The organism is Streptomyces monomycini, assembly GCF_022271435.1.
GTDB lineage: Bacteria > Actinomycetota > Actinomycetes > Streptomycetales > Streptomycetaceae > Streptomyces > Streptomyces monomycini.
On the sequence record NZ_JAFIQY010000005.1, the window covers coordinates 285,965 to 341,096 of the forward strand.

General features: G+C 73.5%; 52 protein-coding genes and 1 pseudogene (2 of these 53 cut by a window edge). 25 read left to right on the top strand and 28 right to left on the bottom strand.

Going from position 1 to position 55,132, the window contains the following annotated elements; translation table 11 throughout:
- The 5 genes from JXZ78_RS09145 to JXZ78_RS09170 form a co-directional block, all read left to right on the top strand.
- Positions 1-912, top strand: the 3' portion of a protein-coding gene (locus tag JXZ78_RS09145) for a BCCT family transporter (RefSeq protein WP_030020412.1). It extends 810 nt beyond the left edge of the window; only the last 912 of its 1,722 coding nucleotides appear in the window; the start codon falls outside the window, past its left edge; its stop codon occupies positions 910-912.
- 246 nt (positions 913-1,158) lie between these two features.
- Positions 1,159-2,433 carry a tyrosinase family oxidase copper chaperone gene (locus JXZ78_RS09155; protein WP_372498406.1) on the top strand — a complete coding sequence of 425 codons (1,275 nt, stop codon included), beginning with the start codon at positions 1,159-1,161 and terminating at the stop codon, positions 2,431-2,433.
- A gap of 64 nt (positions 2,434-2,497) precedes the next feature.
- A complete protein-coding gene (locus tag JXZ78_RS09160) occupies positions 2,498-2,992 on the top strand; it encodes an NUDIX domain-containing protein (RefSeq protein ID WP_030020410.1) in 495 nt (164 codons plus the stop codon).
- A 33-nt stretch (positions 2,993-3,025) separates the two neighbouring features.
- Positions 3,026-3,961 carry an LLM class flavin-dependent oxidoreductase gene (locus tag JXZ78_RS09165; RefSeq protein WP_050502515.1) on the top strand — a complete coding sequence of 312 codons (936 nt, stop codon included), beginning with the start codon at positions 3,026-3,028 and terminating at the stop codon, positions 3,959-3,961.
- A 47-nt stretch (positions 3,962-4,008) separates the two neighbouring features.
- Positions 4,009-4,875 carry a nucleotidyltransferase domain-containing protein gene (locus tag JXZ78_RS09170; protein ID WP_078624288.1) on the top strand — a complete coding sequence of 289 codons (867 nt, stop codon included), beginning with the start codon at positions 4,009-4,011 and terminating at the stop codon, positions 4,873-4,875.
- Positions 4,876-4,959: 84 nt separating this feature from the next.
- On the opposite strand, the gene JXZ78_RS09175 is transcribed toward JXZ78_RS09170, so the two are convergent.
- Both JXZ78_RS09175 and JXZ78_RS09180 read right to left on the bottom strand, forming a co-directional pair.
- Positions 4,960-5,532, bottom strand: a complete 573-nt coding sequence (locus JXZ78_RS09175) for a methylated-DNA--[protein]-cysteine S-methyltransferase (RefSeq protein ID WP_033037932.1) — start codon at positions 5,530-5,532, stop codon at positions 4,960-4,962.
- Between the two features lie 7 nt (positions 5,533-5,539).
- Positions 5,540-7,012: a DNA-3-methyladenine glycosylase 2 gene (locus tag JXZ78_RS09180; protein ID WP_030020406.1), complete on the bottom strand. Its 1,473-nt coding sequence runs from the start codon at positions 7,010-7,012 to the stop codon at positions 5,540-5,542.
- Between the two features lie 278 nt (positions 7,013-7,290).
- Between JXZ78_RS09180 and JXZ78_RS09185 the strand changes: the two genes are divergently transcribed.
- Positions 7,291-8,052, top strand: a complete 762-nt coding sequence (locus tag JXZ78_RS09185) for a GNAT family N-acetyltransferase (RefSeq protein ID WP_030020405.1) — start codon at positions 7,291-7,293, stop codon at positions 8,050-8,052.
- 64 nt (positions 8,053-8,116) lie between these two features.
- Here JXZ78_RS09185 and JXZ78_RS09190 read toward each other — a convergent pair whose 3' ends face one another.
- The 3 genes and pseudogenes from JXZ78_RS09190 to JXZ78_RS09200 form a co-directional block, all read right to left on the bottom strand.
- Positions 8,117-8,647: an O-acetyl-ADP-ribose deacetylase gene (locus tag JXZ78_RS09190; protein WP_030020404.1), complete on the bottom strand. Its 531-nt coding sequence runs from the start codon at positions 8,645-8,647 to the stop codon at positions 8,117-8,119.
- Positions 8,648-8,791: 144 nt separating this feature from the next.
- Positions 8,792-9,220 (bottom strand): annotated as a pseudogene (locus tag JXZ78_RS09195) (GNAT family N-acetyltransferase); the annotation flags it as partial.
- A 90-nt stretch (positions 9,221-9,310) separates the two neighbouring features.
- The gene (locus JXZ78_RS09200; protein WP_030020403.1) at positions 9,311-9,934 is read right to left on the bottom strand and encodes a TetR/AcrR family transcriptional regulator; all 624 of its coding nucleotides are present in this window, start codon (positions 9,932-9,934) and stop codon (positions 9,311-9,313) included.
- A 179-nt stretch (positions 9,935-10,113) separates the two neighbouring features.
- Here JXZ78_RS09200 and JXZ78_RS09205 point away from each other — a divergent pair, with 179 nt between their 5' ends.
- On the top strand, positions 10,114-10,746 hold the full coding sequence (locus JXZ78_RS09205; protein WP_030020402.1) for an MSMEG_1061 family FMN-dependent PPOX-type flavoprotein: 633 nt from the start codon (positions 10,114-10,116) through the stop codon (positions 10,744-10,746).
- A 23-nt stretch (positions 10,747-10,769) separates the two neighbouring features.
- Positions 10,770-11,678: a PDR/VanB family oxidoreductase gene (locus JXZ78_RS09210; RefSeq protein WP_030020401.1), complete on the top strand. Its 909-nt coding sequence runs from the start codon at positions 10,770-10,772 to the stop codon at positions 11,676-11,678.
- Between the two features lie 123 nt (positions 11,679-11,801).
- Here the strand turns inward: JXZ78_RS09210 and JXZ78_RS09215 are convergent, their stop codons facing one another.
- The 3 genes from JXZ78_RS09215 to JXZ78_RS09225 all read right to left on the bottom strand — a co-directional run bounded on the left by JXZ78_RS09215 (position 11,802) and on the right by JXZ78_RS09225 (position 16,249).
- The gene (locus JXZ78_RS09215; protein ID WP_030020400.1) at positions 11,802-13,220 is read right to left on the bottom strand and encodes a phytoene desaturase family protein; all 1,419 of its coding nucleotides are present in this window, start codon (positions 13,218-13,220) and stop codon (positions 11,802-11,804) included.
- A 40-nt stretch (positions 13,221-13,260) separates the two neighbouring features.
- Positions 13,261-14,208, bottom strand: coding sequence for an inositol monophosphatase family protein (locus tag JXZ78_RS09220; protein WP_030020399.1), 948 nt, complete (start codon positions 14,206-14,208; stop codon positions 13,261-13,263).
- A gap of 190 nt (positions 14,209-14,398) precedes the next feature.
- Positions 14,399-16,249, bottom strand: a complete 1,851-nt coding sequence (locus JXZ78_RS09225; protein WP_030020398.1) for a gamma-glutamyltransferase family protein — start codon at positions 16,247-16,249, stop codon at positions 14,399-14,401.
- A gap of 173 nt (positions 16,250-16,422) precedes the next feature.
- On the opposite strand from JXZ78_RS09225, the gene JXZ78_RS09230 reads away from it, so the two are divergent.
- Together JXZ78_RS09230 and lplAB are read left to right on the top strand one after the other, a co-directional pair.
- A complete protein-coding gene (locus JXZ78_RS09230) occupies positions 16,423-17,208 on the top strand; it encodes an SIR2 family NAD-dependent protein deacylase (protein ID WP_078624287.1) in 786 nt (261 codons plus the stop codon).
- 169 nt (positions 17,209-17,377) lie between these two features.
- Positions 17,378-18,445 carry a lipoate-protein ligase LplAB gene (gene lplAB, locus JXZ78_RS09235; RefSeq protein ID WP_030020396.1) on the top strand — a complete coding sequence of 356 codons (1,068 nt, stop codon included), beginning with the start codon at positions 17,378-17,380 and terminating at the stop codon, positions 18,443-18,445.
- 59 nt (positions 18,446-18,504) lie between these two features.
- Here lplAB and JXZ78_RS09240 read toward each other — a convergent pair whose 3' ends face one another.
- Both JXZ78_RS09240 and JXZ78_RS09245 read right to left on the bottom strand, forming a co-directional pair.
- A complete protein-coding gene (locus tag JXZ78_RS09240) occupies positions 18,505-19,206 on the bottom strand; it encodes a DEAD/DEAH box helicase family protein (RefSeq protein ID WP_157851600.1) in 702 nt (233 codons plus the stop codon).
- A 156-nt stretch (positions 19,207-19,362) separates the two neighbouring features.
- Positions 19,363-20,469: an NAD(P)/FAD-dependent oxidoreductase gene (locus JXZ78_RS09245; RefSeq protein ID WP_030020394.1), complete on the bottom strand. Its 1,107-nt coding sequence runs from the start codon at positions 20,467-20,469 to the stop codon at positions 19,363-19,365.
- Between the two features lie 38 nt (positions 20,470-20,507).
- Here JXZ78_RS09245 and JXZ78_RS09250 point away from each other — a divergent pair, with 38 nt between their 5' ends.
- Both JXZ78_RS09250 and JXZ78_RS09255 read left to right on the top strand, forming a co-directional pair.
- Positions 20,508-20,810 (top strand): ribonuclease domain-containing protein, encoded by a 303-nt coding sequence (locus tag JXZ78_RS09250; protein ID WP_078624286.1) that lies wholly within the window; start codon positions 20,508-20,510, stop codon positions 20,808-20,810.
- A gap of 5 nt (positions 20,811-20,815) precedes the next feature.
- Positions 20,816-21,106, top strand: a complete 291-nt coding sequence (locus JXZ78_RS09255) for a barstar family protein (protein ID WP_033037945.1) — start codon at positions 20,816-20,818, stop codon at positions 21,104-21,106.
- A gap of 101 nt (positions 21,107-21,207) precedes the next feature.
- On the opposite strand, the gene JXZ78_RS09260 is transcribed toward JXZ78_RS09255, so the two are convergent.
- Positions 21,208-22,230, bottom strand: coding sequence for a TIGR03842 family LLM class F420-dependent oxidoreductase (locus JXZ78_RS09260; protein ID WP_030020391.1), 1,023 nt, complete (start codon positions 22,228-22,230; stop codon positions 21,208-21,210).
- Positions 22,231-22,251: 21 nt separating this feature from the next.
- Positions 22,252-23,643, bottom strand: coding sequence for a dihydropyrimidinase (gene hydA / locus JXZ78_RS09265; RefSeq protein WP_030020390.1), 1,392 nt, complete (start codon positions 23,641-23,643; stop codon positions 22,252-22,254).
- A gap of 328 nt (positions 23,644-23,971) precedes the next feature.
- Here hydA and JXZ78_RS09270 point away from each other — a divergent pair, with 328 nt between their 5' ends.
- Positions 23,972-24,550 (top strand): TerD family protein, encoded by a 579-nt coding sequence (locus tag JXZ78_RS09270; protein WP_030020389.1) that lies wholly within the window; start codon positions 23,972-23,974, stop codon positions 24,548-24,550.
- A 66-nt stretch (positions 24,551-24,616) separates the two neighbouring features.
- On the opposite strand, the gene JXZ78_RS09275 is transcribed toward JXZ78_RS09270, so the two are convergent.
- On the bottom strand, positions 24,617-25,198 hold the full coding sequence (locus JXZ78_RS09275; RefSeq protein ID WP_030020388.1) for a TerD family protein: 582 nt from the start codon (positions 25,196-25,198) through the stop codon (positions 24,617-24,619).
- Between the two features lie 268 nt (positions 25,199-25,466).
- The gene (locus tag JXZ78_RS09280) at positions 25,467-26,384 is read right to left on the bottom strand and encodes a helix-turn-helix domain-containing protein (protein WP_033037929.1); all 918 of its coding nucleotides are present in this window, start codon (positions 26,382-26,384) and stop codon (positions 25,467-25,469) included.
- 228 nt (positions 26,385-26,612) lie between these two features.
- Between JXZ78_RS09280 and JXZ78_RS09285 the strand changes: the two genes are divergently transcribed.
- Positions 26,613-27,668, top strand: coding sequence for an NAD(P)-dependent alcohol dehydrogenase (locus JXZ78_RS09285; protein WP_030020386.1), 1,056 nt, complete (start codon positions 26,613-26,615; stop codon positions 27,666-27,668).
- A 320-nt stretch (positions 27,669-27,988) separates the two neighbouring features.
- Complete coding sequence (locus JXZ78_RS09290) at positions 27,989-28,192, top strand: cold-shock protein (protein WP_030020385.1); 204 nt, start codon at positions 27,989-27,991, stop codon at positions 28,190-28,192.
- 177 nt (positions 28,193-28,369) lie between these two features.
- Here JXZ78_RS09290 and JXZ78_RS09295 read toward each other — a convergent pair whose 3' ends face one another.
- The 3 genes from JXZ78_RS09295 to JXZ78_RS09305 all read right to left on the bottom strand — a co-directional run bounded on the left by JXZ78_RS09295 (position 28,370) and on the right by JXZ78_RS09305 (position 31,916).
- Positions 28,370-29,716, bottom strand: a complete 1,347-nt coding sequence (locus JXZ78_RS09295) for an aspartate aminotransferase family protein (protein WP_030020384.1) — start codon at positions 29,714-29,716, stop codon at positions 28,370-28,372.
- Complete coding sequence (locus JXZ78_RS09300) at positions 29,713-30,567, bottom strand: nitrilase-related carbon-nitrogen hydrolase (protein ID WP_030020383.1); 855 nt, start codon at positions 30,565-30,567, stop codon at positions 29,713-29,715. Before JXZ78_RS09300 ends, JXZ78_RS09295 begins: the two co-directional genes overlap by 4 nt.
- 269 nt (positions 30,568-30,836) lie before the next feature.
- The gene (locus tag JXZ78_RS09305; protein ID WP_238782774.1) at positions 30,837-31,916 is read right to left on the bottom strand and encodes a hypothetical protein; all 1,080 of its coding nucleotides are present in this window, start codon (positions 31,914-31,916) and stop codon (positions 30,837-30,839) included.
- A gap of 288 nt (positions 31,917-32,204) precedes the next feature.
- On the opposite strand from JXZ78_RS09305, the gene JXZ78_RS09310 reads away from it, so the two are divergent.
- From JXZ78_RS09310 to JXZ78_RS09325, 4 genes are all read left to right on the top strand, one after another.
- Positions 32,205-33,761, top strand: a complete 1,557-nt coding sequence (locus JXZ78_RS09310) for an FAD-dependent oxidoreductase (RefSeq protein WP_050502193.1) — start codon at positions 32,205-32,207, stop codon at positions 33,759-33,761.
- Positions 33,762-33,997: 236 nt separating this feature from the next.
- Positions 33,998-35,197 carry an AAA family ATPase gene (locus JXZ78_RS09315; protein ID WP_030018762.1) on the top strand — a complete coding sequence of 400 codons (1,200 nt, stop codon included), beginning with the start codon at positions 33,998-34,000 and terminating at the stop codon, positions 35,195-35,197.
- 13 nt (positions 35,198-35,210) lie between these two features.
- On the top strand, positions 35,211-36,830 hold the full coding sequence (locus JXZ78_RS09320; protein WP_030018761.1) for a VWA domain-containing protein: 1,620 nt from the start codon (positions 35,211-35,213) through the stop codon (positions 36,828-36,830).
- Positions 36,831-37,077: 247 nt separating this feature from the next.
- Complete coding sequence (locus tag JXZ78_RS09325; RefSeq protein ID WP_050502192.1) at positions 37,078-38,010, top strand: MBL fold metallo-hydrolase; 933 nt, start codon at positions 37,078-37,080, stop codon at positions 38,008-38,010.
- On the opposite strand, the gene JXZ78_RS09330 is transcribed toward JXZ78_RS09325, so the two are convergent.
- The gene (locus JXZ78_RS09330; RefSeq protein WP_050502191.1) at positions 37,992-38,792 is read right to left on the bottom strand and encodes an MmyB family transcriptional regulator; all 801 of its coding nucleotides are present in this window, start codon (positions 38,790-38,792) and stop codon (positions 37,992-37,994) included. The two genes, JXZ78_RS09325 and JXZ78_RS09330, sit on opposite strands and share 19 nt — an antisense overlap.
- Before the next feature lie 346 nt (positions 38,793-39,138).
- On the opposite strand from JXZ78_RS09330, the gene JXZ78_RS09335 reads away from it, so the two are divergent.
- Positions 39,139-39,843, top strand: coding sequence for a beta-ketoacyl-ACP reductase (locus JXZ78_RS09335; RefSeq protein WP_030018758.1), 705 nt, complete (start codon positions 39,139-39,141; stop codon positions 39,841-39,843).
- 210 nt (positions 39,844-40,053) lie between these two features.
- On the opposite strand, the gene JXZ78_RS09340 is transcribed toward JXZ78_RS09335, so the two are convergent.
- From JXZ78_RS09340 to ggt, 5 genes are all read right to left on the bottom strand, one after another.
- A complete protein-coding gene (locus JXZ78_RS09340) occupies positions 40,054-40,647 on the bottom strand; it encodes a hypothetical protein (RefSeq protein WP_157851497.1) in 594 nt (197 codons plus the stop codon).
- Positions 40,648-40,728: 81 nt separating this feature from the next.
- Positions 40,729-41,304, bottom strand: coding sequence for a TetR/AcrR family transcriptional regulator (locus JXZ78_RS09345; RefSeq protein ID WP_050502214.1), 576 nt, complete (start codon positions 41,302-41,304; stop codon positions 40,729-40,731).
- A 161-nt stretch (positions 41,305-41,465) separates the two neighbouring features.
- Positions 41,466-43,067 carry an amidase gene (locus JXZ78_RS09350; protein ID WP_238782775.1) on the bottom strand — a complete coding sequence of 534 codons (1,602 nt, stop codon included), beginning with the start codon at positions 43,065-43,067 and terminating at the stop codon, positions 41,466-41,468.
- Between the two features lie 122 nt (positions 43,068-43,189).
- A complete protein-coding gene (locus JXZ78_RS09355) occupies positions 43,190-43,663 on the bottom strand; it encodes a MarR family winged helix-turn-helix transcriptional regulator (RefSeq protein WP_030018753.1) in 474 nt (157 codons plus the stop codon).
- Positions 43,664-43,830: 167 nt separating this feature from the next.
- The gene (gene ggt / locus JXZ78_RS09360) at positions 43,831-45,660 is read right to left on the bottom strand and encodes a gamma-glutamyltransferase (RefSeq protein WP_030018752.1); all 1,830 of its coding nucleotides are present in this window, start codon (positions 45,658-45,660) and stop codon (positions 43,831-43,833) included.
- A gap of 250 nt (positions 45,661-45,910) precedes the next feature.
- On the opposite strand from ggt, the gene JXZ78_RS09365 reads away from it, so the two are divergent.
- On the top strand, positions 45,911-46,654 hold the full coding sequence (locus JXZ78_RS09365) for a hypothetical protein (RefSeq protein WP_030018751.1): 744 nt from the start codon (positions 45,911-45,913) through the stop codon (positions 46,652-46,654).
- Between the two features lie 32 nt (positions 46,655-46,686).
- On the opposite strand, the gene JXZ78_RS09370 is transcribed toward JXZ78_RS09365, so the two are convergent.
- Complete coding sequence (locus JXZ78_RS09370) at positions 46,687-48,255, bottom strand: carboxylesterase/lipase family protein (protein WP_030018750.1); 1,569 nt, start codon at positions 48,253-48,255, stop codon at positions 46,687-46,689.
- 218 nt (positions 48,256-48,473) lie between these two features.
- On the opposite strand from JXZ78_RS09370, the gene JXZ78_RS09375 reads away from it, so the two are divergent.
- Positions 48,474-48,875, top strand: a complete 402-nt coding sequence (locus JXZ78_RS09375) for a DnaJ family domain-containing protein (protein ID WP_030018749.1) — start codon at positions 48,474-48,476, stop codon at positions 48,873-48,875.
- Between the two features lie 41 nt (positions 48,876-48,916).
- Here the strand turns inward: JXZ78_RS09375 and JXZ78_RS09380 are convergent, their stop codons facing one another.
- The gene (locus tag JXZ78_RS09380) at positions 48,917-49,324 is read right to left on the bottom strand and encodes a four-helix bundle copper-binding protein (protein ID WP_030018748.1); all 408 of its coding nucleotides are present in this window, start codon (positions 49,322-49,324) and stop codon (positions 48,917-48,919) included.
- 310 nt (positions 49,325-49,634) lie between these two features.
- Here JXZ78_RS09380 and JXZ78_RS09385 point away from each other — a divergent pair, with 310 nt between their 5' ends.
- From JXZ78_RS09385 to JXZ78_RS09395, 3 genes are all read left to right on the top strand, one after another.
- Positions 49,635-50,081, top strand: a complete 447-nt coding sequence (locus tag JXZ78_RS09385; RefSeq protein WP_030018747.1) for an RrF2 family transcriptional regulator — start codon at positions 49,635-49,637, stop codon at positions 50,079-50,081.
- A 136-nt stretch (positions 50,082-50,217) separates the two neighbouring features.
- Positions 50,218-51,432, top strand: a complete 1,215-nt coding sequence (locus tag JXZ78_RS09390) for a globin domain-containing protein (RefSeq protein WP_030018746.1) — start codon at positions 50,218-50,220, stop codon at positions 51,430-51,432.
- Between the two features lie 154 nt (positions 51,433-51,586).
- A complete protein-coding gene (locus tag JXZ78_RS09395) occupies positions 51,587-53,200 on the top strand; it encodes an alpha/beta fold hydrolase (RefSeq protein ID WP_030018745.1) in 1,614 nt (537 codons plus the stop codon).
- A 58-nt stretch (positions 53,201-53,258) separates the two neighbouring features.
- On the opposite strand, the gene JXZ78_RS09400 is transcribed toward JXZ78_RS09395, so the two are convergent.
- The 3 genes in view from JXZ78_RS09400 to JXZ78_RS09410 are tightly spaced (at most 15 nt apart) and all read right to left on the bottom strand, a layout consistent with a single transcriptional unit that may run on beyond the window.
- Positions 53,259-54,125, bottom strand: coding sequence for an amino acid ABC transporter permease (locus JXZ78_RS09400; protein ID WP_030018744.1), 867 nt, complete (start codon positions 54,123-54,125; stop codon positions 53,259-53,261).
- Positions 54,122-54,766 (bottom strand): amino acid ABC transporter permease, encoded by a 645-nt coding sequence (locus JXZ78_RS09405; protein ID WP_030018743.1) that lies wholly within the window; start codon positions 54,764-54,766, stop codon positions 54,122-54,124. Before JXZ78_RS09405 ends, JXZ78_RS09400 begins: the two co-directional genes overlap by 4 nt.
- Before the next feature lie 15 nt (positions 54,767-54,781).
- Positions 54,782-55,132 carry the 3' end of a glutamate ABC transporter substrate-binding protein gene (locus JXZ78_RS09410; protein WP_030018742.1) on the bottom strand. 564 nt of this gene lie beyond the right edge of the window, so only the last 351 of its 915 coding nucleotides appear in the window; its start codon lies beyond the right edge, outside the window; it ends in the stop codon at positions 54,782-54,784.

Below are 55,132 nucleotides of genomic sequence, written 5' to 3' on the forward strand. Positions count from 1 at the left end.
GGCGTCAAGTGGCTGTCCACCCTGAACATCGTGCTGGCCGCGCTGCTGATGCTGTTCGTCTTCGTGCTCGGCCCGACGGTGTACGTGCTGGACAGCATCCCGGCGAGCGTCGGCGGCTACCTCAACGACCTGCTGCCGATGGCCTCGCGCACCGGCGCGTTCACCGACGCGAGCTGGCTCGGCACCTGGACGATCTTCTACTGGGCGTGGTGGCTGTCCTGGGCCCCGTTCGTGGGCACGTTCATCGCCCGTATCTCGCACGGGCGCACCGTACGGGAGTTCCTGATCGGCGTCCTGCTGGTGCCCAGCGGCGCGACGATGATCTGGTTCTGCGTGCTGGGCGGCAGCGCGATCCGGCTGGACGCCAGCGGCCTGGCCGACCTCGCGGGCAACGCGAAGGACGCGGAGGCGTCGCTGTTCGGCATGCTGGACGCGCTGCCGGCCGGGACCGTCACCTCCTGGGTGGCGATGATCCTGGTCATGACGTACTTCATCACCAGCGCCGACTCCGCGTCCCTGGTGATGGGCTCGCTCACCAGCCGGGGCGCGCTGCATCCGCGGACGTGGCTGGTGGTCACCTGGGGCATCCTGATGGCCGCGGTCGCCGCGGTGCTGCTGGTGGCCGGCGGGCTCGGCGCGCTCCAGACGGCGACGATCCTGGTCGCGCTGCCCTTCGTGTTCGTGATGCTGGCGCTGTGCTGGGCGCTGCTGAAGGAGCTGCGCGAGGACCCGGGCGCCGGTCCGGCGCGGCACCAGGCGATGCACGGGCTGCGCCACGCGGTCCGCACCATCGTCGGCGAGACGATCACCGAGCAGGGGTCGACCCGGCACCCACGGCTGCGGCGGGCGGCGGACGCCAAGCGGACGGGGGACGATGCCGGCCCGTCCGGGCAGGGACCGACGGGGACGTAGGAACGGGAGCCGGGAAGCGCCGGGGGACGGGCCGGGGTGGATCACCCGTTCGGGTGCATTCGGCCGGGGAAGGCGTCCGGACCCCGAGCCTGGGGATGCTCCGGACAAGGGTGAGGCGGGCTGGGCGGGGGCCGGATGAGGCGGGCCGGGTGAGGTGGACCGGGTGAGGTGGACCGGATGAGGGGACCGGATGAGGCGCAGGCGGGTGAGGGGGGCTGGATGAGGCGTGGCGGATGAGGGGGCCTGATGCGACGGCGCGACGTGTTCGTGGCCGCGACGGCGGCCGGTGCCGCGGCGCTGCTGCCCGCGGCCGCCGACGCGCGCGGCCCGCGACCGTACACCGAGCGCTACCGCGGCCGGACGATCCGCGTCGAGGCCCCGCAGGGCCGCACCCGGGTGACGATCGACGGCCGTGAGCTGCGACTGACGCGGATGGGCGAGGACGCCTACCTGTCCCCGCTGTGCCATTACGGGTTCGACCGGACCCCGCTCGACGCCGCGCGCCGCGCCGTACGGCGGCTGCGCGGCGCCCGGCTGCTGCCGTCCCCGCCGCCGCGGTCATGGCCGGAGCCCGTCGTGCCGGCCGGTCCCGCCACCCCGAGCCGCCCGCACGTCCGTAAGAACCACCTGGCCCTGACCGCGCGGGAGCGACACCGCTTCGTGCGGGCCGTCCTGGAGGCCAAGCGCAGCGGCGTGTACGACGCGCTGGTCGCCGTCCACATCCGGGCGAACTCCCACGACTACATCCACCGCGACCACGGGTACCGCACCGCGCACCTGACCCCTTCACTGCTCCCCTGGCACCGGCAGTTCCTGCTGTACTTCGAGCAGGCGCTGCGCGCGATCGACCCCGGCGTCTCCCTGCCGTACTGGGACTGGACGAGCGACCGCGGCCGGGACTCGGCGCTGTGGGCCGACGACTTCATGGGCGGTGACGGGCGGCCCGGCGACCGGCAGGTGATCTCGGGCCCCTTCGCCCGGCGCAACGGCTGGCGACTGCGGGTCAACGCCCGGCCCACCGGCGACGACGTGGCGTGGGCCAACGGCTACTACACCCAGGACGACCGGGACTTCCTCACCCGCGCGCTGCGCCCGCCCGGCGTCCTGTCCACGGCCCGCCAGTTGGAGGCGGCCCTCGCGCTGCCCGTCTACGACTGCCCTCCGTGGAACCACCTGAGCGGCGAGAAGCCGCCGTACCCCAGCTTCCGCAACCACCTGGAGGGCTACGCGAAGTTCCCGTGGGAGCGGGACTGGGGCAAGCTGCACGGTTCCGCGCATGTCTTCGTCGGCGGCCACATGGACTTCGTCGCCTCGCCCAACGACCCGGTGTTCTTCCTCCACCACTGCTTCGTCGACAAGATCTGGGCCGACTGGCAGCGCCGGCATCCCGGCGTACCGCACTACCTCCCGCTGGAGCCCGCCCGGGACGTCCCCGGCCTGCACACCCCGCTGCCCCCCTGGCACACGATGACGCCCGCCGACCTCCTCGACCACACCCCGTACTACCGCTACGACGCCTGAGGCGCCGCGGCGGCCCGGTGAAACGCTCCGCGGGGCCGCCGTCCGGCCCGGCTACGCTCACCGCATGACCACGGACTACGCCACCTATATCGCCGGTCTTCCGCGTGTGCTCGCGGGGGCCGGTGTCATCTTCCGCGACGCCGACGGCCGGGTGCTGTACGTCGAGCCGAACTACCGCGACACCTGGAACCTGCCCGGCGGCACCGTCGAGTCGGACGCGGGCGAGTCACCCCGCCAGGCCGCGCGGCGGGAGACCGCCGAGGAGATCGGCCTGGACATCGAGCCGGGCCCGCTGCTGGCCGTCGACTGGGTGCGTGGCACCGGCCGGCCGCCGCTCGTGTCGTATCTCTACGACGGCGGAGTGCTGGACGCGGACCAGTTGGCGGCCGTCCGTCTCCAGGAGTCGGAGCTGCTGTCCTGGTCCCTGCTGGCCTGGGAGGAGGCCGAACCGCGGCTGTCGCCGTCGATGGCGCTGCGGATACGGGCCGCGCTGGACGCGCTGGCGCGGGGCCGCGGGCCGGTGGAGCTGGAGGACGGGGTGGCGCCCGCCGCCCCTTGACCTCAAGTCCGCTTGAAGTTGCATCGTCGCCGTATGACGTTTCTCCCGGATTCCGCGGTCCGGCCCGGCCGCCTGGCGGTGGGCGTGCTGCTGCCGTCGCCCGCCGTGCGGCGGGAGCAGAAGCTTCCGCTCACCGAGGCGGCCCGGCACGCGGAACTGGCCGGGCTCGACCTCGTCGCGTACGGGGACCGGCCCGCGGCCGGCGCGGCGGCCCTGGACACCGCGGTGGTGCTGGCGGCGGTGGCCGCGGCGACCGAGCGGATCACCGTCGTCGGCACCGGGTACGCGCCGGGGCTCCGGCCGCCGTCCCAGGCCGCCGAGCAGATAGCGGGCCTCCAGCACGTCGCGGACGGGCGGCTGGTTCTGGGGGTGGGGACGGACGGCGGCCGGGAGCGGTGGACGGCCGCGGGCGTTCCGTACGAGGAGCGGGAGCGCCGGACCGACGCGGCGCTGCGGCTGCTGCCCCGCCTGCTCGCGGGCGAGCGGGTGCCGCTGCCGTACGGGCCGGGGTACCCGGTGGTGGAGCCGGAGTTCGCCGTGCGGATGCCGCCGGTCTGGATCGCGGGCACCTCGCGCACCGCGGTGCGGCGGGCCGCGCACCTGGGTGACGGCTGGTTCCCTTCCCTGACGTCGGCCGCCCAAGTGGCCGAGGGCTCCGTACAGTTGGCCGAACTCGCCGCCGCACTCGGCCGCCCGGCCCCGGCCGTCACCGTCGGGACGACCGGCGTGCTCGGTGCGGAACCGGGTCTGCCCACCGCCGCGGACCTCGCCGCGGACCTCGCCTCGGCCCACGGCTCCCCGCCCGGGCGTTTCGCGGATGTCCCCGTGACGGGCGGCCCCCGGGAGGCGGCGGAGCGCCTGCACCGTTACTGCGGGGCCGGAGTCACCCGCGTCCTGATGGACATCGCGGGCGGCGACTGGCGCCATCAGGTGGAGCTACTGGCAGACGTACGGGCCCTGTTGCGCTGAGGGACCCGGCTGCCGCTGTCGGAGGCGGGGCGCTCTACGCTGCCCGCATGGAGAACACAGCGGCCACCCGGGCGGACGGGACGCAGGAGAACTACTGGACGAGGAGCGGCGCGGCCGCCCTGGCCGAGGTGCCCGGGGTCGTCGGCGTGACGCTCGGCGGCAGCCGGGCCCGGGGTACGCACCGGCCGGACTCCGACTGGGACCTGGGGGTCTACTACCGGGGCGAGCTGGGCCTCGCGGGCCTGGCGGACCTGGCCGCCCAGATCACCGGAGCGCCGGTGGAGATCCACCCGCCGGGCGCGTGGGGTGCGTGGGTCAACGGCGGCGCGTGGCTGGTGATGCCGGACGGCACCCCCGTGGACTGGCTCCTTCGGGATGCCGACCGGGTGGAACGGGTGTGGCGGGAGTGTCAGGCGGGCCGGTACGAGATCGGTGCCCAGGTCGGGCACCCACTGGGCTTCTGGTCCCCCGCGTACGCGGGCGAACTGGCCCTGTCGCGGGTACTGGCCGACCCCACCGGCGAGCTGGGCCGCCTCAAGGAGGAGATGCGGGTGTACCCGGAGCCGCTGCGCGCCGCGCTGACCGGGACGGCGGTATGGGACGCCGGATTCTCCGTGACCGTCGCGGGCAAGTCCCGGACGTCCGCGGACCCGCTGTACGTGGCCCTCTGCCTGTCACGGGCAGTGGGCGACCTGACCCAGGCGCTGCACGCCCACCACCGGACCTGGTGCATCAACGAGAAGGGCGCGCTCGCCGCCGCCGCGGCGATGCCCGGCACACCGCCCGGGTTCGCGGAGCGGGCGAGCGCCCTGCTGGGCGAACTGGGCCGTACGGAGGCGGAGCTGGCGCGGTCGCTGGAAGCGGCGGAGCTGCTGGTCGCGGACGTCCGTGCCGTGGTCGAGGGCGGCGTCTGAAAGCCTGGCCGCCGGAACACCCGCACACCCGCGCACCCGCACACCCGACGCCGGTACAGGCTGCGCCGCTCGTTCCCCGGGGCTTCAGCCGAACAAAGCCTGCTGCCCGCCCGGCTCCGCCGCCCCCGGCCCTCCCCCGGCCCCGCCCCGCTCGAAGTCCAGCAGGCGGCGCTTGCGGTCGAGTCCGCCGCCGTATCCCGTGAGGCTGCCGCTCGCCCCGATCACGCGGTGGCAGGGGATGACGATGCCGATCGGGTTCTTCCCGTTGGCGAGGCCCACAGCACGGGCGGCGGAGGGCTGACCGAGGCGCGCGGCGAGCTGCCCGTACGAGAGCGTCCCGCCGTACGGGATGTCGCACAGGGCGGCCCAGACGCGGCGCTGGAAGGGCGTCCCCCGGGGTGCCAGGGGCAGGTCGAAGGCGGTGAGCGCGCCGTCGAAGTAGGCGCGCAACTGCCGCACGGCCGCCGCGAACGGCGCGGCCTCCAGGTCCTCCGGCGGTCCGAAGGACTCCTGCGGCGGGCGGTGGCGCTGGTCGGTCATGTAGAGGCCGGCGAGGGCTTCGCCCTCGGCCACCAGGGTCAGCGGGCCGTACGGGGTGTCGGTCAGGACGGCGTGGCAGCGCTCGCCGCCGGTACGGGTGGGCACGGGATCGGACATGGTGGCCTCAGTCGGTGGGGAGGTGGTTGATGGGGTGGTCGTCGGTGGCCCACAGGTACTGGACGGCGTACGCGCGCCAGGGCCGCCAGCGCGCCGAGTGCCGTATGAGCGCGGCAGGGGTGGCCGGCAGTCCGAGGCCGGCCGCGGCGCGGCGCAGGCCCAGGTCGGTGGGGGTGAAGGCGTCGGGGTCGCCGAGGGCGCGCATGGCGACGCACTCGACGGTCCAGGGGCCCACGCCGGGCAGCGCCGCGAGCTGGGCGCGGGCCCGCTCCCGGTCGCTGCCGACGCCGAGCTGTACAGCGCCGTCGGCGAGGGCCGCGATCATGCCGGTGAGGGTGGCGCGCCGGGTGCGCGGCATGGCGAGTGTTTCCGGGTCCAGTCCGGCCAGCTCGGCGGCGGAGGGGAACAGGTGGGTCAGGCCGCCCGCCGGGTCGTCGACCGCGCGGCCGTGCGCGGTGACCAGTCGGCCCGCGTGCGTACGGGCCGCGGCGGTGGACACCTGCTGGCCCAGTACGGCCCGTACCGCGAACTCGTCCGCGTCCGCGGTGCGCGGCACCCGACGCCCCGGCGCCTTGCGGACGAGCGGCGCCAGGACGGGGTCCTCGGCCAGCAGCCCGTCGACCGCCTCCGGGTCGGCGTCCAGGTCGAGCATCCGGCGGCAGCGGGCGATGGCCCCGGCGAGGTCGCGCAGGTCGGTGAGGGACAGCCGGCAGTCGATGTGGCCGGGGCGCGGGGACAGGGCGACGATGCCGTGCCCGTACGGGAGGGCCAGCGTGCGCCGGTACGCGCCGTCCCGCCACTCCTCGACGCCGGGTACGGCGGTCGCGGCCAGGTGGCCGAAGAGGTTGTCGGGGCAGAGCGGCTGCCGGAAGGGCAGCCGCAGGGCGAGCGCGCCGGGCAGGGCCGAGGCGGCTCCGGGCCGGGCGCGCCGCCGCAGCTCGGTGGGGGCGAGCGCGAACACCTCCCGTACGGTGTCGTTGAAGGTCCGGATACTGGCGAACCCGGCGGCGAACGCCACGTCGGCCATGGGCAGTTCGGTGGTCTCGACGAGCAGCCGCGCGGTCTGGGCGCGCTGCGCGCGGGCCAGCGCGAGCGGCCCGGCACCCAACTCGGCGAGCAGCTGCCGTTCGACCTGGCGGGTGCTGTAGCCGAGCCGGGCGGCCAGGCCGGGTACGCCTTCCCGGTCGACGACGCCGTCGGCGATCAGCCGCATGGCGCGCGCCACGAGGTCGGCGCGCTCGTCCCACTGCGGCGAGCCGGGGCTGGCGTCCGGGCGGCACCGCTTGCAGGCGCGGTACCCGGCCTGCTGAGCGGCGGCGGCACTCGGGTAGAAAGTCATGTTCTCGGGCTTGGGCGGCACCACCGGGCAGCTGGGACGGCAGTAGATACGGGTGGTGCGCACCGCCGTGTAGAACCACCCGTCGAACCTGGCGTCCTTGGACCGCACGGCGCGCAGACAGCGCTCGAAGTCGGTGTGCATGCCTCCAGGATCCGGCAGCCACCAGGGTTGGGCTGGCGGTTTTCCGACATCAGCGTCCGCTGACCAGTCCGGCCGCCGGCGACCTGCCGGGTGGCATACGGCACGCGCCGACGATTTGCGCCGGGCCGGGGGCGGTGTGCGAGAGTTGACCACCCGGTCGGCCGGGCGCGCACGGGTGCGCAGCCGCTGCCGGGACCCCCTCCTTCAGACGAACGGTTCCGGCCGCGCCTCCAGCGTGTCCGGGGTCGTTCCCATCCCTACGTCCTTCTCAGAGAGTGATGCAGGCAACGACTCTTCTCCCCCGGACCGAGGACCTGTTCACCCAGGGCCTGGAGCTCCAGGAGGGCGCCGCCCTCCTGCGTTTCGGCGCCGCCCGGCAGCGGCCCGCCGACCGGAGCAGTTGGTGCAACAGCGGTGCTGCCGCCTGGCTCGACGCCCCTCGCGGGCATGTGTGGAGCGTCGGCGAGGCGGATGCCGCCGCCGGTCTCGTGCTGCGTGCCGCGCAGGGTTTTCCCGACCAGGTACGGGAGTTCACCGGGCCGCGTGGCACCGAGACGCTGGTCGGCCGTCATCTGGCGGTGACCGACGTGGTCGAGTGGATCTTCCGCTGGACGCTGGCGGAACCGGCCGTCCACCCTGCGGAGGACCGGGTGGTCACGCTCGACGAGAGCCACCACGACGAACTGCTCGCCTTCCTCAACGAGCACAGTCCGGCCCACTCCACCGGCCCCGGCTCCGCCGACGTCAGCCTCTGGGCGGGCATCCGCGGCGCGGACGGGCGGCTGGTGGCGTGCGGCGCGATGAGCAGCCTGCGGGACAGCGGCGCGCCGCTGATGGCGTCCGTCGCGACCGACGCCGCCCAGCGCGGCCAGGGTCTCGGCGCCGCGCTGACCTCGTGGCTGACCCGGCACACCGTACGGCGGCACGGGTTCTGCACGCTGTGGCAGCTGGCCGAGAACACGCCCGCCGAACGGCTCTACGACCGCCTGGGCTACCGCAACGAAGACCCCTGCGTGTCCGCGCGGATCGTCTCGGCCTGAGCGGCGGAAGGCAGGACACCTCCCGGCGGGACCGCCCCGAGCGGTTCCCGGCCGGTGCCCGGGTTCAGCCCACCCGCGCGGCGAACGCCGCGTACGCCCGCTCGTCGAAGAGCACGAAGCGCACCTCCTCGACGGCCGTCTCCGTGGCCCGCACCGTCTCGACGGCGATGCGGGCCGCGTCGTCCAGGGGCCAGCGGTAGATCCCGGCGGAGATCGCGGGGAAGGCGACGGTACGGGCACCCAGCTCGTCGGCGACCCGCAGCGATTCGCGGTAGCAGGAGGCGAGCAGGTCCGAGCGGTCCTCGGACTTCGCCCAGACGGGGCCGACGGTGTGGATCACCCAGTGGGCCGGCAGCCGGCCCGCCGAGGTCGCCACGGCCTGCCCGGTGGGCAGGCCCTTGCCGTAGCGCGAGGCGCGCAGCGCGCGGCACTCGGCCAGGATCTCGGGACCGCCGCGCCGGTGGATCGCGCCGTCCACTCCCCCGCCGCCCAGCAGCGAGGAGTTGGCGGCGTTCACGACGGCGTCGACCCGCTGCTCGGTGATGTCGCCCGCGACGAGCGTGAGGGCGGGCGGGTGAGGTGAGGGTGCGGTCATACGGCCATCATGGCCCGGCGTGCGGCCCGCCGTACGGACGTCACGGCCCGCTGTCGCGTCGGCGGACGCGCCCGCCGTCCCACCGGGCCAGGTGATCTCGAAGTACTTCACCCGCTCGTCCTCCCCCACCGGCCGCATCCCGGCGGCGGCCATGACGTGCTGGGACGCGGTGTTGCCGAGGTCGGCGTCACCCTTGACCCGGGTGAGGCCGCGTTCCCTGGCTAGGCACAGCAGCCCGCGCAGCGCCTCGGCCGCGTACCCCTCGCCGCGCGCCGCGGGGACCAGCCCGTAGCCGATCGTCACCGTGCCGTCCGCGTCGGGCGGCCGGTGGAAGCCGAGGCTGCCGATGGCCAGCCCGTCCGCCCGGCGGCGTATCTCGTAGTCCCCGAACGGCTGCGGGTCGCCGGTGGCCGCGCAGTGGCCCAGGAAGTCGGTGGCGGACTCCACGTCCCCGTCCGTCGGATAGCCGGGCGCCCACCGCTCCCCGTCCGCCGGGGCACGCGCCACCAGCCGCTCCGCCTCGGCGGCGGTCAACGGGTGGAGCACCAGCCGCGCTGTCTGCAGATCGCTCATGGCAGGGGGATTACCACGCGCGACGAGCGGAGCGCACGGGAGTTTCCGGCTCGGCCGCCCCCGCCGCCCGGGCCGCGGGCGCCCGTACCGTCAGCGGGCCGCCGTGAGGTAGCCGGTGAGCATGGTGACGAGTTCGTCCTCCAGCCGGGCGGAGTCGACCGGGTCCGGCGCGGCGAGGAGCTGGTGGACGACGAGCTCGATGGTGCTGACCACGAGCCGGGTGGCGGTACGGGTGTCCGCGACCCGGACCTCCGGGTGCCGGGCGAACAGCTCGTGGGCGTAGGCGATCCGCTCCCGCCCGTGCCGGGAGATCTTGTCGAGCAGTTCCGGGGACCGGGGCCCCTGCTCGGCCATGACGCGCAGCAGCTGCGGGTCGTCGAGGTGGTTGTCGATCGAGGTGCGCACGAAGAGGCGGATGGTCTCTTCGAGGGATTCGGGCGCCTCGCCGTCCTGGTGGCGGCCGGCGGCGGCTATCCCGGCGTCGAGGTGCCGGGTCACCAGCTCCACCAGGATCGCATCCTTGTTCGGGTAGTACTGGTACAGCGAGCCGATCGAGACCCGCGCCCGTTCGGCGATGCGGTTGGTGGTCCCCGCGGCGTAACCGTACTCGGCGAAAACGTGAGCAGCGGCGGTGAGGATGCGCTGCCTGGTGGCTTCGGCGCGGGCCTGACGTGGCTGTTTACGTGGCTGGAGGCCGCGGCGGTCCGTGGTCATGGCACTCCTCCCCGGAGACCAGCGAATGCGAGTAGCAAAGACCTGAGCAATTGCTCACAATGGTGCCATGAGCTGCGGCGGAGCGGTTGCCGCCGCGGCCGTCGCGGAGCGCGAGGGGGTCGGGAGCGCCGGTGCCGCCCGCGCCCGTCCGCCGTGCCGCCCTCCCGGAAGGAGTCTTCATGACGACGCACGTCCGCACCCGCCCACGGCGGCTGTCCCTGGACGAGGTCCGCGCCAAGATCGGTGAACCCGAACCGATGCTGGAGAACAAGAAGATCGACCACATCGACCGGTTCGCCCGCATGTTCATCGCGCACTCCCCCTTCATGTCGCTGGCCACCGCCGACGCGGCCGGACGGGCCGACTGCTCGCCGCGCGGTGACTACCCCGGGTTCGTGAAGGTCCTCGACGAGAACCTGCTCGCGATACCCGACCGGCCGGGCAACCGGATCGCCGACTCGCTGTGCAACATCGTGGAGAACCCGGAGATCGGGATGCTCTTCCTGGTCCCCGGGATGCGGGAGTCGCTGCGGGTCAACGGCCGGGCCTACCCCACGGACGAGCCCGACGTGCTGGCCCGGATGCGTACCGAGGCCAAGGCGCCGGCCCTGGCGATCGCCGTCGAGGTGACCGAGGCCTACTTCCACTGCGGCCGCGCGCTCCTGCGGTCCCGGCTGTGGGACCCGGCGAGCCAGGCCCTCGCCGACGAGCTGCCGTCGGCCGGGGAGGTCGCCGCCGCGCAGTTCGGGGTCGACATCGCCCCGGAACAGTTCGAAGCCGCCCTCGAAGCGTCCTACCGCAAGCTCTTCTGAGCGTGCCGGAAAGGGAATCATCCATGCAGCGGACTCTTCTCGACCGTATCGACCCGGTCGCCGAGGACGTCGTCTCCCTCGTCCTGCGCGGTGCCGACGGCCCCCTGGCGCCCTGGGAGCCGGGCGCCCATGTCGACGTGGCCCTGCCGAACTGGCTCACCCGGCAGTACTCCCTGTGCGGCGACCCCACGGACCGCGAGACCTATCGCGTAGCCGTGCGGTACGACCCGCTCAGCCGCGGCGGCTCCGAGTACATCCACCGCTTCCTGCGCCCGGGCCGTGCGCTCGACGTGTCGCTGCCGCGCAACAACTTCCCCCTCGACCCCGCGCCGGGCTACCTCTTCCTCGCCGGCGGGATCGGCATCACCCCGGTCCTGCCGATGCTGCGGGCGGCGGTGGCGGCCGGACTGCCCGCTTCCCTCGTGTACGCGGGCCGGGCGGCCGCCACCATGCCCTTCGCCGGGGAACTGCGCTCGGCCTACGGGGACGCCGTACGCATCGTCACCACCCAGGAGCACGGCAGGCCGGACTTCGCCGCACTGGCGGCGGAGCTGGCACCCGGCACCCTGGTCTACTGCTGCGGGCCGGCCTCCATGCTCACGGCCGTGGAGGCCGCCTTCCCCCCCGGGCAGCTGCGCACGGAGCGGTTCCAGCCGGCGCCCAAGGTCTTCGCCCCCGATCAGGCGTTCGAGGTCGCGTGCGCCCGGTCGGGGCGGACGGTGCAGGTGGACGCCGACGATTCGCTGCTGAACGCCTTGCAGCACGCCGGGGTCCCGGTGTCGTCGGGGTGCCGCGAAGGCGTCTGCGGGAGTTGCGAGATCACCGTCCTGGAGGGGGAGGTCGAGCACCGGGACGACGTCGGCGCCGATGAGGGCCGGATGTTTGCCTGTGTCTCCCGTGCGCTGGGCCCGCGGCTGGTGCTGGACCTCTGAGAGCGTGTGTCATCACCCCGGCCGGGGTGATGACACAGGCTCCGAGCCGTACGGAGCATGCGGTGCGTGCCGCGCACGGGCCCGTCGGCCGGACCGCGACACGTCCGGCCGGCGGGCTCCGGGTCAGCGGGTGGGCCGCAGCCGCGACCAGACCGCCCGGGCGGCGTGGTGGCCGGACATCCCGTGGACGCCGGGCCCCGGCGGGGCGGACTGGGAGCACAGGAAGACCGCCGGATGGGCGGTGGTGTACGGGACGCGCGCCAGCTTGGGCCGGATCACCAGGCCCAGGCCCGCCGCGGAGCCCGAGCAGATGTCCCCGCCGACGTAGTTCGCGTTGCGGGCCGCCAGTTGGGGCGGCCCGGCGACGGCGCGGGCCAGGACCAGGTCGCGGAACCCGGGCGCGAAGCGCTCCAGTTGGCGTTCGACCGCGTCGGTGGCGTTGCCCTCCCAGCCGTGCGGGACGTGCCCGTACACCCAGAAGGTGTGCTTGCCCTCGGGCGCCCGGGTGGGGTCGGTCAGGGTGGGCTGCGAGGTGATCAGGAACGGTACGGACGGGGCGCGGCCGTCGGCGGCGGCCCGCAGCGCGGTGCCGATCTCGCCGCTGGTGGGGCCGAGGTGCACGGTGCCCGCCCGGCGGGCCGCGGCGGAGGTCCACGGCACCGGGCCGGACAGCGCGTAGTCGATCTTGAAGACGCCGGGCCCGTACCGCACGCCGCGGTAGGCGTTGCCGAGCCCGGCGATCCGGGCCAGGGCGGTCGGCGAGGTGTCGAAGACGTACGCGCGGGCCGGGGGCAGGTCGTCCAGCCGCTTGACCTCGTACCCCGTGTGCACCTCGCCGCCGTACAGGCGCAGCAGCGCGGCCAGCGCGTCGGGGATGGCCTGGGAGCCGCCGCGCGGGATCGGCCAGCCGCCCGCGTGCGCGGCCAGCGCGAACATGATCGCGGCGCCGCCGGTGCCCGGGCTGCTGAGCGGCGCGATGACGTGCGCGGCGAGGCCGGCGAACAGGCCGCGCGCCTTCTGGTCCCGGAAGCGCCGGTTGAGCAGCGCGGCCGGCTGGGCCGCGGCCAGGCCGAACCGGGCGTACGTCACCGGGTCGCGCGGCAGGCCGAGCCACTGGGTGCGCAGGAAGTCCGCGGCGAGGGTGTCCCACTTGCCGAGGAAGGGCGTGAGCAGGCGGCGGTACGCCCCGGCGTCGTGCACGCCGAGGGACATCGCCGTCTCGCCGACGGAGCGGGCCAGCACCGCGGCCGTACCGTCGGGGAAGGGGTGCGCCAGCGGGAGGTCGGGGTGCAGCCACTGGAGGCCGTGCCGCTCCAGGTCCATGGCGGCGAAGGCGGGCGAGCCCGCGGCGAGCGGGTGCACCGCCGAGCAGGGGTCGTGCCGGAAGCCGGGGAGGGTCAGCTCCTCCGTGCGGGCGCCGCCGCCGATGGTGTCGTGGGCCTCGAAGACCTCCACGGACATGCCGCGGCGGGCCAGTTCGACGGCAGCGGTCAGCCCGTTGGGGCCTGCCCCGATCACCACGGCATCGAGCATCGTCGGCACCTGCGCCACTCCCCTCGTCAGCGACCCTCGCCGTCGAGGATCAGTTGGCGGCCGCCAGCAGTCCGAGGATACGCCGGGCGGTCTCCGCGTCCCGTGCCGCGGTGAACGGCAGCGCGTTGCCCCCCGCTATGCGGAACGGCTCGCCGGCGACCGTGCCGCTCGCCCCGCCCGTCTCGTGGACCAGCAGCAGCCCCGCCGCATGATCCCAGGCGTTCTCCCAGCTGAAGGCCACGGCGTCCAGCTCGCCGGTGGCGATGTGCAGATACTCCAGGCCCGCCGAGCCGCAGGGGCGCGGGGCGACGCCGTCGGTCTCCAGGACGGCCAGCACCCGCTTCTGCTCGTCGGTGGTGAAGTCGTAGTGCGATATCGCCACGTCCAGGACCGCACCGGCGGCCGGGGCGCTCCGGCGCAGCGGCTCCCCGTTCAGCTCGGCGCCGGCGCCGCGGCGGGCGGTGGCCATCAGGTCCAGGGCCGGGGCGTACGTCCAGGAGGCGAGCAGTTCGCCGCGCAGCGCAAGGGTGACGAGGGTGGCGAAGCCGGGGTCGCCGTGCACGAACTGGCGGGTGCCGTCGACCGGGTCGACGATCCACACCGGCGCGTCGCCGTCCAGCGCCTCCAGCACGGCCGGATCGGCGTGCACCGCCTCCTCGCCGACCACCAGCGAGCCGGGCAGCAGGCTCGTCAGGGCGGCGGTCAGGTGCTCCTCGGCCAGCCGGTCGGCGACCGTGACGAGGTCGTGCGGGCCGTTCTTCTCCAGCACCTCGTGGGCGGCGAGCTGCCGGAACCGCGGCATGATCTCGGCCGCCGCGGCCTTGCGAACGGCGTCCTCGACGGCGGCCGGGTCCAGCGCGCGCAGCACCTCGTCCGCCGTGTGCGCCGCGGCACCGGCCGCCGCGCCCTGCTCTTCGGCCGTGTGCGCCGCGGCGCCGCCCACCGCGCCCGTCTCGTCCGTCGTGTCTCCCGTATCCGTACGAATCGCTTCGATCATGACTCCATCGAACCACGCCCCACTGACACGGGAGCTGGACAGGAGGTGAACTCCGGATGCCGGGGGCCGGGCCCGGCGGGGTGCCGGCCGCGCTCCGTACGGGTGCCCGCCCCGGCCCGGCCCGCCCGCGGCCGGTGTCGGCCCGCCCGGCTCACCGGCCCCGGTCCCGGCTCGCCCGCCCCGCTCCCGGCTACCGCCCCACCGCGTACCCCTGCATCCCCCGCGGGTTCGCCGCCGCCGACAGCACCCCGCTCTCCGGGTCCCGCGCCACCGCGGACAGCCGCCCCTCCGACCACGCGTCGCCGACGGTCACCGCGTGCCCGCGCCGCCGCAGCTCCCCGATGACGTCCGCACCGATGCGGGACTCGACGGTGACGCTGCCCGGCCGCATGGCGCGCGGGAAGAAGGACCCCGGGAAGGAGTCGTTGTGCCAGTTGGGGGCGTCGATGGCGCCCTGGAGGTCGAGACCGCCGCGTACGGGGGCGCGCAGGGCGGCGGCGAGGAGGAAGTGCAGCTGCCACTGGTCCTGCTGGTCGCCGCCGGGGGTGCCGAAGGCCATCACGGGCACGCCGTCGCGCAGCGCCAGGGACGGGGTGAGGGTGGTGCGCGGCCGGCGGCCGGGCGTCAGCGAGTTCGGCAGTCCCTCCTCCAGCCAGGCCATCTGGAGGCGCGTACCGAGCGGGAAGCCGAGTGCGGGGACCACCGGGCTGGACTGGAGCCAGCCGCCGGAGGGCGTCGCGGAGACCATGTTGCCCCAGCGGTCCACGATGTCGATGTGGCAGGTGTCGCCGCGTGTGGCGCCGCTCCGGTCGACCTCGGGGGCGATGACGGGGGCGGCCCCGGGGGTGCCGGGGGTCGCCACCGTGGGCTCGCCCGCCCCGGCACCGGCGGCGCCCGGCGCGCCGGCGGCGTCCTCCCCGGCCGCGACGGCCAAGGCGTGCTTGCTCAGCCGGGGCGTACGGCCGTCCGGGCTGCCGGGACGCAGCTCGTACGAGGCCTGCTCCCCGATCAGCGCCCGCCGCGCCGCGTTGTAGTCCTCGCTCAGCAGTGTGCCGAGCGGCACCTCGGCGGCGTCGCCGTACCAGGCCTCGCGGTCGGCCATGGCCAGCTTGCAGCCCTCGATCAGCAGGTGCACGTACTCGGGACTGCCGTAGGCGGGCAGTTCCGGCGGCAGCAGGGCGAGTTGCTGGAGCAGGACCGGGCCCTGCGACCAGCCGCCCGGCTTCGCCACGGTCCAGCCGTTCCAGTCGTACGTGACCGGGTCCTCGTACGTCGCGGAGAAGGCCGCCAGATCGTCACCGGAGAGGGTGCCGGCGTGCCGCTCGCCGGAGGTGTCCATGGCGGGGCGGGCCGCGAAGCCGGCCAGCGCCTCGCCGATGAAGCCCTCGCGCCAGATCCGCCGGGCCGCGTCGATCTGCGCCTCCCGGCCGGGTCCGGCGGCCTCCGCCTCGGCGATCAGACGGCGCCAAGTGGCGGCCAGCGGCCGGTTCCTGAGCAGTCCGCCGGGCGCGACCGGCCGCCCCTCCGGCAGGTAGATCTCGGCGGACGATATCCACTCGGTCTCGAACAGCTCCCGGACCGTCGCCACCGTCTCGCCGACCCGCTCGACGGCCGGGTGCCCGTGTTCCGCGTACCCGACGGCGTACCTGAGCACCTCGCCGAGGGACTTGGTGCCGTGGTCCCGGAGCAGCAGCATCCACGCGTCGAACGCACCCGGTACGGCGGCGGCGAGCGGTCCGGTGCCGGGCACCAGCCCGAGCCCGAGCGAGGTGTAGTGCGCCACGCTCGCCCCGGCGGGCGCCGGGCCCTGGCCGCACAGCACCCGCACCGGCCCGCCGGCGGGCACCAGGACGACCGGCACTTCGCCCGCCGGGCCGTTCAGGTGCGGCTCGACGACATGCAGCACGAACCCGGCGGCCACCGCCGCGTCGAAGGCGTTGCCGCCGTCCTCCAGCACGGCCATCGCGGACTGGGAGGCCAGCCAGTGCGTGGTCGCGGCCATGCCGAAGGTTCCCTGGAGGGTCGGGCGGGTGGTGAACACGGTTCTCGGTTCTCCTCGCGTCGTACGGACGGACGGGCGGTCTCTTCCCGCCCCTTCCCCCGCGCCGCCCCCGGAAATGCCCCGTCCGCTCCCCTTCCTGATCACATTCACCGGTCGGCGGGCGTCGCCTGATGCGCTCGCCACCGCCCGCCGCCGCTCCGTAGGCTCTCGGTATGACCGGTACCGAACCCACCAGCCCTGCCAGCCCTACCAGCCCCGCGGCCCCGGACAGCGCCCGGCGCCCCTTGGTTGCCATCCTCAGCGGAGCCGGTATCTCCACCGACTCCGGCATCCCGGACTACCGCGGGCCCCAGGGGGTGTGGCGGCAGGACCCCGAGGCGGAGAAGCTCGTCACGTACGAGTACTACATGAACGACCCGGAGATACGGCGCCGCGCCTGGCTGGTGCGACGGGACAGCCCGGCACTGCACGCCGAGCCCAACGCCGCCCACGAGGCGATCGCCCGGCTGGAGCGGTCCGGGGTACCGGTCCGTGTCATCACCCAGAACGTCGACGGCCTGCACCAGCTCGCCGGCGTCCCCGACCGCAAGGTCCTGGAACTGCACGGCACGGGCCGCTTCGTCGTCTGCACCCGCTGCCACGCCCGCTCGCCGATGTCCGAAGCCATCGCCCGGGTGAATGCGGGCGACCCGGACCCGGCGTGCGCGGAGTGCGGCGGCATCCTGAAGTCGGCGACGGTGATGTTCGGCGAGCGGCTCGACCCGCAGGTGCTCGGTACGGCGATGAGCGTGGCCAAGGCGGCCGACGTGTTCATCGCGGTCGGCACGAGCCTCCAGGTCCAGCCCGCCGCCTCGCTCGCCGGAGTGGCCGCCGAGCACGGAGCGCGGCTGATCATCATGAACGCGGATCCCACCCCGTACGACGGCCTGGCCGCCGAAACGATCCGCACCCCGATCGGCACCGCCCTCCCGGCCCTCCTCGCCACGCTCGTGCCCTAGCCATGTTCGTGCCCTGAGCCACCCACACGCCCTGCGCGGCCCTCGTGTCCTGCGCGGCCCGGCTCCGGAACCGCCCCCTTTGCCGGGAATGCCGCCGGCAGCGCTACGGTGGTCCCGGCTGCCGGCCGCCCGGGCCGTGCGCCGCGACAGAACAGCGGGAGGATGCGCCGTGCAGGGCAAGCACCACGGTGAGTACAAGGTGCCGGGCGGCAAGCTCGTGGTCGTCGATCTCGACGTGACGGGCGGAAAGCTGCGCGACGTCCGGGTCGCGGGAGACTTCTTCCTGGAGCCGGACGAGGCGCTCGGCGCCATCAACGCGGCGCTGGAGGGCGCGCCCGCCGACACCGACGCGCGCGGGCTGGCGGCCCGGATCGAGGCGGCGCTGCCGCCCGGCGCGGTGCTGTTCGGGTTCACGGCGGAGGCGGTGGGCATCGCCGTACGCCGCGCCGTCGCGCAGGCCACCGACTGGACGGACTTCGACTGGCAGATCATCCACGAGGCGCCGCAGCCGCCCGCGCTGCACATGGCCCTGGACGAGGTGCTGACCGCCGAGGTGGCCGCCGGCCGACGCCCGCCGACCCTGCGGGTGTGGGAGTGGGACCGTCCCGCCGTCATCATCGGCAGCTTCCAGTCGCTGGCCAACGAGGTGGACCCGCAGGGCGCCGCACGGCACGGCGTGACGGTCGTCCGGCGCATCAGCGGCGGCGGCGCGATGTTCGTGGAGCCGGGCAACACCATCACGTACTCGCTGTGCGTACCGGCCTCGCTCGTGCAGGGGCTGACCTTCGCCGAGAGCTACGCCTACCTGGACGACTGGGTGCTGACCGCCCTCGGCGACATGGGCATCAACGCCTGGTACAAGCCGCTCAACGACATCGCCACCGACGCCGGGAAGATCGCCGGCGCCGCGCAGAAACGCATGGTGGCGGGCGACGGGGCGGTGCTGCACCACGTGACCATGTCCTACGACATCGACGCGGACAAGATGGTCGAGGTGCTGCGGATCGGCAAGGAGAAGCTGTCGGACAAGGGCACCCGCAGCGCGAAGAAGCGGGTGGACCCGCTGCGCCGCCAGACCGGACTGCCGCGGGCGGAGGTCATCGAGCGGATGATCGGCTCGTTCCGCGCACGGTACGGGGGCAGCGACGGCACGGTCTCCCCGGAGGAGATGACGCGGGCCCAGGAGCTGGCGGGCGGGAAGTTCAGCTCGCCGGAGTGGACGGCGCGGGTTCCGTAGGGGCGGCCGCCGTCTCCTGCGCTTCCGTCTCATACGCCCCGTCTCGTACGCCCCGACTGCTACGCCGCCGTGCCCAGCCGGAAGCGTGCCGCCACCTCGTCCGCGAGGTCGCCGGCCGGGCGGTCGCCGTCCATGGTGATCACCGTGTTTCCGTGGGCGGCGGCCTGGCGGCGTACCTCGGCGTCCCACAGTTCGTCCCGGGCCAGCCGTTTGGCCAGGGTGGACTCCGGGGCCCGGCTGCCCCAGCTGACCAGGGACCGGACCGGGACGTTGCGCCGGGCGCGCAGCGCCGCCATCCGGAACTCGGGGGTGGGCAGCAGGAAGACCGCCTGGTCGGGGCGGGTGAGCAGGGGCGCGAGCTGGCTCGGCAGGTTGCCGAACCAGTCCACCAGGACGGGCCGGTCGGCGGGCATCGCCAGGAGGTCCTCGACCTCGAAGGCGAAGGTCTCGGCGACCACGCGCTGCGCGAAGCCGCACGCCTCGTCGGGGCTGCGGCTGTCCCACAGGGAGCCGGGCGGCTCGTCGCGGGCCGCGTGGAAGTGCGGGTGCTGCCGTGGGGTGCAACGCGGCAGCCAGGTGTGCTGGGCCAGGTCACCGCGGTAGATCACGGCGCCGTGGCGCCGGGCCAGGATTATCGCCAGCGTGCTCTTGCCCGCTCCGGTGCCGCCGGCGATCCACCGCACGTGGGAGAGCCGGCCGGCCGCGGCGGTCGTCGTCCGGACAGCAGGACCGAAGGGTGTTCCCGATGGAGGGCGCCTCATACGGTCCATGGTCCCCGCATCGGCCGTGCGGCTCCAAGGCCGCCCCGTATGGGGAGCATCAGGAGTGGGCAAAGAGTTGGCAGGGACGGTTGAGTCGGTGCGCGCCCCCGCGCGCCTCCGCACGTCCTGTGCGCCCCCGCCGAGGCCGTGCGCCGGTCAGCGCACCGGGTCGTAGGGGCTCAGGTCCAGCCCCGGGTCCCCGCCCGTCGCGAGCAGCGCGGCGACCCGTCCCGCCCAGGGGCCGACCGTCAGCCCGGTCGGCCCGAGGCCGTCGGCGACGACCAGGCCCGCCAACTGCGGGACCCGGCCGAGCAGCGGACGGATGTCCGGTCCTACGGGGCGGAAGCCGACCCGGGTCTCCAGGTGGGTGGCGCCCGCCAGTCCGGGCGCGACGGCCAGGGCCTCGGTCAGTACCTCGGCCAGTCCGGCGGCCGTCACCCGGTGGTCGAAGCCGGTACCGGTCTCCCGGGTGGCGCCCGCCACGATCCGTGAGCCGTCGAACGGGACGAGGTAGTGCCCGGTGGCGCGGGGCAGGACGACGGGCCAGTTCCCGGTGTCCGCGCCGGGCAGGGACAGGTGGACGATCTGGCCGCGCTGCGGTGCGACCCGTACGGTGACGCCCGCCGGCGCCAGCAGTTCCGGCGCCCAGGCCCCGGCCGCGACGACGACCGCGTCCGCGGCGACGCGCTCGCCGTCCACCTCGATGCCGGTGACGCGGTCCGCCGTACGCAGCAGCGCCGCGCGGCCGGGACGCACATCGACGCCCCGGTGCCGCGCCTGGCGCAGCAGCGCGTCCCGCAGCCGCCCGCCGTCGACCCGCGCACCGGCGGCGATGTGTACGGCCCGGGAGCCGGGCGCGAGGGGCGGAAACAGCGCGCGCACCTCGGACTCGCCGAGGAGGTCCACCTCGCCGGTGTCCGCGGTGTCGCGCCGCCGTTCGAGCACCCGCCGGTGGATACGGCGCAGGTCCGCGTCGTCGGCGGCCAGAACGAGCGCGCCGACGGCCCGGTGCCCGAGGCCGCGCTCGCCCGCCTCGGCGAGTCCGCCGATCAGCTCCGGGTAGTACCGGGCCCCTTCCGCGGCGACCCGGAACCAGTCCGGGTCGTCGTGCTCGGAGGCCCAGGGACAGACGATGCCCGCGCCGGCCGCGGTCGCCTCGCCGGGGGCCACACGCCCGGCGAGCACCACGTCCGCGCCCAGCCCGGCCGCATGCCAGGCGGCACTCGCGCCGACGATGCCCGAACCGACCACGGCGACGCGCATCTGCCTCTCCTCCCGGCCGACGTCGTCCCTCATCTTCGGTGATCACGTCACCCGGCGGAAGAGGCATACGCCGGGCCGGGGGCGCCGCGGGCACCTCCGAGGGCAAGGCGCTGGGCAACAAGGTTCCGGGCGGACAGCTCGGTGGGGACGTGTTCGAGAACAGCGACAACTTGCTCCCCTCCGCTCCGGGGCGGGTGTGGCACGAAGCCGACGTCGGCCTGGACAACATGATCACCCGGCCGAAGCAGCCGGGAACCCGACTGCTCTACTCGAGCGACGGGCTCGCGTTCGTGACCAGCGACCACTACAAGACTTTCTACCCGCTGCCCAAATGGAAGTGATGCACATGCGAGCTGAGATCGACGGCGCGACGATCCGCACCACGGCCGATCTGCATTCCGCCTTGTCCCGGGCCCTGGATTTTGGCCCTTACTACGGCGGGAATCTCGCTGCCCTCTGGGACCGGCTCACGACCGATGTCGAGCGTCCGGTCGAGCTGGTCTGGTCGGACTCGGAGCTCAGCAGAGCCGCCATGGGTGAGACGGAGTTCGCGAAGGTCCGGGATCTGCTGCTCCGCGTCCAGGAACAGGATCTCGCCGACGGGGGGACGGAACGTTTCTCGGTGACGTTCGCGTAGTGAGCCGCTGCTCGCGCTGATCCGCTCGCAGGACAAGGGCCCGGGACACACCCGCCGGTGTGTCCCGGGCCCTTCGCCGCACCGGCGCGCCGACGCTCCGTTCAGGCGTTGACCTTCGGGATGACGTCCCTGGCGTACGCGTCGATCACCTTCTCCTTCGCGTCGTGCATCGCGTACAGCGCGAACTGATCGACGCCCAGTTCCCGCAGCCTGCGCAACTTCTCGACCTGCGCGTCCGCCGTGCCGATGAGGCAGAAGCGGTCGACGATCTCGTCGGGGACGAAGGCGGTGTCCGGGTTGCCCGAACGGCCGTGGTGGGCGTAGTCGTAGCCTTCGCGGGACTTGATGTAGTCGGTCAGTTCCTGCGGCACCGCGCCCGAGTCCGTGCCGTACTTGGACACCAGGTCGGCCACGTGGTTGCCGACCATGCCGCCGAACCACCGGCACTGTTCCCTGGCGTGGGCGAGCGCCTCGGGCGAGTCGTCCTCCGTGACGTAGGCGGGGGCCGCGACGCAGATCTTGACGTCGGACGGGTCACGGCCTGCCGCCGAGGCGGCCGCGCGTACCGCCTTCACCATCCACTCCGTGAGGTACGGGTCGGCGAGCTGGAGGATGAAACCGTCGGCCTCCTCGCCGGTCATCTTGAGCGCCTTGGGGCCGTACGCGGCCATCCAGACAGGAAGCCGCGCCCCTTCGCGCACCCAGGGGAACTTCACGACCATGCCGCCGCCGAGGTCGGCTTCGTCGCCGCGTCCGAGAGCGCGGACGATCTTCATCGTCTCGCTGATGCGCGCCAGCGTGTTGGGGGCGCGGCCGGCCACCCGCATCGCCGAGTCGCCGCGTCCGATGCCGCAGACGGTGCGGTTGCCGTACATGTCGTTGAGGGTGGCGAAGGTGGAGGCGGTGACCTCCGGGGTGCGGGTCGAAGGGTTGGTGACCATCGGGCCGACGGTCAGGCGTTCGGTGTGTTCCAGAATGCGGCTGTAGATGACGAACGGCTCCTGCCACAGCACACACGAGTCGAAGGTCCAGCCGTGGGTGAAGCCCGCTGCCTCCGCGCGCCGCATGAGGCTGACGACCTGGGAGGCCGGCGGATCGGTTTGCAGAACGAGTCCGAAGTCCATGGTGATAACCCCTTCCGCTGTTCAGTTCAGGTACTGGCAGGTGCCGCGCGGGGTGTAGGCGCCGTGCCCGTCCCGGCCGGTGAACTCGCGCGCGGTGATGACGGGTTCGCCGCGCGACAGGACCGTCTCGACCCGCCCGGTCAGGCGCCTGCCCTCGTAGGCCGAGTAGTCGACGTTCATGTGGTGGGTGGCCGCCGAGACGGTCTGCTCGGCGTGCGGGTCGTAAATGACGAGGTCGGCGTCGCTGCCCGGCGCGATGGTGCCCTTCTTCGGGTAGAGGCCGAACATCCTGGCCGGGGTCGCGCAGGCGATCTCGATCCAGCGCCGCCGGGTGAGGTGCCCGTCGACGACGGCCTGGTGCAGCAGGTCCATCCGGTTCTCGACGCCCGGCATCCCGTTCGGGATCTTGGAGAAGTCCCCGCGGCCCAGCTCCTTCTGTCCGGTGAAGCAGAACGGGCAGTGGTCCGTGGACACCACCTGGAGGTCGTTCGCGCGCAGGCCGTGCCAGAGTGCCGCCTGGTGCTCCTTCGGCCTCAGCGGGGTGCTGCACACGTACTTCGCGCCTTCGAAGCCGGGTTCGGCGAGGTTGTCCGTCGACAGGAACAGGTACTGCGGACACGTCTCGCCGAAGACCGGCAGGCCCTCGGACCGCGCACGCGTCAGTTCGGCGACCGCTTCCCGCGCCGACACGTGGACGACGTACAGCGGCGCTCCGGCGACCTGGGCCAGCTTGATCGCGCGATGGGTCGCCTCCGCTTCCAGGAGCGCCTTTCTGACCTCGCCGTGGTATCGCGGGTCGGCCTGGCCGCGCTCCAGCGCCTGCTGCACGAGCACGTCGATCGCGATGCCGTTCTCGGCGTGCATCATGATCAGGCCGCCGTTGTCACCGGCCCGCTGCATGGCGCGCAGGATCTGTCCGTCGTCGGAGTAGAAGACGCCCGGATACGCCATGAACAGTTTGAACGAGGTCACGCCTTCGCCCACGAGCCCGTCCATCTCCTTGAGCGTGGACTCGTTCACATCCGACACGATCATGTGGAAGGCGTAGTCGATCGCGCATCTTCCGTCGGCCTTCGCGTGCCAGGCGTCCAGCCCCTCCCGCAGCGCGGCGCCCTTCGACTGCACCGCGAAATCGATGATCGTGGTGGTGCCGCCCCACGCCGCCGCCTTCGTGCCGGTCTCGAAGGTGTCGGAGGAAGCCGTTCCGCCGAACGGGAATTCCATGTGGGTGTGGGCATCGACGCCGCCGGGGACGACGTACTTCCCGGTGGCGTCGATGACGCGGTCGGCTGTCCACTGCTGACTGTCCGGTGTGGCCAGTGCTTCGACGCGGCCGTTCTCGACCAGCACATCGGCGTGCACTTCTTCGGCGGCGGTGACGACCAGGCCGCCGCGGACGACTGTACGGGTCATGCTTCCGGTTCTCCCTTCCACACACCAGTGGTGCTCGGCGGCGCCGGAAGGGAGACGGCCCGGGTTGCCGTCCGGGCGGCCCGCCCCAGGTGACGCCGCGTCATGACCGGTCTACACCCGTAGAGCGCGGCCGTGCAGCCGACCGTAGAAGCATGTCACCCACCGTGGCAACACCATGACCGCAGTTCAGGGGAGCCGGCCGGCGAACGGGCCGGGTTACTTCACTGATTGCGCAACTCGGGAACCTTGCCCTCGGCCGCCGCGTTGCCCGATGGGGGACAGCACGACACACCGGACCGTACGCACACGCAACAGGAGACACAGCACCATGGGCGTCAGCCTCAGCAAGGGCCAGAACGTCGTCCTCAACCAGGACGGCACTCCCCTCGCGGACGTCACCGTCGGCCTGGGCTGGGACGCCCGGCCCACCGCCGGCGCCGACTTCGACCTCGACGCCTCGGCGGTCGTCTGCGGCACCGACCAACGCGTCCTGTCCGACGCGCACTTCGTCTTCTACAACAACCTGACCAGTCCGGACGGCGCGGTCCGGCACACCGGCGACAACCTCACCGGCGCGGGCGACGGCGACGACGAGCAGATCCTCATCGACCTGGACCGGCTCGGCGAGGAGACCGGACAGGTCGTCTTCACCGTCTCCATCCACGACGCCGAGCGGCGCGGCCAGAGCTTCGGCCAGGTCGAGGACGCGTACATCCGCGTCGTGGACAACCTGACGGGCCGCGAGATGTGCCGCTACGAGCTGTCGTACGACGCCGCCGGCGAGACGGCGATGGTCTTCGGCGCCCTCTACCGGCGCGGCGGCGAATGGAAGTTCCGGGCCATCGGCCAGGGCTACGCGTCGGGTCTGGCCGGTATCGCCACCGACTACGGCGTCAACGTCGGCTGACCCCGTACGCGAAAGGGCCCGTACGCGAAAGGGCGCGCCCGGGAGGGGCGCGCCCTTCAGCCGTGCTTACAGGTGCGAGGCGATGGCCGGCATCAGGTCCTGGAAGGTGCGGCCGTTGGCGGGCTCACCGATGGCGGCCATCTCCCAGCCGCCGCCGGCCCGGCGCACCTTCGCCATGATCTGCGCGGTGTACGGGCCGCCGCCGGTCAGGGTGTAGCGGGCCATCTCCTGGCCGTTGGTCTCGTCCACCAGGCGGCAGAACGCGTTCTGCACCTCGGCGAAGGTCTGCCCGGTGAAGGAGTTCACCGTGAAGACGATCTGGTCGACGCGGGCGGGCACCCGCTGGAGGTCGACGAGGATCGCCTCGTCGTCGCCGCCCTGGCCCGCGCCGCCCACCAGGTTGTCACCGGTGTGGCGCACCGAGCCGTCGTCGCTGATCAGGTGCTGGAAGAAGACGACGTCGACGGGCTCCTGCCCGGCGAAGAGGACGGCCGAGGCGTCCAGGTCGATCTCGCGGGCCATCAGCTTGGCGAGGAAGCCCTTGCGGGCGGCGGCCTGCCAGCCGAGTCCCATCCGTACGACGCTGAGCTCGCCTCCGCCGGACTTGCTCAGACTGATCTTCTGACCCTTGTCCAGGTTCACGGTCATGTGCTGTCACTCCTGCGTCGGGATGGCGTGCCTTGGGCAGGCGGCGGCCGTCGCCACCGGCCGGGGATCAAAAATCTACAGCACTGTAGAGGTAATGGAGAAGTAAAGAAACGCACAGTGGAGCGGGTGGGCACAAGTGCCCGACGGGCGGTACGGACGGCGGACGCCGGGCGCTGTGCGCTTGGCGGGCCCCGCCGGAATGCTCACAGCGGGGCCCAGTCGTACGGTACCCAGCCGGGCGCCCGCACAACAGGGCGCGTCGCCGCTTTCACGGCACCGGGGCCACCCGCTCCGCGCGGACGGCGGGCTGCTCCGCGTGGGCGCCCGGCCGCTCCGCGAGGCGCGCGTCCGGCTCCGCCGCCCCTTCCGCCAGCCGGCGCAGCGCCCGCGCCGACGGCGACCCGGGTTCGGCGTGGTAGGTGACCAGCTGCTGGTCCGGGTCGGCCGGCAGGGCGAGCGTCTCGTACGCGAGGGACAGCGGCCCCACCACCGGGTGCGTCAGCCGCTTCGTGCCGAAGCCCTTGTCCTGGACGTCGTGGGCCGCCCAGATCCGCCGGAAGTCCGCACTGCGCGCGGACAGCTCGTCGATCAGCGCGCACAGCTTCGGGTCCTCCGGGAACCGGCCGACGTCACGCCGCAGGTGGGCGACGACATGCGCCGCCTTCTCCGCCCAGTCGGCGTACAGCTCGCGCGCCGCCGGGGCGAGGAAGAGCTGCCAGGCCATGTTGCGCTCCTCGGCCGGCATCGCGGCGAAGTCACCGAGGAGTGCGCGGCCGAGCCGGTTCCAGCCGAGGATGTCCAGCCGCCGCCCGACCACGTACGCGGGGACGCCCTCCATCGCGTCGATCAGGTCCTGGAAGGCGGGACGGATCCGCTGCGGCGAGAGAGCGGGGCGCAGGCGCCGGGAGGCCGGCCTGGCCAGGTGGGTCAGGTGGGAGCGCTCGGCCCGGGTCAGCCGCAGCACGTCCGCTATCGCGTCCAGCACCGCCGTGGAGACGTTCTGCCCCCGTCCCTGTTCAAGCCGTATGTAGTACGCCACACTGACCCCGGCCAGCTGTGCCAGCTCCTCCCGTCGCAGGCCGGGCACCCTGCGGCGCCCGCCATGGTGGGCCAGACCGACGTCCTCCGGCTGGAGCCTGGCGCGGCGGGAGCGGAGGAATTCGCTCAGTTCGGTGCGCTGGTCCATCCCTGAATTATGACGGGCGCCGCCCGGAACGCGGCACCGGCGGCAGCCGGGCCCCGGGCGCCGTACGGTCAGGAGCACCGGCCACCGTACGTTCCGTGCCGCCGGCCACCGCATCGCCGGGGCGACGGCCGCCGTACCGCCAGGGTGGTTTTCGCAGTAGTAGGAACGCCGAGCGTAGGCTCAGCAGGGCACTGGTTGCTCCGGGCACACAAGTCCACCCTGGAGAACATGAACCGCACCTCTGTTCCCGCATACGCAGCTCCCGCCCCGAAGGCTCCGCTGGAGCGCACCACCATCGAGCGCCGGGAGACGGGCGCGCACGACATCGTCATCGACATCAAGTTCGCGGGCATCTGCCACTCCGACATCCACACCGTGCGGGCGGAGTGGGGCGACGGCGGGCACTTCCCGATCGTCCCCGGCCACGAGATCGCGGGCGTGGTCAGCGAGGTCGGCTCCGAGGTGACCCGCTACGCGGTCGGCGACCGGGTCGGCGTCGGCTGCTTCGTCGACTCCTGCCGGACGTGCGAGAACTGCCTGGCCGGCCTCCAGCAGTACTGCACCGGCGAGCTGGGCCAGGTCGGCACGTACAACGCCGTCGGCCGGGACGGGGTGGCCACCCAGGGCGGCTACTCCACCCACCTCGTCATCGACGAGAACTACGCGCTGAGCATTCCGGACAGCCTGCCGCTGGACGCCGCCGCGCCGCTGCTGTGCGCCGGCATCACCCTGTACTCGCCGCTGGCGCACTGGAAGGCCGGCCCCGGCAAGAAGGTCGCCGTGGTGGGCCTCGGCGGCCTCGGCCACATGGGCGTCAAGATCGCGCACGCGATGGGTGCCGAGGTCACCGTACTGAGCCAGTCGCTGCGCAAGCAGGAGGACGGCCTGCGGCTCGGCGCCGACCACTACTACGCCACGTCCGACCCGGAGACCTTCGAGAAGCTGGCGAACAGCTTCGACCTGATCGTCAACACCGTCTCCGCGGAGCTCGACCTCAACGCCTACCTGGGCCTGCTGCGCACCGACGGCACCCTCGTCCAGCTCGGCGTGCCGGAGCACCCGCTGCCCGTCGCGCCGTTCGCCCTGATCGGCAACCGCCGGTCCTTCGCCGGCTCGCTGATCGGCGGCCTCCAGGAGACCCAGGAGATGCTGGACTTCTGCGGCGAGCACGGCATCACCTCGGAGATCGAGGTGATCGCCGCGGACCGGATCAACGAGGCGTACGAGCGGGTGCTCGCCAGCGACGTCCGCTACCGCTTCGTGATCGACACCGCGACGATCTGACAGCGCCGATCCGTCGGCCTGACGGCCGCGGGGCCCGGCCCCGCGGCCCGGGGTGCCGTCGCGGCGGCACCCCGGGGTCGCCGTCGGCGTGGCCCGGACGACACTCGGAGATCACCGTGGGTACTGTCCCGGCGACAGGTTCCGTGCTACCTTCGAATCAGTTGCAGTTTTGGTACCCATAAACGTTATGTGCGCCTGACGGTATGTGACCGTCAGGCGCATTTGTTTTCTGCCGGTCTCATCCGGATGGGCTCAATTGCGGCGACCCTGGAAACCGCGCAGTGCGGATTCCTCAACTGCCTCGATCGAAGGATACAGACATGGCAACCGGCACCGTGAAGTGGTTCAACTCCGAAAAGGGCTTCGGCTTCATCGAGCAGGACGGCGGCGGCGCCGACGTCTTCGCCCACTACTCGAACATCCAGGCTCAGGGCTTCCGTGAGCTCGTCGAGGGCCAGAAGGTCTCCTTCGACGTCACGCAGGGCCAGAAGGGCCCGCAGGCCGAGAACATCGTTCTCGCCTGACGACGGCGCGCAGGCCGGCCGGTCCCAGCGGACCGCCGCCGCGACCGTAGGACTGCGTAGGCGCGAGCCGGAGCTTCACCCGAGAGGTGAAGTTTCCGGCTCGCGTCTTTTTTTGCACGGCTAGGGAATTTCCCAGGTCGGAACCGGCCGGAACCGGTCCGAACCGGCCGGTTCACTTCAGGCGGACGACAGTCCGTGTTCGGCCGCCCGCAAGGAGTCCGTCAGGATCGCGGCGCCTTCCGCCGCCTCCTCGGCGGTCAGGGACAGCGGGGGCGCGATCCGCAGCACGGCGCCCGACAGGCCACCCTTGCCGATGAGCAGGCCGCGCTCCCTGGCGGCCTCCACGACGAGGTTCGCCGCCTGCGGCGACGGTTCCCCGGTGTCCGGCGCCACCAGTTCGACACCGATCATCAGACCGCGCCCGCGCACCTCCCGTACGGTCCCGAGCCCGGCGCCGGCCGCCCGCAGCCGCTCGATGAGCAGCCCGCCGACGCGCCGGGCGTTGCCCTGGAGGTCGTGTTCGAGGAGATGGCCGAGGTTGGCCAGGGCCGCCGCCATGGTGACCGGGCTGCCGCCGAACGTGGAGATGGAGTTCGCGCCGAGGCAGTTCATCACCTCCGCGCGGGCGACGACACCACCGACGGACATGCCGTTGCCGATGCCCTTGGCGAAGGTCAGCAGGTCGGGCGGGCCGTTGCCGTCGTGGGCCTGCCAGCCCCAGAAGTGGTCGCCGGTGCGGCCCCAGCCGGTCTGCACCTCGTCGGAGATCCACAGGATGCCATGCCGGTCCAGCACCTCGCGGAAGGCCGCGTAGAGCCCGTCGGGCGGCGAGGTGAAGCCGCCGACGCCCTGCACCGGCTCGGCGATCAGCGCGGCGACGTTCGCCGTCTGGCCGAGCATGTCCTCCAGGTCGGCGACGCAGGCGTCGATGTACGCGGCGTCGGACAGCCCGGCGTACGGACCCCGGCCGCGCACGCCACCGTGCACGTACAGCGTCTGGAGCGGCGAGAGGCCGGTCGGTGACCAGCTGGCGTTGCCGGTGATGCCGACGGCCGAGAAGGACCGGCCGTGGTAGCTGTTGCGCATCGCCAGGATCTGGTTCGAGCCCCGGTACGCCGTCGCCAGCAGGAGCGCGGTGTCGTTCGCCTCCGTACCGGAGGTGGTGAAGAAGACCCGGGCGTCGGGGATGCCGGAGAGCGCGGCGATCCGCTCCGCCAGGCCCACCATGGGACGGGACAGGTAGAGCGTCGAGGTGTGCAGGATGCGGCCCGCCTGGACGGCGACCGCCTTGGTCACCTCGGGCAGCGCGTGGGCGGTCATGGTGGTGAGGATGCCGCCGAAGAAGTCCAGGTAGCGGTTGCCGTCCGCGTCCCAGACGTGGCGGCCCTCGCCGTGCGTCAGCTCGATGGGCCGCTCGTACAGCAGGGTGAGCCAGTCCGGCAGGACGGCGCGGTGCCGGGAGCGCAGGTCCGCGTCCGGCGCGGCGGCCCCGGCGCCGTCCGAAGGCGTGTGCCGCGCTGTCACGGCTGGACCAGGCCCTCGTATGCGTCGGGGCGGCGGTCCCGGTAGAAGGCCCACTGCTGCCGCACCTCGTCGATCAGACCGAAGTCCAGGTCGCGGACGACCAGTTCCTCCTTGGTGTCGCTGGCGACGTCGCCGACGAACTGCCCGCGCGGGTCGACGAAGTAGCTCGTCCCGTAGAAGTCGTTGTCGCCGTACTCCTCCACGCCGACCCTGTTGATCGCCGCGACGAAGTACTCGTTGGCCACCGCGGCGGCGGGCTGTTCCAGCTGCCAGAGGTAGGCGGACAGGCCGCGCGAGGTGGCGGAGGGGTTGTAGACGAGCTGCGCGCCGTTCAGGCCCAGCTGGCGCCAGCCCTCGGGGAAGTGGCGGTCGTAGCAGATGTAGACGCCGATCCGGCCCACGGCGGTGTCGAAGACCGGCCAGCCGAGGTTTCCCGGCTTGAAGTAGTACTTCTCCCAGAAGCCCTTGACCTGAGGGATGTGGTGCTTGCGGTAGGTGCCGAGCACGGTGCCGTCGGCGTCGATGACGGCGGCGGTGTTGTAGTAGAAGCCGGACTGCTCGACCTCGAAGACCGGCACCACGATCACCATGCCGGTCTCGCGGGCCAGCTCCTGCATCCGGCGGGTGGTGGGGCCGTCCGGCACCGGCTCGGCCCAGCGGTAGTGCTCCGGCTCCTGCACCTGGCAGAAGTACGGGGCGTTGAAGACCTCTTGGAAGCCGATCACCTGCGCGCCCTGTGCGGCCGCCGCCCTGGCGTGTTCCTCGTGCTTCGCGATCATCGAATCGGTGTCGCCGGTCCAGGACGCCTGAACCAGTGCGGCGCGTACGACGTTACGGACAACATCGGCCATGAGCTGCTCCTTCGTCGAGCCGTCGGCCACGGGCCATGCGGATCTACGCGTGTGGAGGCGACCGTAGGCCTCGTGCGGCGGCGAGGCAAGACCATCCCCCGTGCGGGCGGGACGCGGGCCGGGCGGACGCGGGACTGCGGAACGCGGAGCCGGGCAGAACACAGGGCCGGGCAGAACACGGGGCCGGGCAGAACACGGGGCCGGGCAGAACGCGGGGCCGGACCGGCCGCCGGGCCGGAGCCACTTGCCGGACCGGCCGCGGGCGGGAGTCAGCTTCTCGGGCCGCCGGCGCGCAGGGCGTGGCTGATGTCGCGGTGCCGGTTCGGCGAGACTCCAGCGGCGGCGTCCAGGAGCAGCGGGGTCAGCTCGCCCGGTGCGCTCGCGGTCGCCTCCACCGCCTCCTCGGGCGTACGGGCCCGGACCAGCGCCGCGAACAGCTCGCGCGCCTGGGCCGGGCGGCCCGCGCCGAGCAGCGCCAGCGCCGTGTGCGCCACCTCCTCGACGGGCCGGGTGACGCCCTGGCGCAGCAGGCGCGCGCTCTCGGCCGTGCGTCCGGCGGCGGCGAGCGCGTCGGCGGCGGCGGCGAGCCGGTCGGGCGGCAGGCAGGCCGCCTCCCAGAGCAGGGTCGGCACTTCGGTCACCAGCCCGGCGTGCTCCAGCTCCGCGATGAGCACGGGCAGCTCGGCGGGGTGCGCGTGCGCGGCGGCGCACAACAGCGCGTGCGCCTCCCCGCCGCGCCCGGCCGCCCGCAGCCGGGCGAGCCGGGCGGCGCTGGTGGAGGTGCGAGGGGTGGTGGGGGCAGGGGTCGGAGGGGGATGAGGGACCGGGCTGGGTACTGCCTGTTGTCCGGTCAACGCGTCGATACGGGCCTGGAGTTCCCGTGCCCGGGCCTCGGACCGTACGTGGTCGTCGCGCGCCCAGGCCAGTTCGCCGGTGAGCCGCTCGGTCTCGGGGCCGCCGGCCGCCGCGTGGAGTTCGGCGAGCAGTTCCCGGCCGCGGAGCGCCGCGTACTGCCGTTCGCGCAGCATCACGTCCAGCCGGTCCGCCAGCCGGGCGGCGGCGTCCGCCCCGGCGTCGTACGCGGCGACCGCCTCGTGGTGGAGCCGGCGCGCCCGAGGCCCGGCGGTGCGGACGGTGTGCGCTCCACGCCGTTCGGCGAGGTCGTGCAGCAGCGACTCCACGACGTCCCAGGGCGGCACGTCCCTCCCGTCCAGACAGGCCCGTAACCCTTCGGGGTCGCGGAGCGTGAAGACCCCGTACCACCCGGCCGTCTCGTCGAGCAGCCGGGTCAGCCCGCGCAGGAACCGCGCGAACTCCTCCACCGGCGTGCCCGTTCGTTCCGCTGCCACGTTCCGCTCTCCCTTCCCCCGGCCCCCGTACGTCCGCCCGTCCCCACCCCACGCCCGCCCCGCACGCGGCACCAGCCGGGTTTCGGCCTGGATCGGGGGCGGACCGCGGGCGGTTTGCGCGGGCCTCCCGCGCGGACGGTGCGGCGGCCTGCCGTTGTCGGTGGTGGGACCGGTCCGCCGACCTGGCCGATACGCTGCGGTCCGCCGCCGCGGCCGGCCACAGGTCCGTCCGGGGGAGCCGGGGCGCGGCCGCGCTTCGGGCGGGCCCGGCGGGGCACCCGCTGTCGCATGACCGACAACGGCTCTCGCACGACCGACCACGGTGGACCGCCCGGCCTGGGCGAGTCGTACTGGATCGCCACCACACCCGGCACGTCCCACCCGCCGCTCACCGAGGACACCGAGGCCGACGTCACGGTGATCGGCGCCGGGATCGCCGGGCTGAGCACGGCCTGGGAGCTGGCCAGGAGCGGCCGCAGCGTCGTCCTGCTGGAGGCGGACCGGATCGCCGCCGGGGTCACGGGATACACGACCGCCAAGCTCTCCGCGCTCCACACCCTGGTCTACGACCGGCTGCGCCGCACCCGCGGTCCCGACGGCGCCCGCCACTACGCGCAGTCCCAGCAGGGCGCGGTCGAGCACGTCGTCGAGACCGCCCGGGTCCTCGGCATCGACTGCGACCTGGAGCGCGGGCCGGCCTTCACGTACGTACGGGACCCGGAGAGCACCGGACAGCTGCGCGCCGAGGCGGATGCCGCCGGCGCGGCCGGGCTGCCGGCCGCCTTCGTCACCGAAACCGGGCTGCCGTTCCCCGTGGCGGGCGCGGTGCGGGTCGAGGACCAGGCCCAGTTCCATCCGCGCAAGTACCTGCTCGCGCTGGCGGAGGACTTCCGCTCCCGGGGCGGCGTCATCCACGAGCGCACCCGCGCCACCGGCCTGCACGAGGGGACGCCCTGCCGGGTGACGACGGAGACCGGCGCCACCGTGACCTCGCGGGACGTCGTGGTCGCCACCCACTACCCGGTCTTCGACCGTGCCCTGCTGTTCACCCGCCTGTCGCCGCGGCGGGAGGTGGTGGTGGCCGCCCCGATCGACGCCGGCCGCGACCCGGGCGGCATGTACATCACGCAGGAGGAGGGCAAGCGGTCCGTGCGGACCGCGCCGTACGGCGACGGGCAGCGGCTGCTCATCGTCACGGGCGAGACCTTCAAGCCGGGCACGGCCGACGCCGGCGAGAAGTTCGCGGCGCTGACCGACTGGACCCACCGGCACTTCCCCGGTACCGAGGTGGCGTACCGGTGGGCCACCCAGGACAACGACGCCACCGACACCGTTCCGCTGATCGGCCCGTTCCACCCGGGCGCGCGGCACACCTACGTCGCCACCGGGTTCGGCGGCTGGGGCCTGAGCGGCGGCGTGGCCGCCGGACGCCTGCTGGCCGGGCTGATCACGGGGGATCCGCCGCCGTGGGCCGGCCTGTACGACCCGCGCCGCCTGTGGAGCGCCGTACGCGAGGCCCCCGCCTTCCTCAAGCACCAGGCCGAGACCGGCCTGCATTTCGTCGGCGACCGGCTGCGCTCCGCGCACGCCGACTCGGCGGCGGACATCACCCCCGGCACCGGCGCGGTCGTACGGGTGCGGGGCCGCCGCTGCGCGGTCTACCGCGACGAGGACGGGACCGCCCACGCCGTGTCGGCGCGCTGCACCCACCTGGGCTGCCTGGTCGCCTTCAACGCGACGGAGAAGGCGTGGGAGTGCCCCTGCCACGGCTCCCGCTTCGCGCCGGACGGATCGGTTCTGCAAGGCCCGGCCACCGAGGCGTTGGAGGCGCGGGAGGTGGAGTAGGCGGGGTGCTGGGCCGGTCAGGCCTCCCGGGGCGGGAGCCGGCCGGTGTCGCACCCGCCGGCCGGGGCCCCGGAAGATCCCTCCGGCCTGCCGAGTTATCTTGCTCGGGCACAGGTCCGTTTCCGAGAGCAGCCCGGCGTCACCGCCGTCCCCTCAGCTACGCGTCACTTCGCCGTGGCGCCGGGGCAAGGGCCGTCTCGTCAGCCCGGCAGGGCGTCGCAGGCAGGGAGTTGAGGATGGGCGCGGAGAGCGCGCCGGCCACGGCCGGGAGACTGCGGGCGATCAGCGACGAGCTGTCCGGCCGCTTCTACGAGCGGGCCGACGTGGTGCGGACGCTGGTGGTGGCGCTGCTGGCCGGGCAGCACTCGCTGGTGCTCGGGCCGCCCGGCACGGCGAAGTCCGAGCTGGCCAGGGAACTGACGGGCCGGATCGAGGGAGCGGCCTACTGGGAGATCCTGCTGTCGAAGTTCACCGCGCCGACGCGGATGTTCGGTCCCGTCGACGTCGCCGCGCTGGCCCGGGGCGAGTACCGCCAGGTGTACGACGGCCGGGCCACGACCGCGCACGTCGCGTTCATCGACGAGATCTTCAAGTGCTCCACGGCGGCGCTGAACGAGACGCTGGGCTACCTCAACGAGCGGATCTACCACCCCGAGAGCGGCGGCGAACCGATCCGCTGCCCCTTGATCGGGGCCATCACGGCCAGCAACGAGCTGCCGTCGGGCGAGGACACGGCGGCGATCTACGACCGGCTGCTGGTGCGGATCGAGGTCGGGTACCTGGAGGACCCCACGAACTTCGCCGCGCTGGTCCGCTCCGCCGTCCGCCGCCCCGTCGCGCCGAAGCGGACCACCGTCGAACTGGCCGCGTTGCAGCAGGCCGTGACCGTCGCGGTCCCGGCCGTGGACGTCCCCGACGCGATCGTGGACGCGGTGTGCACGCTGCGGGCCGCCCTGCGCCGCAAGGAACTCGTCGCCTCCGACCGGCGCTGGCGGCAGGCGGTGGGCCTGCTCCAGGCGTCCGCGTACCTCGACGGCCGTGAGGCGGTCGCCGAGAACGACCTGTCGGTACTGACCCACGTGCTGTGGGACTCCCCCGCCGAACGCCCGACCGTCGAGCGGGAGGTGCTGCACCTGGTCAACCCCGACGCCAAGGAGGCGCTCGACCTGGCCGACGCCATCGAGGAGCTGGAGACGCAACTCGACGCGATGGCCGGGCAGTCCCGCGAGGCGCTGAGCGAGTGGGTCATCAAGAACGCCCACAACAAGCTCGCCAGGGCGGGCCAGCGGCTGGAGAAGCTGCGCGAGGAAGCGGCGGGCGCCGGGCGCTCCACGGCCGCGATCGACCGCGCGTACGGCCGCCAGCGCGCCGTACGCGCCCGGGTCCTCACCGAGGCTCTCGGCGTGGACGCGAGCATGGTGCAGGACCGGCTCTGAGGGGTTGCGGATGATGGGTGGGACACCGGGCAGGCTCGACGAGCTGGTGAGCCGGGCCGGTACGTGGCTGGGCCGGTCCGGCGCGGTGTCCGGGCAGTGCACCACGGCCGTGGTCGCGGACCGGTTCGACCGGTTCACCTGGCGCGACACCTACGAGCAGTCGGCCGGGCTGCGCGAGCTGGCCGAGGAGCTGGGCGGGCACCACGACGGCACCGCCGACCTGCTGGCCGACGTGTTCCTGGCCGCCTACAAGGCTGGCCCGCGGCTGCGGGGACACGCGGAGATGGCCCCGTCCCGGCTGGTCAACCACCAGGTCGTCAGCTCGCTGGTGGAGTCACCGGAGTTCGCCGAGCTGCACCGGGAGACGGCCGGCGACCCCTACGCCGCCGCCATGGCCGTACTCGCCCAGGCCGCCGCGCTGCGCCGGATGCTGGAGCACGCCCGGGGCGCCCAGGCGCGGGCCGAGCGGGCGGAGCAGGCCCGGCAGACCGCCGACGGCGCGGCGGCCGCCGTGGGCGAGGCGCTTCGGCAGGCCGCTGAAGGGGCCGCCGAGGACAGCACCGTACCGGGCCCGGCCGCCGACGCCGTACAGCAGGCGGTCGAGGCTGCCGCGGCCGCGGCAGCCTCCGGGCAGCAAGCCGCCCGGAGTGCCGCGCAGGCCCGCACGGCGGCGGCCCCCGGCATCCGTGCCGCCGCCCGGGACGGGGTGGCGGAGGCGGCCGAGACGGTACGGGAGGAAGCCGCGCTGATGCGGGCCTGGGGCGTCGGGGCCGGCGAACTGGAACGGCTGCCGTTCGACGAGCGCGCCCAGCTCGCCGAGCGGCTGCGCACCAGCCGCCTCGCCCAGTGGGCCGATCTGATCGGCCGCTTCCGGCAGATGGCGAGCGGCGAGCGGGCCCGCAAGGTCGAGAACACCGCCGGGGAGCTGGTCGGCGTCACACTCGGCGACGACCTCTCCCGCGTCGTCCCCTCCGAGCTGGCCAACCTCGGCCTGCCCGCGCTGCGTGCGGTGTTCGCCGCGCGCTACGCCGCCGGGGAGCTGATGCTCTACGACAGCCAGGGGGAGCAGACCGCCGGACAGGGCGCGATCATCGCGTGCGTCGACACCTCGCACTCCATGTACACGGAAGGGCCCGGCGGCGGCACCCGGGAGGCGTGGTCCAAGGCGTGCGCCCTGGCCCTGCTGGACCAGGCCCGGCACGCCGGGCGCGACTTCGTCGGCATCCTGTTCTCCGCCGCCGGCAAGCTCCGGGTCTTCCGCTTCCCGGCCGGCGAACCGGCCGGCATCGACCGGACGCTCGCGTTCGCGGAATCCTTCCTCGGCGGCGGCACCAGTTACGAGACGCCCCTGTCGGCCGCCCGCGACCTGCTGGAGGACGAGTTCGACGCCGCCGCCCGCAAGCGCGGCGACATCGTGCTGCTCACCGACGACGAGTGCGACGTCACCGAGGAATGGACGCGCGGCTGGAACGAGGCCAAGCACCGGCTGGGCTTCCGGGTCTTCGGTGTGGCCATCGGCGCGCCGGACGCCGCCGGGACCGGTTCGGTCCTGGAGGCCCTGTGCGACAACCTCCGCTCCATCGAGGACTTCACCGATGTGCACGCCGCCGCCGATCTTTTCCGGGTGATCTGACGCGGATTCCCGGGCGGCGCCCGGGTGAGACTGATCACCGTGGTGCCGGGCCGGGCCCGGCACAGTGCGGCACTATCAGCCGTAACGCGAGCAATCAGCCATCTTGAGTGGGTGTTCCCCCCAGGTGGTGAGTACATTGGCCCCTTGCGGAGCCGGGGTGTCCTCTCCCGTCGGGGTGCACTGCCAGGTCCGTACGCCGCGCCGACGGCGGCAGCGGCCCGCCCGCCCACGAGAGAATGGACCTTCCTTGACCACGCCCCGCCTCGTCCCGCTGTCCCCGACCACCTGGGCGTGGACGCACGACAGCACCGCCTGGGGGTACAGCAACTGCGGGCTCGTGGCGTCCGACGGCGAAGCGCTCCTGATGGACACGCAGTTCACGCTGGAGGGCACCCGGGAGCTGCTGGACGCGATCGCCGGCGCCGTACCGGACGCGACGGTGTCCACCGTGGTCAACAGCCACCAGAACGGCGACCACACCTGGGGCAACGAGCTGGTCGCGGGCGCGGAGATCATCACGTCCGAGGCGTCCGCTGCGCACCTGTGCCAGGAGATGACCCCGGACATGCTGGCGGCCCTGAGCCGCAGCGAGCCGACCACCGCGGTCACCGCGTACGCCGTCGAGCACTTCGGCGTCTTCGACTTCGGCGGCATCACCGTCACCCCGCCGACCCGGACCTTCACCGGCAGCCTGGACCTCACGGTCGGCCGCACGGCGGTACGGCTGCTCGACCTCGGCCCCGGGCACAGCGCGGGCGACGTCGCGCTGCACGTCCCCGAGGACGGGGTGGTGTTCACCGGTGACGCCCTGTTCGACGGCGGCCACATGATCGTCTGGTCGGGCTCGCTCACGTCCTGCGTCACCGCCTGCGACACCCTCCTGGCCACCGGCGCCACGACCTTCGTGCCCGGCCACGGCCGGATCACCGACCGGGCGGGCGTCACGGCCTTCCGCGACCGGCTGTCCCGGATCATGGACACGGCCACCGCCCACGCCCGCAAGGGCACGGAGCTGGCCGAGGCCGCCCGGCTGGTCGAGGAGGAGTACGCCGGCGGCCTGGCGCACCCCGAGCGGCTGTTCACCGCGGTCGCCGCGGCCTACCGGGAGGCGGGCGCGGAGAACGTCCCGTCCACCACGTTCGAGCTGGTCGAGGGGATGGCTCAGCTCGCCGCCGGGTAGTCGCACGGCACCACCAGCATGAACCGCTGCGTACGGTCGCTGAGCGGCGCGAAGCAGCGGAAGGTGACCTCGAACTCCTCGTCCCCGTGGCCGGGCAGGTACAGCCAGCGCCGGTCGCCGTCCGGGTGGGTGACGGTCGTGAGGTCGTCGGTGAGCAGCCGGGCCGCGACCTTGTCGCGCTCCTTGATCTCGGCGACGACCTCCGCCAGCCTCCGGTTGTCCGGCTGCTCGGCGGCGGCCAGCCGGAGCTGGGACGCCATCGGCTTGGCCCAGGACTCCTCCCAGTCGATCAGCTGGAGGCGGGCCTCGGGGTAGGTCAGCGCCCAGATCATGACGTTGACGCCGTGCTTCATCCACGGCCAGTCCTGCTCGCACGCCGCGTTGTACAGGAGCACGTCCCACGAGGCGTCGGACAGGTACGCCGGCCAGGGCTGCACCTGGATGAGCGCGGACGTGGACGGGTCGACGGAGCCGTCGGGGCGGTACAGGGGCGGCGGTACCTGGCCCCGCGCGTAGACGAAGAGGGTGTGCCGCTGGGCCTCGTCGAGGTCGAGGATGCGCACGATGCGCTCCAGCCACTCGGCCTTCGGCCGCTCGATGCGCCCCGACTCCAGCCTGCGGTACCAGCCCTCGGTGACGCCGGTGAGCGCCGCCGTCTCGGCCTGGGTGACGCCGCGCCGGTCCCGGTGGCCGAATGTGGCGGTGAAACCGGGCACCTGCGTGGGGTCCCGGTGGCCGCGCCAGGCGCGCAGGAAGTCACCGAGCAGGTGCTTATTGGACATGTGTTGCCAAACTCCCCGCGGGATTCGGTAAAGGGAACGAAAAGTTACGGCCGACTTTAACCCGGCGCCGCTACGCACCGGACCCAGCCCTCCCCACCCCACCCCTCCCGCATATCACCGTAAAACGCCCACACCATCCCATCCCCCTCTCCGGACCGGCACGCCGCCTACCGGAACTCCCGGTGCCGGTCACCGCATGTGACCGGCACCGGACGAGAACGATCAATCGGTTTATGTCAGAGTGACTGACCGCGCGAGGGTCCCCGCGCCGCGGCACCCCCGCGGCCGCACCGCCGTCGCGCCGCCGGCCGGAGCCGGGCGTCCCAGCAGCAACCGAGAGGCATCCATGAGCCGCAGCGTCTTCATCACCGGTGGCAACCGGGGTATCGGACTGGCGATCGCGGAAGCCATGGCCGCCGACGGGGACAAGGTCGCCGTCACGTACCGCTCGGGCGAACCGCCGGCCGGCGTCCTGGGCGTCCCGTGCGACATCACCGACCCGGAGCAGGTCGAGGCGGCCTTCCGGCGGATCGAGGAGGCGCACGGTCCGGTCGAGGTGCTGGTGGCCAACGCCGGCATCACCCGCGACGCCCTGCTGATGCGGATGTCGGAGGACGACTTCGAGGCCGTCGTGGCGACCAACCTCACGGCCGCGTACCGGCTGGCCAAGCGCGCCACCCGCGGCATGCTGCGGGCCCGCAAGGGCCGGATGGTCTTCGTCGGCTCGACCGTCGGCCTGCGCGGCGAGGCCGGCCAGGCGAACTACGCGGCGGCCAAGGCCGGACTCGTCGGTCTGGCCCGCTCCCTCGCCCGCGAACTGGGCTCGCGCAACATCACCGCCAACGTGGTCGCCCCCGGCCTCACCCGGACCGACATGGCCGCGGCGCTCCCCCAGGACCGCCTGGACGCCATGGTCGAGCAGATCCCCCTGGGCAGAATGGCCCGCCCCGAGGACATCGCCGCGGCGGTGCGCTGGCTGGCCGGCGACGAGGCGTCGTACATCACTGGGGCCGTCGTCCCGGTGGACGGCGGCGCCGGCATGGGCCACTGAGGCCCGCGCGCACAGCCGCACACTTTCACCACATCCCCGCGCCCTCCCTGGCGCGGGCGGACAGACCTGTCCCCACGAGGGGCGGTGCGTGAGTGCTTGGACGGGGGTCAGGCGCTCACGCACCGGGGGACGGCGGGGAGCCTGTGAGACGCCGGTCGCCGGCGTCTCACAGGCACAGCGGCCGACCGCGACGCGGCACGACGCGCGGGGTCAGTGGCCGCCCCGGGGCTCCGCGCAGCCGCCTTCCATGTAGGCACCGTGCGTCTCGATGTCGAGCGGCGGGCCCAGACTTCCGGTGAGGCATGGGCCGTCCGGGAGCGACAGCGTGAAGCCGAGGGAGCCGCCCGAGCGGTACACGTCGGTGACGTCCTTCGGGTAGGCGAGCCGTTCGAGCACCGCCGCGAGATCCCCCTCGTTCCGTACTCCGGCCGGGCCCGCCTTCCGCAGCTCGGCGGTGATGCGTTCGGCGTGCGCGGCGCCCCGGCAGCGGGCGTCCGGCGCGAGCTGCGCCGTCCTCTTGTAGCCGTGGTTCTCCCAGTAGCGCGACGACTCTGGATCCGCCGCGGCGTGGCCCGGTGGCTCATCCGCCGGAGGGCTCGGACGCTGGGTGGAAGCGCCCGCACAGCGGGCGGCGACGTCCTGGAAGAGACGGGAGCTGGTGACGGGCTCCGGGCCGGTGGTGCCCTCCGAGCCCTCCGAGCCTGCCGTACGCTCCGGGCCGGCGGCGCGCTCGGTGCCGCAACCGGTCAGCGTCAGCAGCGCGGCAGCGGCCGCGGCCACTCCTGCTGCGGCCAGGCGTCTCACAGGTCACTCCGATACGGCTGGGCACGGCGGACAAGGGCAGATTGTGCCCGTACGCGCCCTGACCGTCATGAGTACGCGTACTCAGACGCCACGGTCCCGCGCCGCGGGGACGGAGGCGGGGACCGCCGGAGCCGCGCCCCTGGCCAGCAACAGCAAGGCGTCGACCAGGTCCTCGGCGGTCGAGCCGGTGGCCAGGCGCCGCAGTTGCTGCCCCGTGACCAGGGCGACCACGGTGCCCGCCAGGCGCTCGGCGTCGGCGACGCCCAGGGCCGTCAGGATGCGGGCGGCGAGCCGGTCGTACGCGGCGAAGCACTCGGCGGCCGCGGCCCGCAGCCGCTCGTCGCGGCCCGCCTGGACGTACAGTTCGAACGGCGCGATGTGCTCGCTGTCGAACTCCGTACCGCCGGCGACCTGGCCGACCAGGGCGGCGGCCTCGGGCAGCCCGATCCGGTCGAGGCGGCTGTCCTCCGCCAGTTCGGTGAACCGCCGGGTCTCCTCGGCGACGAACCGCAGCAGGCTCTCCCGCAGCAGGTCGTGCTGGGTCGCGAAGTGGTACGTCACCGACCCCAGCGAGACACCGGCTTCCTTGGCGATACGCCGGTTGGTGACGGCGGCGACACCGTCCCGGCCGATGATGCGCAGGACGGCGCCGATGATGCAACGCCGGGTGTCTCCCGCCCGGTTCGGCGTGCCGGCGGGGGCCGGGGCCCGCGCCGGACCGGCTTCCGTACGGCGCGAACCGGCCTCCGTGCGGCCCGTCCCGCCGTCCGTGCGGCGCGCCCCGGCTTCCGTACGTCTCGGCCCGGCCCCGCGCGCCGTCACCGGCCCACCGTGTCCGCAGGCCCGGGCCCGGGCCCGCCCACCGTGTCCGCAGGCCCGGGCCCACTCGCCGTCCGGAGCCGGCCGGCCACCACCTTCAGACCGTGCAGCCGCGCCCGCCCACGAACCCCCGAGCCACCGTCCGTCGCGGGCGCCGTCACCGCGCTCTTCGCCCCGCTCTCCACCGCCGCCGCCTCGGGCCACCGTTCGTACCAGCGCGCCTCCGCCTCCAGCTGGGCCGCCAGCGAGATCAGCAGGGGCTCCGAGTGGGCGGGGCCGAGGAGTTGGGCGCCCAGCGGGAGACCGCCCGCGGTGAACCCGGCCGGGACGCTGATGCCCGGCCAGCCGAGGACGTTCCACGGCCAGGCGTACGGGCACGCGGCGATCATGGCGCGGTCCGTCTGCCAGCCGTTCATCCGCGCGAGCGTGCCGATGCGCGGCGGGGGCGCGGCAGTGGTCGGCGTCAGGAGGATGTCGTACGGGCCGAACAGCGCGCCCACGCGCCCGTGTTGCCGTCGTTCCGCCGCGCGCGCCCGGCGCAGCACGGAGCCGCCGAGCAGCCGTCCCAGCCGGGCCGCGTCGCGCGTCCGGCGGTCCAGCAGCGCGCGGTCGGGCACCCGCGCCGCCCATTCCCGTACGCCCGTCGTCGCCCGCGGCACGAACGCGAGGCCGATCAGTCCGTAGTCCGGTTCGGCCTCCTCGACCTGGTGGCCGAGGCCCGCGAGGGTGCGGGCGAGGGCGGTGACGGCGGACCGTACCTCCGGGTGGAGCGGTTTGGGCGTACCGGTGAAGGCCGGTTTCCAGGAGAGCGCGATCCGCAGCCGTCCCGGGTCGCGGTCGGCCGCCGCGCGGGCCGCGACCGGGCGGGGCCGGTGCAGGTCGCCGTCATGGTGGCCGGCGGCGGCGTCGAGCAGCAGTGCCGCGTCCCGGACCGTTCGGGCCAGCGGGCCCAGCACCGTGATGCCCTGGAAGGATTCCGGGTCCGGCCAGGTGGAGATCCGGCCGCGCTGCGGCTTGATGCCGACGAGGTGGGTCCAGGCGGCGGGGATGCGGACCGAGCCGGCGCCGTCCGTGCCCAGGGCGGCCGGGACGAGGCCCGCGGCGACGGCGGCCGCCGAACCGCCCGACGAACCGCCGGGTGTGTGGCCCGGGTTCCAGGGGTTGCGGGTGTCGCCGAAGGCGGGTCCTTCGGTGAACGGCCACTGGCCCAGTTCGCATGCGTTGGTCTTGCCGACGACGACCGCGCCGGCCGCGCGGAGCCGCCGTACGACCTCGGCGTCGGCGGACTTGGGCGGGAACTCCCCGGCGCAACCGAACGCGGTGGGCTCGCCCGCCACGTCGGTGTCGTCCTTGACCGCGACCGGCACCCCGAGCAGCGGCAGCCGCTCGCCCGCGGCCAGCCGCCGGTCGGCCGCGGCGGCTTCGGCGAGCGCGGCCTCGGCGCGCACCCGGCGGAAGGCGTTGACCGTGTCCTGGGTGGCGTCGATACGGGCCAGCGACCGCCGTACCAGCTCGGCCGAGGACACCTGCCCCGCCGCCAGCGCCGCGGCCTGCTCGGCCAGTCCTTCGTACTCCCTGCCGTCGTCGTCGCGTAAGCCCATGGCTCCCCCTTGCCGGCACTGTTCGTTCGAACGAACAACTTCGACGGTAACCGGGGGCGGCGCCCGCTTCAACGGCGCACGCGCTTCCGGAGCGCGCCCGCTTCAACGGCGCGTCCGCGGCGTCACGACCGGTGCCGGCCCAGTTCCGCGAGGCGGGTCAGGGCGGGCAGCGCGTCGGCGAGCGCCTGCCGCTGCCCGGAGGTCAGCTGGGCCACCAGCGGTTCCAGGTGGCGCGTCCGGTCCGTGTGCCGGGTGCGGCCGACGCGCCGTCCCGCCTCGGTGATGCGGACGAGGACGGCGCGCCCGTCGCTGGGGTCGGGGCGGCGTTCGACCAGGCCGTCGCGTTCCAGCCGGGTGACCAGCTGGGTGATGCCGGGCTGGCTGACCTGCTCGGTCCTGGTCAGTTCGGTCAGCCGCAGCGGCCCTTCCGCGTACGCGAGGGTGTCCAGCACCGACAGGGTCGTCAGGGAGAGTTTCTCCGGCGCGGGGAGCCGGACGTAGAAGCGGTTGAAGTACTCGACCGCGGTGGCGAAGGCGTCCACGTCCAGGTCGCCGTCCGGGGAGGGGGGCGGGTGGTCGTTCAGGTCGTCGTTCACCCGGAAAACCTATCGTACGGTTATTTAACGCCCTTATGCTCCGCTACGCCCCGTTACGGCAGGGTGCGGCAGGGCCGGGAGCCTGCACCGCTCCCGGCCCTGCCGCACCTCTCGGCCCTCTCGGCCCTGGGCCCGTTCACTTCTTGGCACATTCCCCCTTGGCCCGTTCACCCCTTGGGCCGTACCACCATCGCCGACCCGCCGCCGCGCCGCTGCTTCTCCGCCGCCGCCAGCCAGCGCCCGTCCGGCAGGCGCTGCACGCCGGTCGCGGCGCCGATCTCCGGGTTGCGGGTGAACCTGTGGCCGATGGCCTCCAACTGGGCGCGGACCGGGCTGTCCCACAGGCCGGGTTCCAGCTCGGTGGCGGCCGCGTTGCGCTGGCTGGCGCGCGGCGCGGCGATGGCGTCGACCAGCGGCATGCCGCGCTCCAGGTGGTTCAGCAGGCTCTGCAGGACGGTCGTGATGATCGTCGCGCCGCCGGGCGAGCCCAGCGCCACCACCGGGCGGCCGTCCCGCAGCACGATCGTCGGGGACATCGAGGACCGCGGGTGCTTGCCGGGGCCCGGCAGGTTCGGGTCGTGCACGGCCGGGTTCGCCGGGGCGAAGGAGAAGTCCGTCAGCTCGTTGTTGAGCAGGAAGCCGCGGCCCGGTACGACGATGCCGCTGCCGCCGGTCTGCTCGATGGTCAGGGTGTAGGCGACGACGTTGCCCCACTTGTCGGCGACGGTCAGGTGGGTGGTGTTCTCCCCCTCGTACGTCGTCGGAGCGGCCCGCCCGCCGGCCTGGCAGGGCCGCGGGTCGCGCGGGTCGCCGGGCGCCAGCGGGCTGGTGAGCACCGCGTCGTCCTTGATCAGGCAGGCCCGGGAGTCGGCGAAGCGCTGCGAGGTCAGGCCGCGCGTCGGCACGTCCTCGAACTCCGGGTCGCCGACCCAGCGCCCGCGGTCGGCGAAGGCGATGCGGCTGGCCTCGATGTAGCGGTGCAGGTACTCCTTCTCGCTCAGCTTCGACAGGTCGCCGTGCTCCAGGATGTTGAGCGCCTCGGCGATGGTGGTGCCGCCGGAGGAGCCGGGCGCCATGCCGTACACGTCCAGGCCCCGGTAACGGGTTTTGGTCGGCGCCTGGCGGCGCACCTCGTACTCCCGCAGGTCCTTCGCCGTCAGGTCCCCGGGCCGCACCTTGCGCTCGGCGCCGGGACGCACCGGCGGCTGCCGGACGGTCCGTACGACGTCCTTGCCGAGCCGTCCGTCGTACAGCGCGTCGACGCCCTTGTCGCCCAGTTCCTTGTACGTACGGGCCAGGTCGGGGTTCTTGAGGGTGGAGCCGACGACCGGCAGCTTGCCGCCGGGGAGGAACAGGCGGGCGGTGGCGGGGAAGTCGCGGAAGCGCGCCTCGTTGGCGGCGGTCTGCGAACGGAACGTCTCGTCGACCTCGAAGCCGTCGCGGGCGAGCTTCTCGGCGGGCTTGAGGAGTTCGCGCAGCGGGCGGGTGCCCCAGCGTTCCAGCGCGGTGTCCCAGGTCGCGGGCGTGCCGGGGGTGCCGACGGACAGGCCGCTGGTGACCGCCTGGTCGAACGGGATCGGCTTGCCGTTCTCCAGGAAGAGGCCGCGGTCCGCGCTGAGCGGCGCGGTCTCGCGGCCGTCGAGGGTGCGTATGGTGCGGGACTTGGCGTCGTACGAGACGAAGTAGCCGCCGCCTCCGACGCCGGCGGAGTAGGGCTCGGTGACGCCGAGGGCCGCCGCGGTGGCGACCGCGGCGTCCACCGCGTTGCCGCCCTTGCGCAGCACCTCGATGCCGGCGGCGGAGGCGTCGGCGTCCACGCTGGAGACCGCGCCGCCGTAGCCGGTCGCCACGGGAACCTTCGGCGGGGTCCCGGCCGGCGCGGCCGTCGGCGGGTGCGCGGTGGCGGCCGGGGACGCGGCCGAGGCCGGGACGGCGGTCAGCGAGCCGGCGAGGGCGGCGACCACCCCCAGCGCGGAAAGACGTCGGGCAGGTGTCATACGGCGTTCCCTCCTGGCCTGTTCGGGCGGCAGAGGCCGGAGCCTACCTGCGTGTTCAAGGGGGCGACAGAGGGCGCGAGTGCGGGGCGCGAAAGGGGCGCGAACGGCCGAGCCGTCCGCCGGGGCGCAACGGTACGGGGCGCCCTATAGCGGGCGCTGTCCCGTATGCCCGTACGGACCCGGGCAAGGCCGCCCAGCCGCCCGCCCCGCGTTCGAACACACTCCCGGACAGCCGCTACGCTCCCCCGCCATGGACGACTCCCTGCTCCTCGTGACCGTGGCGGCGGCCGCCCTCGTCGTGGGTGCCGCGGCCGGCTGGGCCGCGCACGCCGCCGTGGCGCGCCGCAGGCTGGACCGCGAGCAGAGCTTCTTCGGGCTGCCCGACGGATCGGAATGCGTGCTGGTCACCCACCGGGACAGCACCTCGGCCCACTGGAGCATCCCGCGGCACGACGCGCTCGCGCTGCTCGGCCTGGCCTCGGTGGTGGAGACCTGCGGCGCGCACGCGGAGGTCGCGCCGCACGACACCGGGCTCCAGGGCTTCGGCGCGCGCACCGAGTTCTGCGTGGGCGACCCGACCGCGCACCGCCGTCTCGCGGCCCACCTGGCGAACCTGCTGCCGGGTGTCGCCGTCCACCCCGGCGACGAACACGGCATCGGCCGCGGCACCTTCGCCGTCGGCGGCTCGACGTACCGGATGGAGCCGGGCGCGGTGGAGTACGTGCTGCTGGCCCGGCTCACCGCCGTCGAGAGCGGCCGTCCGGTCTTCCTCGCGGCCGGGCAGCGCCCGGTGACCCACCGGGCCGCCGTACGGCACCTCGTGCGCAACCGGGCGCGGCTGGCCCGCAAGCACGGCGCCGACGGGCAATTCTGCCTGCTGCTCAAGGTCGTCAACTCGCAGGCGTACGGGCCCGACGTGGTGGAACTCGTCGCGGACGTGACGAGGGCCGCGCTGGCGCCGGCCGAGCCGAAGGGGCACCGGGCGGGGGTGTAGCGGCCGCCCCTGTGCCGCACGGCCCCTCGGGGTCAGCCGAAGTACATCACCTCGGGCGCCGGCCCGCCGCGGTACGGCTGCCAGGCGGCGAGCCCCGGCCCGTTGGGCGTGCCGGTGGCCGCGAAGGCGGCGAGCGCGCCGCCGAACGCCTGCGCCAGGCGGCGGTCCTCGGCACCGGCGCGTCCCAGCATCGGGCTTTCGGGGTAGGCGTCGAACGTACCGAAGAGGAACGGCAGTTCCGCGCAGTGGGTGGCGCCGAGCGTGCCGTCGTCACCGTCCGGGGCCCGGTCGAAGCGGTAGACGTACGCGGGCGTGCCCTGCGCGGCGCGCTGCTCCGCGATGGCGGTCGCGCCGTCCCGGAACATCCAGCCGGTGGCCGCCTCGGCCAGCAGGTCCACGGGGGACGCGTCCGGCCGCAGGCGCGCCAGGTCGTCGTACGCGACGGCCGCCGCGCCGGCTTCACCGCAGGCGTCCTCGCTCATGATCCGCAGGACGTCGTCCCGGGTGAACGCCCGGGCCCCGGCGTCGAAGGCCAGGAACGCGGTCATCTCGTCCCGTACCGTGCCGATCAGCAACCCGGTGGCGCCCAGGCCGCCTTCCGCCACGGCCTGCACGGGTGGAACCGGCAGGCCGGCGCCACCGAGCACCGGGTACATGAGCGGTGTGAGGCGGCCCGGGCGCGCGCGGTCCGCCGCCAGCCGGGCGTACGCGGCGAGCAGCCGCTCCACCGGCAGGGCACGCAATTCCCGCAGGGCGGCGGCCTCGTTGCCGGGCACGGCCGCCTTGTCCGGCAACCCCAGCAGACGCAGGTAGTCGGCCGTGATCCCGGCTGCCTCGGCCGGGTCCTGAGGTTCCAGACCCCACGGGCCGCTCTGCGCGACGACCCGCCGCATCAGCCCGCGGGTCTCCGGCGCGACCGCGAGAGCCAGGGCCGTGTACGCGCCCGCCGACTGGCCACCGACGGTGACCCGGGCGGGGTCGCCGCCGAAGGCCGCGATGTTCTCGTGCACCCAGCGCAGTGCCGCGGCCTGGTCCTGGAGCCCGAGGCCGGTCACGCCCGCCTCGGGCAGGTGGAGCCAGCCGAGCGGCCCGAGACGGTAGTTGGCCGTGACCACGACGAGGTCACCGAGCGCCGCGAGCCGGGCACCGTCGTACCAGTCCCAGCCGCCGGACCCGCTGGTGAAGCCGCCGCCGTGGAACCACACCAGCACGGGCCGTCCCGCGCCCGACGGCCCGGCGGGGCTCCAGACGTTGAGGGTCAGACAGCCGTCCTCGCTCCAGTCGGGCGTACGGGTCCCCATGACCCGCTCCAGCCGGGACGGGCCCTGCGGCACGGCGGGCCCGGGGCGTACCGCGTCCCGCACGCCGGTCCAGCCCTCGTGCGGGTCCGGCGGCGCGAAGCGCAGCGTGCCGACCGGCGACGCCGCGTACGGAATGCCGCGGAAGGCGGTCACCGGCGGCACGTCCGCCGGGCTCCCGGTCCCGGCGCCCGCCGTCCGCCGCCCCGGGGCCGCTCCGCCCTCCGCCACCGGCTCCGGCACGCCGCGCACGCGCCCCCGCTCCGTCTCCACGGCCCGCCACCACTCGCCAACTGCGGCCATCGGTCACGCCCTTTCCTCCGGTTCGGCCCCCGCGCACAGACTGTTCTACGCGACCGGCGGCCGCCCGCGCGCACGACGCCGCCGTCCCGCGGCCCGAACCGGGCGGCCACGGCCGGCCGTCCCCGGGGCACGCCCCTGTGGTACTCCTGTACCGACGGCCCCCGCACCCCGGGGCCGAGGGTGACCGGCCGCATTCCACCACCCCAGGGAGCCCCGTGATGACCGAGCGCAAGCCCCCCGGCGTCAGCTTCGAGACCTGGACCGACCGGCAGATCCGTGAGGCCGCGGAGCGCGGCGACTTCGCCGGTCTGCCCGGCTTCGGCAAGCCGCTGACCGGCCTCGACGAGCCGTACGACGCCATGTGGTGGGTCAAGGAGAAGATGAGCCGGGAGAACCTCTCCTTCCTGCCGCCCACCCTCGCGCTGCGCAAGGAGGCCGAGGACGCCCGGGAGGCCGCGGCGCGGGCCCCCTCCGAGCGGGCCGTGCGGCGCATCATCGGCGAGATCAACATCAAGATCCAGGAGGCGGTCCGGCAGCCGCCGCCCGGCCCGCCGCTCAATCTGGAGCCGTACGACGTGGAGAGCGTCGTACGGGAGTGGCGCGAACGGCGCGGGAAGTAGCGGGCCGGGGGCGCGGCTCCGTCCCCGGCCGGCCGGACGGGTTACGGCCGCAGCGCCTCCCGTACGCCGTGGCAGGCGTCGATCGCGCGGGTCGTGGCCTGGGTGCACAGGCGGCAGTGCTCGTGGCCGCCGGCGTGCGCCCGGCACAGCTCGTTGCTGCGTTCGCAGGCGATCGCGCACGCGTCGAGCTGCGCGGCCAACAGCCGGGTCTCGCCGCCGCCTTCCCTGAGCAGCAGCCGCAGGGTGGCGCCGACGACGTCGTGGCAGTCCAGGTCGGCGCGGACCGATTCCCGCATCCGGTCGGCGTCGTCGGATGCGAGCATGCCCGTCGCGCAGACGAGGACGGCCTTCTCGCACTCGGCGAGGGCGTCGGTGGCCGGGGCCAGCACGTCGGTGCCGAGCCGGGCCTTGGTGGTGATGCTGTCGAGCAGGGTGCGGGTCGGGAGCATGGCGGCCTCCAGGCGCGGTGGTTCCGGGCCGCTTCCGGCACCGCATCCCGGTGGCCGGAGGGTGGCCCGTGGATGCCCTTCGGGCCGACCGTACTGCTGCCCGGCGCGACGGGACAGGCGCGCGGCCGCCCGTCTTCGCGGCCGGTCCCCCGGCGTGCCCGGCCTGTCCGGCACGACCGGCTCACCCGGTCCCGCGCGACGCGCCCGGTACGACCGGCTCACCCGCTCCCGGGCGGCATGCCCGGTCTCGCCCGTCCCGTCCACCGCACCCGAATTGGTATCTGAAATTCCAATTCAGTACGGTGTACTCGTGCGACTGACGAAGAGCACCGACATCGCGCTCCGCATCGCCATGCGACTGGCGGTCCTCGACGACCGGGGCGACGCGCCGACCACCCGCGAGGTGGCGGGCGCCGTCCAGGTCCCGTACACGCACGCCGCCAAGGTGGTGAGCAGACTCCAGCACCTGGGCGTCGTGGAGGCCCGGCGCGGACGCAACGGGGGCCTGTCCCTGACCCGGAAGGGCCGTACCGGCTCCCTGGGGCGTCTGGTGCGCGAACTGGAGGGTGTCGGCGACGTGGTGGGGTGCGAGGACGATCCGCCGTGCCCGCTGCGCGCGGCCTGCCGGCTGCGCGGCGCCCTGCGTACCGCGCAGGAAGCGTTCTTCGCCGCGCTCGATCCGCTGTCCATCGAGGACCTGGTGGGGACCCCGACCGGCCCTCTGCTGCTCAGCCTGTCTCCCCGCCCGGAGGGCTGAACGGCCCTACGCACACCCCCGCCCCGGCTTCTACGCTGGCGGCGAAATACGAATTTCAGATGCAAGTTATTTGCGCCGCAACGTGCCCACCGACCACCACCGACCCCTCAGCACTTCCCGAGAACCGGAGCACCCGATGCTGTCGTCCACGTCCGCCGAAACCGTCCGCGCCACGCTTCCCGCGGTCGGAGCGGCCATCGGTGAGATCACCCCGCTCTTCTACGACAAGATGTTCGCCGCCCACCCCGAACTGCTGCGCGACCTGTTCAACCGCGGCAACCAGGCCAACGGCAGCCAGCGTCAGGCCCTCGCCGGCTCCATCGCCGCCTTCGCGACGTACCTGGTGGAGCACCCGGACGAGCGCCCCGACGCGATGCTGGAGCGCATCGCGCACAAGCACGCCTCGCTCGGCGTCCGCGCCGACCAGTACCCGATCGTGCACGAGCACCTGTTCGCGGCCATCGTGGAGATCCTGGGCGAAGCCGTCACCGAGGAGGTCGCGGCAGCCTGGGACGAGGTGTACTGGCTGATGGCGAACGCCCTCATCGCCGCCGAGAAGCGGCTGTACGAGACGGCGGGCACGCCGGACGGGGACGTGTGGCGGGAGTACCGCGTGACCGGCCGGCTCCAGGAGACCGACGACGTGGCCACCTTCGTCGTGCAGCCGGTGGACGGGGGACCGCTCCCGGCGTCCCGGCCCGGCCAGTACGTCTCCGTGCAGATCGAGCTTCCCGACGGCGCCCACCAGATACGGCAGTACAGCCTGTCGGGCCAGCCGGACGCCGGTCTGCAGTTCTCCGTGAAGCGGGTCACCGGCGACGCAGCCGGCTCGCCCGCCGGCGAGGTCTCCAACCACCTGCACGACCATGTGCACGGCGGCGAAGTCCTGCGCGTGAGCGCGCCGTTCGGTGACGTGGTGCTGGACGAGGGCGACCGCCCGCTGCTGTTCGCCTCGGCCGGCATCGGCTGCACCCCCATGATCGGCATGCTCTCCCGGCTCGCCGCCGACAGCTCCGCCCGGCGCGTCGTCTCGGTGCACGCCGACCGCTCCCCGTACACCCACGCCTTCCGCGCCGAACTGCGGCAGCTGACCGGGAAGCTGGCCAACGCCACGGCGGAGGTCTGGTACGAGCAGCCGGAGGACGGCGGGGACCGTGACGGTACCGACGCGCCGGTCACCTTCCACGAGGGGCTGGTCGACCTGAGCCGGGTGGATGTCCCGGCGGGCGCCATCGCCTACCTCTGCGGCCCGGTGCCCTTCATGAAGGCCGTCCGCACCCAGCTTCTGGAGGCGGGGGTGCCGGCGGCGGACATCCACTACGAAGTGTTCGGGCCGGACCTGGGGCTCTGAGCGCGTCATGCGCCCGGCCGGTGGGCCGGGCGCATCACGCGCCCGGACATCTCACGTTACCCATCCGTAACCTACCGACGGGTTACCAACGGTAAGCAGCGCATTTTACTCTCCAGTCACTTCAGCCCCCCTCCTGGAGCACCTGGAGCAGTAGATGTCGCCCTCACGCACCACGCTGCGCACCGCCGTCGGTACCGTCTCCGCGGCCGTGCTCGCCACCTCCACCCTCGCGGGCGCCCCGGCCGCGAACTCAGCGGCCCCCTCCCCCACGACCGGCGTCGCCTCGCCACAGCAGCTCGCGGCGGAGTTCCCCGACGTGAAGTTCGTCGACATCGAGGGCGACGGCGGTATCACCCTGAAGGCCAACGTCTTCACCCCGGGCGACGCCGCGCCCGGCCGCCGCTATCCGCTGATCGTGCTGCCCACCAGCTGGGGCATGCCGCAGATCGAGTACGTCGTGCAGGCCAAGAAGCTCGCCGACGCCGGGTACGTGGTGGTGGGCTACAACTCGCGCGGCTTCTGGCAGTCCGGCGGGCAGATCGAGACGGCCGGTCCCCCGGACATCGCCGACGCCTCCAAGGTCATCGACTGGGCGCTGGCCCACACCGCGGCCGACCCGGCGAAGGTCGGTATGGGCGGGGTGTCGTACGGCGCCGGGATCAGCCTGCTGACCTCGGCCTTCGACAAGCGCGTCAAGGCCGTCGCGGCGCTGAGCGGCTGGGCCGACCTGATCGACTCGATCTACAGCGGCCGTACCCAGCACCAGCAGGCGGCCGCCCTGCTGGGCGGCCTCGGCGCGGTCACCGGGCGCCCCAGCCCGGAGCTGCGGACCATCCTCAAAAACTTCCTCGCCTCCGATCTGGCCAAGGAAGGCGACATGATCAAGTGGGGCGCGAAGCGGTCCCCGGTCACCTACCTCGACAAGATCAACGCCAATGGCGCGGCGATCATGCTGGGCAACGCCTGGGGCGACTCGCTCTTCCCGCCCAACCAGTACGCCGACTTCTACGAGAAGCTCAAGGGGCCCAAGCGGCTGGAGTTCCGGCCCGGCGACCACGCCACCGCCGAGGGCCTGGGCCTGCTCGGTCTCCCGAACGACACCTGGGACCACACCAAGCGCTGGTTCGACCGCTACCTCAAGGGCGCCGACAACGGCGTCGACCGCGAGGCACCCGTACAGCTGAAGTCCCGCTCCACCGGCGCCTACGAGGGGTACAAGAGCTGGAAGGACGTGCCCTCGGGGAACCGGAGGATCGCGCTGAACGGCACACAGCGGATCCGTACCAACCGGGACTCCGGCGCCAACGGCGGCACGATCTTCCTCTCCAGCCTCCTCGACCAGTTCTTCCGGCTGCCGCCGATGGCCTCCATCCCGCTGCTGCCGCGCTCGGCCGCCGCCGTGTGGCAGTCCGAGCGGTACACCTCGGCGCAGCACGTACGCGGTACGGCCAAGCTGCACACCACCGTCACCAGCACCGCGGAGAGCGGCACCGGCATCGCCTACCTGTACGACGTGGGGCCGCTCGGCCTCGGCAAGCTGGTCTCGCACGCGCCGTTCACCTTCCACGACAAGGCCGCGGGCAAGCCGTTCGGCGTGGACCTGGAGTTGTTCTCGACGGCGTACGACGTCCCGGCGGGCCACCGGCTGGCGGTGGTCGTGGACTCCGTCGACCCGCTGTACATCGAGCACAACCCGTCCGGCGCGAAGCTCACCTTCTCCTCCCCCGCGAACGACCCGTCGTGGGTGTCGGTGCCGGTGCGCGACTGAGGACCGGGCCCGGGAGGGCGGCGCTGCCGCTGCGCGGCTCAAGGCCGGGCCCGGGGCGTCATCGCTGCTGCTGCGCCCCCGGCAGCAGCGTCCCCGGCTCCGGCGCGTTGACATCCACCGCGTCCGTCTTCAGGCTCTTGCGCTGCCGCTTCGCCACCCGGTACGCGCACCACGACAGCAGCATGCACATGCCGATGTAGATCGGCGAGACGATCATGACGACCGGGATGAAGGGCAGGTCGTAGTCGAGGTTGGAGGCGATCAGCTTGCCGGCGTGCAGGAACTCCTCGTAGGTGATCAGGAAGCCGAGCGAGGTGTCCTTCAGGGCGACGACGAGCTGGCTGATGATCGTGGGCAGCATGGCCCGGACCGCCTGCGGCACCAGGACGTACGTCATGACCTGCGTCTTGCGCATACCCAGCGCGTACGCGGCCTCCCGCTGTCCCCGATCGACGGAGTGCACCCCGGCCCGGAACACCTCGGCCAGCACCGACCCGTTGTACAGCGTCAGCCCCGTGATCAGCGCGTACAGCGGCTCGGCCTTCAGCGCCACGTACACGAAGAAGATCATGACCAGTACGGGCATCGCGCGAAAGAACTCCACCAGCAGCGTGCTCACCCAGCGGACCGGCGCATGGTCCGAGAGCCGCCCGGCGGCCAGCACCGCGCCCAGCACGAGCGACAGCACGGCCGCGCACGCGAACGCCTTGAGCGTGTTGCCCAGCCCTTCGAGCAGCAGCTTCTGGATGCCCACGTACGCGAATGGCGTCCACTTGCGGGAGCTGAACTGGCCGGTGTCGACCAGCAGGTACCCGACCCAGGCGAGGACGGCGAGGATCACCACCGTCGCCGCCGCCCCGTAGAGCCGGTGCCGGCGCTTGCTGTGCGGTCCGGGGACGTCGTAGAGGGCGGTGGTGGCGGTCATCGGGGAACCCCCCAGCGCTTTTCCAGCACGTTGAACAGCGCGCTGATGGTCAGGGTCACGATCAGGTAGCCGACGGCGATCCAGACGAAGGTCCAGATGATGCTGTAGCCCAGCTCGTTGAGTGTCTTGTAGGTGCCGAGGAGTTCGACGACGCTGAACGATCCGGCGATCGCGGAATTCTTGGCGAGCGCGATGAGCGTGGAGCCGACGGGCGGGATGACGGTACGGAACGCCTGCGGCAGCACCACGTCGCCCAGGGTCTGCGAGAAGGTCATGCCGAGGCTGCGGGCCGCCTCGCCCTGCCCCACCGGGACGGTGTTGATGCCGGAGCGCACCGCCTCGCAGATGAAGGCGGAGGTGTAGCAGCCCAGCGCGAGAACGGCGAAGACCTTGAAGGGCAGTACGACGCCGAAGCGCGGCAGCCCGAGCAGCACAGCGAAGAACAGCAGCGTCAGCGGGGTGTTGCGCAGCACCATCACCCACACGGTGCCGAACACCCGCAGTGAACCGACCGGCGCCACCCGGAAGGCCGCCATCAGTACCCCGGCGACCAGCGCGAGCAGCGAGGCGAGGACGGTCAGTTCGACGGTGCCGAGCAGCCCTTCCCCGTAGAGGGAGAAGTTGTCCGTGAGCACGTTCATGGGCGGTCCTCGTCCTCAGCTCGCCGGGTAGCGGTCGATGGCGGGCGGCTGCGGAGCGGGGACGCCGGACAGGCCCAGGGTCGCGTCGTACGCCTTCTTCCAGTCGCCGTTCTTCTCGTGAGCGGCGAGCGCGTCGTCCAGCGCGAGGCGCAGCGCGGTGTCCCCGCGCGGCACGCCGATGCCGTACGGCTCCTCGGAGAACGGCCGGCCGGCCAGCTTCAGCTCGTCGGGCACCTTGGCGGCGTAGCCCATGAGGATCGCGTCGTCGGTCGTCACGGCGTCCACCTGGTACGTGAGCAGGTTGTCCACGCACACCGAGTACGTGTCGTAGGCGACCAGGTCGGCCCGGGGATAGTCGGCCTTGAT

What these genes read in the sequence shown, in the direction of transcription:
- JXZ78_RS09155 (WP_372498406.1), top strand. Translation starts at nt 1,159, where the DNA reads ATGCGACGGCGCGACGTGTTCGTGGCCGCGACGGCGGCCGGTGCCGCG.
- JXZ78_RS09160 (WP_030020410.1), top strand. Translation starts at nt 2,498, where the DNA reads ATGACCACGGACTACGCCACCTATATCGCCGGTCTTCCGCGTGTGCTC.
- JXZ78_RS09165 (WP_050502515.1), top strand. Translation starts at nt 3,026, where the DNA reads ATGACGTTTCTCCCGGATTCCGCGGTCCGGCCCGGCCGCCTGGCGGTG.
- JXZ78_RS09170 (WP_078624288.1), top strand. Translation starts at nt 4,009, where the DNA reads ATGGAGAACACAGCGGCCACCCGGGCGGACGGGACGCAGGAGAACTAC.
- JXZ78_RS09175 (WP_033037932.1), bottom strand. Translation starts at nt 5,532, where the DNA reads ATGTCCGATCCCGTGCCCACCCGTACCGGCGGCGAGCGCTGCCACGCC.
- JXZ78_RS09180 (WP_030020406.1), bottom strand. Translation starts at nt 7,012, where the DNA reads ATGCACACCGACTTCGAGCGCTGTCTGCGCGCCGTGCGGTCCAAGGAC.
- JXZ78_RS09185 (WP_030020405.1), top strand. Translation starts at nt 7,291, where the DNA reads ATGCAGGCAACGACTCTTCTCCCCCGGACCGAGGACCTGTTCACCCAG.
- JXZ78_RS09190 (WP_030020404.1), bottom strand. Translation starts at nt 8,647, where the DNA reads ATGACCGCACCCTCACCTCACCCGCCCGCCCTCACGCTCGTCGCGGGC.
- JXZ78_RS09200 (WP_030020403.1), bottom strand. Translation starts at nt 9,934, where the DNA reads ATGACCACGGACCGCCGCGGCCTCCAGCCACGTAAACAGCCACGTCAG.
- JXZ78_RS09205 (WP_030020402.1), top strand. Translation starts at nt 10,114, where the DNA reads ATGACGACGCACGTCCGCACCCGCCCACGGCGGCTGTCCCTGGACGAG.
- JXZ78_RS09210 (WP_030020401.1), top strand. Translation starts at nt 10,770, where the DNA reads ATGCAGCGGACTCTTCTCGACCGTATCGACCCGGTCGCCGAGGACGTC.
- JXZ78_RS09220 (WP_030020399.1), bottom strand. Translation starts at nt 14,208, where the DNA reads ATGATCGAAGCGATTCGTACGGATACGGGAGACACGACGGACGAGACG.
- JXZ78_RS09230 (WP_078624287.1), top strand. Translation starts at nt 16,423, where the DNA reads ATGACCGGTACCGAACCCACCAGCCCTGCCAGCCCTACCAGCCCCGCG.
- JXZ78_RS09240 (WP_157851600.1), bottom strand. Translation starts at nt 19,206, where the DNA reads ATGAGGCGCCCTCCATCGGGAACACCCTTCGGTCCTGCTGTCCGGACG.
- JXZ78_RS09245 (WP_030020394.1), bottom strand. Translation starts at nt 20,469, where the DNA reads ATGCGCGTCGCCGTGGTCGGTTCGGGCATCGTCGGCGCGAGTGCCGCC.
- JXZ78_RS09255 (WP_033037945.1), top strand. Translation starts at nt 20,816, where the DNA reads ATGCGAGCTGAGATCGACGGCGCGACGATCCGCACCACGGCCGATCTG.
- JXZ78_RS09260 (WP_030020391.1), bottom strand. Translation starts at nt 22,230, where the DNA reads ATGGACTTCGGACTCGTTCTGCAAACCGATCCGCCGGCCTCCCAGGTC.
- hydA (WP_030020390.1), bottom strand. Translation starts at nt 23,643, where the DNA reads ATGACCCGTACAGTCGTCCGCGGCGGCCTGGTCGTCACCGCCGCCGAA.
- JXZ78_RS09270 (WP_030020389.1), top strand. Translation starts at nt 23,972, where the DNA reads ATGGGCGTCAGCCTCAGCAAGGGCCAGAACGTCGTCCTCAACCAGGAC.
- JXZ78_RS09275 (WP_030020388.1), bottom strand. Translation starts at nt 25,198, where the DNA reads ATGACCGTGAACCTGGACAAGGGTCAGAAGATCAGTCTGAGCAAGTCC.
- JXZ78_RS09280 (WP_033037929.1), bottom strand. Translation starts at nt 26,384, where the DNA reads ATGGACCAGCGCACCGAACTGAGCGAATTCCTCCGCTCCCGCCGCGCC.
- JXZ78_RS09285 (WP_030020386.1), top strand. Translation starts at nt 26,613, where the DNA reads ATGAACCGCACCTCTGTTCCCGCATACGCAGCTCCCGCCCCGAAGGCT.
- JXZ78_RS09290 (WP_030020385.1), top strand. Translation starts at nt 27,989, where the DNA reads ATGGCAACCGGCACCGTGAAGTGGTTCAACTCCGAAAAGGGCTTCGGC.
- JXZ78_RS09300 (WP_030020383.1), bottom strand. Translation starts at nt 30,567, where the DNA reads ATGGCCGATGTTGTCCGTAACGTCGTACGCGCCGCACTGGTTCAGGCG.
- JXZ78_RS09310 (WP_050502193.1), top strand. Translation starts at nt 32,205, where the DNA reads ATGACCGACAACGGCTCTCGCACGACCGACCACGGTGGACCGCCCGGC.
- JXZ78_RS09315 (WP_030018762.1), top strand. Translation starts at nt 33,998, where the DNA reads ATGGGCGCGGAGAGCGCGCCGGCCACGGCCGGGAGACTGCGGGCGATC.
- JXZ78_RS09320 (WP_030018761.1), top strand. Translation starts at nt 35,211, where the DNA reads ATGGGTGGGACACCGGGCAGGCTCGACGAGCTGGTGAGCCGGGCCGGT.
- JXZ78_RS09330 (WP_050502191.1), bottom strand. Translation starts at nt 38,792, where the DNA reads ATGTCCAATAAGCACCTGCTCGGTGACTTCCTGCGCGCCTGGCGCGGC.
- JXZ78_RS09335 (WP_030018758.1), top strand. Translation starts at nt 39,139, where the DNA reads ATGAGCCGCAGCGTCTTCATCACCGGTGGCAACCGGGGTATCGGACTG.
- JXZ78_RS09350 (WP_238782775.1), bottom strand. Translation starts at nt 43,067, where the DNA reads ATGGGCTTACGCGACGACGACGGCAGGGAGTACGAAGGACTGGCCGAG.
- ggt (WP_030018752.1), bottom strand. Translation starts at nt 45,660, where the DNA reads ATGACACCTGCCCGACGTCTTTCCGCGCTGGGGGTGGTCGCCGCCCTC.
- JXZ78_RS09365 (WP_030018751.1), top strand. Translation starts at nt 45,911, where the DNA reads ATGGACGACTCCCTGCTCCTCGTGACCGTGGCGGCGGCCGCCCTCGTC.
- JXZ78_RS09370 (WP_030018750.1), bottom strand. Translation starts at nt 48,255, where the DNA reads ATGGCCGCAGTTGGCGAGTGGTGGCGGGCCGTGGAGACGGAGCGGGGG.
- JXZ78_RS09375 (WP_030018749.1), top strand. Translation starts at nt 48,474, where the DNA reads ATGACCGAGCGCAAGCCCCCCGGCGTCAGCTTCGAGACCTGGACCGAC.
- JXZ78_RS09380 (WP_030018748.1), bottom strand. Translation starts at nt 49,324, where the DNA reads ATGCTCCCGACCCGCACCCTGCTCGACAGCATCACCACCAAGGCCCGG.
- JXZ78_RS09390 (WP_030018746.1), top strand. Translation starts at nt 50,218, where the DNA reads ATGCTGTCGTCCACGTCCGCCGAAACCGTCCGCGCCACGCTTCCCGCG.
- JXZ78_RS09395 (WP_030018745.1), top strand. Translation starts at nt 51,587, where the DNA reads ATGTCGCCCTCACGCACCACGCTGCGCACCGCCGTCGGTACCGTCTCC.
- JXZ78_RS09400 (WP_030018744.1), bottom strand. Translation starts at nt 54,125, where the DNA reads ATGACCGCCACCACCGCCCTCTACGACGTCCCCGGACCGCACAGCAAG.
- JXZ78_RS09405 (WP_030018743.1), bottom strand. Translation starts at nt 54,766, where the DNA reads ATGAACGTGCTCACGGACAACTTCTCCCTCTACGGGGAAGGGCTGCTC.